The organism is Amycolatopsis stemonae, assembly GCF_054781455.1.
In genome coordinates this window covers 566277-622293 of record NZ_BAAGUJ010000003.1, presented here as the reverse complement: position 1 = coordinate 622293, position 56017 = coordinate 566277, and the positions used below count along the sequence as shown (strand labels likewise).

Sequence of the window (56017 nt, the reverse complement as noted above, 5' to 3'; positions counted from 1 at the left end):
CCACGGCGTCGCACGCCCTCAACCTGAGCTTCTGAAGAACGATCAGTAAACACCGCTAACGAAAATCGGGCACCGGGTATGGAGAACACTCGGAGGTCAGCGACGACCTACTGGGAGGTGTGGTGAGCGAGAGCACGGGCACGCTCCCGGGAACCGCGGCCCTGACCCAGGTCGGCCGGCTCGCGACGCTCTCGTGGGAGGTCCTGCGCGCGATCTTCAAGCGCCCGTTCCAGGCCCGCGAGTGGATCCAGCAGTGCTGGTTCTTCGCGAGCGTCACGATCCTGCCGACCGCGCTGGTGGCCATCCCGTTCGGCGCGGTGATCGCGCTGCAGCTCGGGTCGCTGACCGCGCAGATCGGCGCGCAGTCGTTCACCGGCGCGGCCAGCGCGCTGGCCATCGTGCAGCAGGCCAGCCCGCTGATCACCGCGCTGCTCGTCGCGGGCGCCGGCGGGAGCGCGGTCTGCGCGGACATCGGCGCGCGCAAGATCCGCGAAGAGATCGACGCGATGCAGGTGCTGGGCGTCAACCCGATCCAGCGCCTGATCGTGCCGCGCGTGCTCGCCGCGATGGTCGTTTCGGTGCTGCTGAACGGCTTGGTGAGCGTCGTCGGCGTGCTCGGCGGCTACTTCTTCAACGTCGTCCTGCAGGGCGGCACGCCCGGCGCGTACCTGGCCAGCTTCAACGCGCTCGCCCAGGTGCCGGACCTGTGGATCAGCGAGATCAAGGCGCTGCTGTACGGCTTCGTGGCCGGGGTCGTCGCGGCGTTCCGCGGGCTGAACCCGGCGGGCGGGCCGAAGGGCGTCGGCGACGCCGTCAACCAGGCCGTCGTGATCACGTTCCTGCTGCTGTTCCTCATCAACGTCGTGCTCACCGCCATCTACCTGCGGATCGTCCCGCCGAAGGCCATGTGATGACGGCGGAACCGCTCGACGCCACCGACCGGACGCTCGAGTACATCGCCCGTCCCGGTCAGAGCCTGGAAGGCCTCGGCAAGCAGCTCGCGTTCGCCACCAAGGCCCTGGCGTGGTCGCCGCGCACGATCCGCCGCTACGGCCGGGAAACGCTGCGCCTGCTGACCGAGGTCTGCTTCGGCACCGGCGGGCTCGCCGTCATCGGCGGGACGCTCGGCGTGATGATCGGGATGACCCTGTTCACAGGTCTCATCGTCGGCCTCCAGGGCTATTCCGCGCTCAACCAGCTCGGCACGGCCGCGCTCACCGGGTTCATCTCCGCCTACTTCAACACCCGCGAGGTCGCGCCGCTCTCGGCCGGGCTCGCCCTGAGCGCGACGGTCGGCTGCGGCTTCACCGCGCAGCTCGGCGCGATGCGGATCTCCGAGGAGATCGACGCGCTCGAAGTCATGGGCGTGCCGAGCATGCCGTACCTGGTCACCACGCGCGTGCTCGCCGGCGTCGCCGCGGTGATCCCGCTGTACGCGGTCGGCCTGCTCTCGAGCTACCTCGCGTCACGGCAGATCACCATCTGGCTCTACGGCCAGTCCGCGGGCACCTACGACCACTACTTCACGCTGTTCCTGCCACCCGGGGACGTCCTCTGGTCGTTCGGGAAGGTGATCGTGTTCAGCGTGCTCGTGATCCTTTCCCACTGCTACTACGGCTTCAACGCCAGCGGCGGCCCGGCCGGGGTCGGCGTCGCGGTGGGCCGCGCGGTGCGGACGTCGATCGTGCTGATCTCGGTACTGGACTTCTTCCTGTCCCTGGCGATCTGGGGCGCCAACACGACGGTGAGGATCTCCGGATGAGGCGCGAGCTGTGGCAGCGGCTCCGGTACCAGGTGCTGGGGCTGGCGTTCCTGCTCGTCGCCGCGTTGTTCATCGCGTTCACGCTCGCCGTCTACGACAAGGCGTTCACGCCGGTGACGCTCGTGAAGCTGGAGACCGACCGCGTCGGCAGCCAGCTGCGCACCGGCGGCGACGTCAAGGTCCGCGGCGTGCTCGTCGGCGAGGTCCGCTCGGTGACGGCGAAGGGCGACCACGCCGAGCTCGAGCTGGCCCTGCAGCCGGACAAGACGAAGGTCATCCCCAGGAACGTCGCCGCGCGGCTGCTGCCGAAGACCCTCTTCGGCGAGCGGTACGTCGCCCTGCAGCTCCCCGAGACCGCGCAGGGCCCGATCAAGGCGGGCGACGTCATCCCGCAGGACCGCAGCAGCGCGGCGATCGAGCTGCAGAAGGTCCTCGACGACGTGATGCCGCTGCTGCAGGCCGTCCAGCCGGAGAAGCTGTCGAGCACGCTCACCGCCGTGTCGACCGCGCTCGAGGGCCGCGGCAAGCAGCTCGGCCAGACGCTCGTCCAGCTGTCGGACTACCTGGGCAAGCTCAACCCGTCGCTGCCGGACGTCAAGGCCGACATCACCGGGCTCGCGAACGTCGCGGACACCTACGACAAGGCCGCGCCCGACGTGCTGCAGGCGCTGTCGGACCTGACGACGACGAGCCGGACGATCGTCGACCAGCGCGCCCAGCTGAGCGACCTCTACGCCACCGTCACCGCGGCTTCGGTGGACCTCACGAGCTTCCTCCAGGTCAACAAGGACAACCTGATCCGGCTCACCACGGCGGTGCAGCCGACGCTGGACGTCCTCGCCAAGTACGCGCCCGAGTACCCGTGCCTGCTCGAGCAGCTCGCCGGCGAGGTCGGGCCGGCCGAGCTGGCGTTCGGCAAGGGCACCGCGCACCCCGAGGTCAGCCGGGTCACCATCGAGTTCGCCGCCAGCCGCGGCAAGTACCTGCCCGGCGTCGACGAGCCGAAGTACGACGACAAGCGCGGCCCGCGCTGCTACCCGCAGGTCCCGAAGCCGGGCGTCTGGCCGCAGTACCCGCCCGACGGCGCGATCAAGGACGGCTCGACCAAGCCCGCGCCGCCGAAGAACCCGCCCGAGAAGCTGCCCGCCGGTGGTGGCGCCGTCGGCGGGTCGCCCGGCTCGATCGTCGGCTCGGCCTACGAAACCGACCTGATCGGCCTGCTCGCGTCGCCCGCGCTCGGGACGTCGCCGGGGGACGTGCCCGGCTGGGCGGGGCTGCTCGTGGGGCCGCTCTACCGCGGGGCGGAGGTGGAGCTCAAGTGAGGAGCTTCCTCCCGTCGCTGATCAAGCTGGGCGTCTTCGCCGTCGTCACGGTGCTGCTGACCGGCGTCCTCGCGGCCACCATCGCCAACACCAACTTCGGCGTGACGTCGGGGTACCTGGCGAAGTTCACCGACGCGTCCGGGCTCAAGGAAGGCGACGACGTCCGCATCGCCGGGGTCAAGGTCGGCCAGGTCGACTCCATCGGCGTCGTCGAAGGCGAGCAGAACTTCGCCGAGGTGCGGTTCGACGTCGAGCACACCTACCGGCTGCCGGAGACGGTCACCGCGACGATCAAGTACCGCAACCTCGTCGGCCAGCGCTACCTCGCGCTCGGCACCGACGTCCCGGGCGAGAAGACGCTGGCCGACGGCGGCACGATCCCGCCCGAGCGCACCAAACCCGCGTTGAACCTCACCGTGCTGTTCAACGGGTTCAAGCCGCTGTTCAAGGCGCTGAGCCCCAAGGACGTCAACCAGCTTTCGGCCGAGATCATCAGCGTCTTCCAGGGCGAGGGCGGCACGATCACCAGCCTGCTGCAGCACACGGCGTCGCTCACGACGGCGATCGCGAGCAAGGACCAGGTGATCGGGCAGGTCATCGCGAACCTCAACACGGTGCTGGGCACGGTGAACCAGCACGGGCCGCAGCTCGGCGACCTCATCGAGCAGACGCAGAAGCTCGTCAGCGGCCTGGCCGAACAGCGCAAGCCGATCGGCGACGCGGTCAGCGCGCTCGGCGACCTCGCCGTGTCGACGACGGGCCTGCTCGCCGACGCGCGCCCGGCGCTCAAGGACGACGTCGCGCAGCTCGGCGTGCTCTCGCAGAACCTCGGCGATTCCGGCGTGCTGCTCAACCACCTGCTCGAGGTGCTGCCGGGCAACCTCGAGAAGTTCACGCGGACCCTGAGCTACGGCAGCTGGTTCAACTACTACCTGTGCGGGATCACCGGCACCATCGGCATTTCTTCGCTCGACATCACCCTGCCGATCATCCCGATCCCGGGCACCCAGCGCGCGGAGAGGTGTGGTCCGTGAAGCCGCTGAAGGAACGCAACCAGGCCGCGGTCGGCGCGGTCGCGCTCGTGCTGATCGTGCTCGTCACGGCCACGACGTACTTCTCCGACCAGCTCCCGTTCTTCGGCAACGGCACGACGTATTCGGCGTACTTCGGCGAGTCCGCCGGGCTGGCGCCGGACAACGAGGTCGAGGTCGCCGGCGTGAAGGTCGGCACGGTCTCGTCGGTGAAGCTGCAGGGCAAGCAGGTGCTGGTGCGCTTCCGCGTCAAGGACGTCCGGGTGGGCGACGCGACGACGGCGTCCATCGAGATCAAGACGCTGCTGGGGGAGAAGTACCTCGCGCTCGACCCGAAGGGCGGCGGCGCCCAGGAGCCGGACGCGACGATCCCGCAGGCCCGCACGCGCACGCCGTTCCAGCTGCAGGACGCGTTCGAGCAGCTCTCGACGACGGTCGGCGACATCGACACGAAACAGCTCGCGGACAGCTTCACCGCGTTGTCCGACAGCCTCAAGGACAGCCCGCAGTACCTGAAGGACACGCTGACCGGGCTGTCCTCGCTGGCCAAGACGGTCTCCTCCCGCGACAACGACCTGCACACCCTGCTGGCGAACACGAGCCAGGTGTCGAAGACGCTGTCGGACCGCAACACCCAGCTGCAGCGCGTGATCAGCGACGGCAACCTGCTGCTGGGCGAGCTGCAGAACCGCAAGAAGGCGATCAACGCGCTGCTCACCGGCACCCAGCAGCTCTCGCAGCAGCTCACCGGGCTCGTCCAGGACAACCGTGCGCAGCTGAAGCCGACGCTGGACAAGCTGAGCAAGGTGACCGACATCCTGCAGCGCAACCAGGGCAACCTCGACAAGAGCCTGCAGCTGATGGCGCCGTTCGCCCGCGTCGGCGCGAACGCCACCGGCAACGGCCGCTGGTTCGAGGGCTACCTGTGCGGGCTGCTGCCGCCGACGATCACCGCGGGCGGGCTCTCGATCAACCCCGAGGGCTGCACGCCGCCGATCGCGGCGCCGAACCAGGGGGTGGGCGGCCGATGACCATCCGGACCTACCGCGGCCGCAGCCTCGTGACGTGGCTGGCGTTCGCGTGTGTGCTCGCGCTCGTCGTCACCGCCGGGTTGTGGCTGGTGTTCCGGGAATCCACCGGCACCAAGCTGTCGGCCTACTTCGGCAAGACCGTCGGGCTCTACGCGGGCTCGTCGGTGCGGGTGCTCGGCGTGGCGGTCGGGCAGGTCACCGACGTCACGCCGCAGGGCGACGCCGTGCGCGTGGACATGCGCGTCGACGACGTGCCGCTGCCCGCGAACGTCGGCGCGGTCGTCGTCGCGCCCAGCCTGGTCAGCGATCGGTACGTCCAGCTGACCCCGGCCTACGACAGCGGCCCGACGCTGGCGACGGGCACGGTCCTGCCGCGCGACCGCACGGCGACGCCGGTGGAACTGGACGACCTGTACTCGAGCCTGGACAAGCTCTCCACGGCACTGGGCCCGAACGGCGCCAACAAGGACGGCGCGTTGTCGAGCGTCCTGGACACCGCCGCGAACACGTTGAAGGGCAACGGTTCTTCGCTCAATTCGACGGTCGGGCAGCTCGCCGGCCTGGCCAAGACGCTGGACGGCTCGAAGGACGACCTGTTCTCGACCGTGCAGAACCTCAACTCCTTCACCGGTGCGCTGGCGCAGAGCGACCAGCAGCTCAACGAGTTCTACGGCCGTGTCGCCGACGTCAGCCAGTTCCTCGCCGCGGACTCGTCCGACGTCGGCGCGGCCCTGCAGTCCCTCGGCGGGGCGCTCGGGGACGTCCAGCAGTTCGTCAACGACAACAAGGGCGCCCTGGAGTCCAATGTGGACAAACTGGCGTCGCTGTCGAAGGTGCTCGTCGACCAGCGCGCGTCGCTGGCCGAGGTGCTCGACATCGCGCCGACCGGCGCCACCAACTTCATCAACTCCTACGACGCCGCGTCCGGCACCATCGCCGTCCGCGACAACCTCAACGAGCTCACCAACCCGCCGATCCTGACGGTGTGCCGGCTGATCAGCGCGGGCACGCCCAAGCAGGTCCCGGACACGCTGGGGAACATCTGCAAGCAGCTCGCGCCGGTCCTCGACGGAGCGCTGAAGCTGCCGACGATCCCGCAGGTGCTCAACTCGCTGCAGAACGGGACGCTCCCGCCGTTGCCGCTCCCGCTCGTCGACGTGATGGAGCAGCTTTCGGGGGGTGCGAAGTGAAGCGGCTCGCAGGAGTGCTCGCCGGGGTGCTCGTGCTGGCGGCCTGCAGCGACGGCGGGTTCAACGGCCTGTACGGCACGCCGCTGCCTGGCGGCGCCGACGTCGGCGACCACCCGTACCACGTCACCGCGCTGTTCACCGACGTCCTCGACCTGGTTCCGCAGTCCAGCGTCAAGGTCAACGACGTCGCGGTCGGGCGCGTCGACAAGATCACCCTGACGCCGGACACGCGGTCCGCGCTCGTGGCGATGACCGTCAACAGCGACATCGCGCTGCCCGCCAACGCCCGCGCCGAGCTGAAGCAGTCCTCGCTGCTGGGCGAGAAGTTCGTCGAACTGAGCGTGCCGACGGCCGAGCCGGCCACCGGTCACCTGGGTGACGGCGCGCAGATCCCGCTCGGGCGCACCAACCGCAACCCCGAGGTCGAGGAGGTGCTCGGCGCGCTTTCCCTGCTGCTCAACGGCGGCGGCGTCGAGCAGATCCAGAAGATCAGCCACGAACTCAACGACGCGCTGTCCGGCAACGAGCCGGAGATCCGGGCGCTGCTGTCCCGGGTGGACGAGCTCGCGACCCAGCTCGACGGGCACCGGACCGAGATCCTCCGCGCGATCGACGGGCTCGGGAAGCTGTCGAAGACGTTGACGGGCCAGACGCAGAACCTGACCAACGCGCTCGACAACCTCGCGCCGGGCCTGAAGATCGTCACCGACCAGCGTGACCAGCTCGTCGGCATGCTCAACGCGCTCAACTCGCTTTCCGGGGTCGCGGTGGACACCGTGACGAAGAGCCGCGACCAGCTCGTCGCGAACCTCAAGGCCCTGCAGCCGACGCTGACCAAGCTCGGCGAGGCCGGTGCCAACCTGCCGAACGCGCTGCAGATCCTGCTGACCTACCCGTTCCCGGACTACGCGGGCAACGTGATCAAGGGCGACTACGCGAACGTCGAAGCGAACGTGAACCTCGACCTGGACACGCTGATCCAGAACTTCACGAACTCGTCGCAGCCGCCGTTCGCGCTGCCCGACTCGATCGGCGGGCAGCCGTCCGCGGCCAGGCCGCCGCTGCCGCTGCCGGACCTCGGGTCGCCCGGGCAGACCGGTGGCACCGGGCTGCTGGGCGGTCTCCTCGGCCTGGCCGGGGGTGGCAAGTGACCACGCGCAAGATCCGCGTCCAGCTGTTCGCGTTCGTCGTGATCGCGGTCGTCTCGGTCGTCTACGCCGGCGGCCACTACGCCGGGCTGGACCGGCTCTTCGGCAACCGCGGCTACGTCGTCACCGCGCAGCTGACCGACTCCGGCGGGATCTTCGTCAACTCCGAAGTCGCCTACCGCGGCGTCACGGTCGGCCGGGTGACCGGGATGACGCTGACCGAGCACGGCGTCGACCTCGCGCTCGACATCGACGCGGGCGCCCCGGACATCCCGGCGGACGCGCACGCCCAGGTGGCGAACCGGTCGGCGGTGGGGGAGCAGTTCGTCGACCTGCTCCCGCAGCACGAGGGCGGTCCGTTCTTGACGGACGGCTCGGTGATCACCCGCGACAAGACGTCGCTGCCGCCGTCGCCGGACACGGTGCTCAGCCACCTCGACGACCTCGTCGCGAGCGTCCACCCGGATTCGCTGCGGACGGTCGTCGACGAGACGTACAACGCGTTCGCCGGGGCGGGCCCGGAACTGCAGCAGCTGCTCGACAGCACGGGATCCCTGACGGCGACGGCCGCGCAGTACGTGCCGCAGACGCAGGGCCTGCTGAGCAACTCCCGCGTCGTGCTGGACACGCAGGAGCGGCAGGCGGCGAACATCACCGACTTCGCGTCCGGGCTGAAGAAGATCGCGGGGCAGCTGAAGGCGTCCGACCCCGACCTGCGGCGCGTGATCGCGGAGGCACCGCGGCTGAGCCGGCAGATCAGCGACGTCCTCGCGGCTTCGGGCACGGACCTGGGCGTGCTGTTCGCCAATCTGCTGACCACCGCGCAGATCACGACGTCCCGCAAGGACTCGATCGAGGAACTGCTGGTGGCGTACCCGATCATCTCGGCGTTCTCGCCGTCGACGTCCCCGGACGGCACGGGCCACCTCGGCGTCGTGTTCAACTTCTTCGACCCGGCTTCGTGCACGAAGGGCTACGAAGGGACGAAGCAGCGTCCGGCGAACGACGAGTCCGAAGCACCGGTGAACATGAACGCGTACTGCGCCGAGCCGCCGGGCAGCCCGACCGGGGTGCGCGGGGCGCAGAACGCGCCGTACGGGGGCAAGCCGCCGGCGATTCCGGCCGCGCCTTCGCAGACCGCGTCTTCCACGCCTGCGCAGGCGCAGTTGCCGGGGATGCTGAGCCTGCTGACCGGGCCGTCGGCGGGCGGGCTGGGCAAGCTGCTGGGCGCGCCGTGAAACTCCTGGTCGTGGGGGCGGTGCTCGCGGTGCTGGCCGCCTTGGGCACGGGCTTTTCGTGGTGGCGGGCGGCTTCGGACGACTCGGCGGCGCGCGGCCGGGACCGGGACGCGGTCCTGGCGGCGGCGGGCCCCGAGCTGGTCACGCTGAACACGATCGACTACCGCTCGGCGGCCGCCGACGTGGACCGCTGGATCGCGGCGACGACGGGCCAGTACGGCAAGGACCTCGCCGGCGATCGTCAGCTGCAGATCGACCGGGCGTCCTCGTCCAAGACGGTGTCGTCGGCCACGCTGGTCCAGGCGGCGGTGACGGAGGTTTCCGACGGCAACGCGCGTCTGCTGGCGGTGCTGGACGTCCGCGTCTCGACGGGCGGCGGCGCGGCGGCCCCGCGCCTGAACCGGTTGACGGTGGACGCCACCCGGTCGCCGTCGGGCTGGAAGATCTCGGGCGTCCAGGCGGCGGGCTCATGAGGCGCGTCCTGCTGGCGATCGTGGTGCTCGCCGTGGGCTGCTCGGTGTGGTTCGGCATCGAGGCGGCTTCGCTGTCCCCCGGTGAGAACGCGGCTTTGGTCGATTCGGCCGGGACTTCCGCGGTGGCGTCCGAGGTGAGTGATGCGGTGAAGTCGGTGTTTTCCTACGACTACGCGAACTTGGCGCGCACCGAGCGCGCGGCTTCGGAGCTCTTGGTCGGTGACGCGGTGCGCCAGTACCGCGACCAGTTCGCTTCGGCCCGGACTCGGGCCACTGCGGAGAAACTGGTCCGCACCACCACGGTCCGGGCGGTCGGGGTGCAGTCGTTGCGAGGGGACGACGCTTCGCTGCTGCTGTTCCTCGACCAGCAAACGGTGGCCCAGGGCGGCGGAGCACCGTCGTCGTCGGTGGCCCAGCTGGCGGTGACGGCCAAGCGAGTGGACGGCCACTGGAAACTCGCGACGCTCACGGCTCTCTAGCCGTCCCAGACGGTTGCGCCCTGCTTCAGCACCTCGACCCCCGCCGGTGACGTCGACGGCCACATCTCCACGACGTACCGGTAGTGCTCCCCGAACTCGTGGTCGTTCCAGTCCACCGACGGCGGTCCCGCCGGCACGTACGAAACCCGGGCCCGGTACAACCCCGGCAGCACCGAGAAGAATTTTTCCTGCGAAGGGTAGTCGGCAGGCCCGGAAATCACGAGTTTCCCGCTCGGCACGGGAAGATCCGCTTCCACCACGTGCTCGGCGGCAGGTGCCAGCACCGGTGGCCCGGGCAGCAACTCCACCGAAGACTCCACCAGGTCCGAGCGTGCCGTCGCGATGGCGATGCCGCCCGGCTCTGCCCCGATCCGGTGAAGTTCGACCGCCGATGCGGTCCAGCCGCTGCCGTCCAGGCGGGAACCCGAGTCGCGCACCGAGAACTGGCGCTGGTCGGCGTGGACTACGAGGTGCACACGAACCACCCTAGCCAGGACCCGCCCCGAAATGGTATCGACGCCGGGTTTAGCGTTGACGCCATGACCACTGCTTCCGTCGACGTCGACACTGCCCGCCGAGACTACGCGGCCCTGGTCGACCGAGGCCTCTCCCTCGACATCACCCGCGGCAAGCCTTCCCCGAAGCAGCTCGACCTGGCCAACGGCCTGCTCGACCTCCCGGGCGACGGCACCTTCAAGGCCGAGGACGGCACCGACGTGCGCAACTACGGCGGCCTCAAGGGCCTGCCCGAGCTGCGCCGCATCTTCGCCGGCGCGCTGCAGGTCCCGGCCGGGCAGCTGCTCGCCGCCGGCAACTCCAGCCTGGAGCTGATGCACGACGCCGTCGTCCAGGCGCTGCTCAGCCCGCTGCCCGGCGCCGAGCGCCGCTGGGCCGACGAGCCGGTCGTGAAGTTCCTCGCGCCCGTGCCGGGCTACGACCGGCACTTCGCGCTCACCGAGCGCTTCGGCATCGAGCTCGTCCCGGTCGCGATGACCGCCGAGGGCCCGGACATGGACGCCGTCGAGACGCTCGTCGCCGAGGACCCGGCCGTCAAGGGCATCTGGTGCGTGCCGAAGTACAGCAACCCCACCGGCGTCACGTTCAGTGACGACGTCGTGCGACGGCTCGCGACCATGACCACCGCGGCGCCCGACTTCCGGATCTTCTGGGACAACGCCTACGCCGTGCACCACCTGACCGACGACGAGCCGGCCCTGGCCGACGTCCTCGCGCTGGCCACCGAGGCCGGCAACGCCGACCGCGTGTTCGTCTTCGGCTCGACCTCGAAGATCACCTACGCCGGCGCCGGCGTGGGCTTCTTCGGCGCCTCCGAGGCCAACCTCGACTGGTGGGTCGCAAAGATCGGCAAGCGGACCATCGGCCCGGACAAGGTCAACCAGCTGCGCCACGCCCTCTTCCTCAAGGACGAGGACGGCGTCCGCGCCCACATGCGCAAGCACGCCGAGATCATCGGCCCGAAGTTCGCGGCCGTCGACCGCATCCTCACCGAGGAGCTGTCCGACCTGGCGTCCTGGACCAAGCCGACCGGCGGGTACTTCGTGTCGCTGACCGTGCCCGAGGGCACCGCGAAGGAGGTCGTGCGGCTGGCGAAGGAGGCCGGTGTCGCGCTGACCCCCGCCGGGGCGACGCACCCGCACGGGAACGACCCGGCCGACGCCGTCATCCGGATCGCGCCGACGTTCCCGGAGCTCGCCGACGTCGAAGAGGCGGTGCGCGCGCTCGCCGTGTGCGTCCGGCTCGCCGCCGCCGAGCGCGCCTGACCTGCGGAGACGGAATCGGGAAGAACTTTTTCCCGATTTGACCGAGCCGGGGGCCGTCCAGGTACGTATCACCGGTGGGTGAGGTGGACGAACTCGTCACGAGAGGACGTCCCCCGGTGTTCGGAAAACGCTACACACAGCAGCTCATCGAGCGCAGCGCGGAGAACGCGACCGACCGCCGCCGCTTCCTCAAGGCTGCGGGAGCGGCGGGGCTCGGGGTCGCGGGCGCCGGCGCGCTCGGTGGCGCGCTGTCGCTGGGTCTCGGCTCGGCCGGTGCCACGCAGCAGTACCCGCAGCAGAAGGCCGCGGACGCCGCCGCCAGCGACGCCGCGGTGCTGAACTTCGCGCTCAACCTCGAGTACCTCGAGGCGAACCTGTACTCGTTCGCCGTCTACGGCTACGGGCTCAACGAGAAGTACGTCAACGGCATCGGCAACCTCGGCAAGGTCTCCGGCGGCCACGCCGTGAAGTTCAAGAGCGAGCAAGTCAAGCAGATCGCCCAGGAGATCGCCGGCGACGAGGTCGCGCACGTGACCTTCCTGCGCAAGGCGCTCGACAAAGCGGCCGTCGCACAGCCCGAGATCGACTTCCAGAACAGCTTCACCGCCGCCATGCAGGCCGCGGGGCTGATCAAGCAGGGCCAGACGTTCGACCCGTTCGCGAGCGAGAACAACTTCCTGCTCGCCGCGTTCCTGTTCGAGGACGTCGGCGTGTCCGCCTACAAGGGCGCGGCGCCGCTGGTGAACAACAAGACGTTCCTCGACGCGGCCGCGGGCATCCTCGCGGTCGAGGCCTACCACGCGGGCATCGTGCGCGCGCAGCTGTTCGAACGCGGCCTGGGCGACGTCACGAACAAGATCTCCGACGCCCGCGACAGCCTCGACGGCAAGGCGGACGACGACGAAGGCGTGCTCAAGGACGGCAAGGCGAACCTCGTCCCCGCGGACGCCAACGGCGTCGCGTTCGGGCGTTCGGCCGAGCGCGTGCTCAACATCGCCTACCTCAACCCGGACAAGGTGAACTCGGGCGGCTTCTTCCCGCGCGGCCTCAACGGCGACATCGCCGCCAGTGGCGCCAAGGAGAAGTGAGCGCCGCGTGCCGCCGTCGCGGTAGGGTCGCCAGCGGCGGCACGCGGAGTTCACAGGGGGGCGCGGAGTGCGGGTACTGGTCGCGGGTGGCGGGATTTCCGGCACGGTCACGGCGATGGCGCTGAAGCTGGCGGGGCACGACCCGGTGGTCTTCGAGGCCTATCCGGCGGGCGGGGACGACATCGGCGCGTTCCTCACGATCATGCACAACGGCATGGACGCCCTGCGCGCGATCGGCGCCGACCGGCCGGTGATCGACGCGTCCTTCGCCGCGTACGGGGTCGAGCTCGTCACCCCGGCCGGGGAAACCGTGGGCCGCCGGGAGTTCGACACCGAAGGCCTCGACGGGCCGCGCACGCTCACCCGCGCGACGCTCTACCGCGTCCTGCAGGACGAAGCCGCGCGCCGCGGTGTCCCGCTCGAACGCGGCAAACGGCTGGTGGGCGCGAAGCCCGGCCCGGACGGGATCACGGCAGAATTCGCCGACGGCAGCACCGAAACCGGTGCCGTCCTGGTCGGGGCCGACGGCTTGCGCTCGGTCGTCCGGCGGCTGATCGACCCGGCGGCGGACGACCCGCGCTACACCGGGTTGACCGTCGTCTACGGCTACACGCGCGCGTCCGGTCTGCCGGAAGCGCCCGGGATCTACCGGATGGTCCGCGGCAGCAAGGCGGCGTTCGGCTTCACGACCGACCCGGACGGCGCCACGTTCTGGTTCGCCCGCATCCCGGACGCCGAGCGGCCGCGCGAGGAGATCGCCGCGGTCACCCCGGCCGGCTGGCGCGAGTTCGCGCACGCCGCGTTCGCCGACGACGAAGCGTTGCCCTGCAAGGACATCGTCGCGGCGACGGGCGACGAGGTGTTCGGCGGCCACTCCTACGACGTCCCCGAGACGCGCGTCTGGTCGACCCCCGAGATGGTCCTGGCCGGCGACGCCGCCCACGCCGCGTCCCCGGCCGCGGGCCAGGGCGCGTCGATGGCCTTGGAAGACAGCGTGATCCTCGCGCAGTGCCTGCGCGACCGGCCGGACCCGGCGTCGGCTTTCGCGGCGTACGAAGGACTTCGGCGCGAGCGCGTGGAGAAACTGGTGAAGGCGAGCGCGGGCGGCGACGTCGGCGAAGAGCGCGGCTGGCTGTACTCGCACCACATCGACTGGGACGCGAAGATCCGGTGAGCCTCGGCCCGCTGCCCCAGCGCATCACCGTCGACGCGGACCAGGTCCGGAGCCTTGTCGCCGAGCAGTTCCCGCGGTGGGCGGATCTCCCGGTGCGCCCGGTGGCGCGCGGGGGCTGGGACAACCACACCTTCCACCTCGGCGACGAGATGTCGGTGCGCTTGCCGAGCGCGGCCGAGTACGCGCTGGCGGTCGAGAAGGAACAACGCTGGCTTCCGGTGCTCGCGCCCCGGCTGCCGTTGCCCGTGCCCGTCCCGCTGGCGGAAGGCAAGCCGGGCGCGGACTACCCCTTCGCCTGGTCCGTCTACCCGTGGCTCGCGGGCGAGCCCGCGAACGCGGACCGCATCGCCGACCCCGTCCGGTTCGCGCTCGACCTGGCCGGGTTCTTGACGGCTCTGCAGTCGATCGACACCGCCGACGGTCCCCGGCCCGGGAAGCACAGCTGGTTCCGGGGCGGCGACCTGCGCACCTACGACGAACAAACCCGGCGCGCCCTCGAGGGTGACGAGCGGGCGCGCGAGATCTGGGAAACCGCGCTCGACGCTCGCTGGGACGGCGTCGAGCGCTGGTTCCACGGCGACGTCGCGGAGGGAAACCTCTTGCTGGACAAGGGAAAGCTGGCCGCGGTCATCGACTTCGGGACGTGCGGCGTCGGCGACCCGGCCTGCGACGTGGCGATCGTGTGGACGCTGCTGACCGCCGGCGGCCGTCGCGCGTTCCGCGAACGGCTGGCCGTCGACGACGCGACCTGGGCGCGTGGCCGCGGCTGGGCCCTCTGGAAGGCGCTGATCACCCGCGCCCGCGGCGGCCCCGAAGCCGCCCGGGCCCGCCGGACGCTCGCCGGGATCCACGAGGAGTACGCGGCCTAGCGGGTCTGCCGGGAGCCGCACGATTCGCGGATCACCAGGCGCGTCGGCAGCCGCACCGGTTCCGGGGGTGCCGCGTTCTCGATCATCGCCAGCAGCGCGCCCGCCGCGGCCGTGCCGAAACCCGGCTTGTCCTGGGCGACCGTCGTGAGCGCGGGGTCCACCAGGGACGCGACCTCGATGTCGTCGAACCCGATCACGGCCAGGTCGTCCGGCACCCGCAACCCGGCCGCGCGGGCCGCCAGCAGGGCGCCGACGGCCATCTCGTCGCTGGCCGCGAACACCGCCGTCGGCGGGTCCTTGCGGGCCAGCAGCCGCCGCATCCCGACGAACCCGCTCTCCCGGTAGAAGTCCCCGGTGACGACGAAGTCGTCGCGCGCCGGCAGGCCGGCTTCGGCCAGTCCGCGCAGGTAGCCGTCGGTGCGGGCGGCGGCGGGCGCGTTGCCGCGGGGGCCGGTGATCGTCGCGATCCGCCGGTGCCCGAGCGCGGCCAGGTGCCGGACCGCGTCCGCCGCGCCGCCGGCGTTGTCCGACGTCACGTAGGTCGCGCGCGGCCCGGACAGCGCCACGTCCAGCGCGACGCACGGCAGCCCGGACTGGGCGAACGTGGTGAACGCGTCGGCGTCCGTGCCGCTGTCGATCAGCACGAGCCCGGCCAGGTGGTGGCGCCGGGTCATGCTCACGTACGCGATCGGGTCGGCCAGTGACACACCCGGGTTGCGGTCGTGGGTGTCGTCGCTCGTGGCGAGCAGCAGCAGGTGGTAGCCGTGCGAGCTGAGCGCGGATTTGAGGCCCAGCAACAGGTCCTGCAGGAACGGGTGCCGCCAGCCGGGCCGCCGGTGGTCGGTGTCCCAGACCAGCCCGACCATCGCCGAGCGCTGCCGTGACAGCGCCCGCGCCGACTCGTTCGGCGAGAAGTCGAGCTCCCGGGCGACGCGCTCGACGCGTTCGCGGGTCGTCGCGCTGACCGTGGCCGGGCGGTTGAACACCCGCGACACGGTCGCGACCGAGACCCCGCAGAGCTGCGCGACTTCGCGGGCGGTGACCATGGCGACCTCCAGATGGTGCACTGAAACCGGTTACATCTGTAGCACATGATCTCTGACTGCGTAAATGCCGACGTGCGTTATGAGTTCGTAACTTGACGAACCACGGCTGGGAGCGCTCTCATAGGTCCCGCGTTTTCCGTCCGGCCCGTAGAACAACGGAGATCTCATGCGCCCGAAAACGACAAGCCGCCTCGTCCTGGCGGCCGTCTGCGCCGCCGTCACCGTCCTGAGCGCCTGCGGCAGCAGCGACGCCGGTGGTGGCGGGAAGGTCAAGCTCAGCCTCGGCCTGTTCGGCAACTTCGGCTACACCGACCTGATCAAGGAGTACCAGGCCGCCCACCCCGGCATCGAGATCACCGAGCGGACCGCGTCCTACTCCGACCACCACAAGAACCTCGCCGCGCACCTGGCGACCGGCGGCGGCGCCGCGGACATCGAAGCCATCGACACCGGGTACGTCGCCCAGTTCAAGGCGAACCCGGACAAGTTCGTCGACCTCACCACGGTCGGCGGCGACAAGCTCAAGGACCGCTGGCTGGGCTGGAAGTGGTCGGCGTCGCTGGCCAAGGGCGGGCAGCAGATCGGCTACGGCACCGACGTCGGCGGCCTGGCCATCTGCTACCGCCGCGACCTGTTCCAGCAGGCCGGGCTGCCCGCCGACCGCGACGCCGTGTCCGCGCTCTGGCCCACCTGGCAGGCCTTCTTCGACGCCGGCAAGCGCTTCCAGGCCAAGGCGCCGAACGGCGTCAAGTTCATGGACGGCGGCCCGACCGTGCTCAACGCGATCTTCGGCCAGGCGCCCGTCGGGTACTACGACCAGAGCGACCAACTGGTCGTCGACCGCAACCCGGCGCTGCGCACGGGCTGGGACCAGGTCGTCGACGCCGTCAAGGCGAACCTGAGCGCCGGCCTGCTCTACAGCACGCCGACCTGGAACACCGGCTTCACCCAGAGCCAGTTCGCCACCGTCACCTGCCCGGCCTGGATGATGACCAAGATCAAGGACCAGGCGCCGGACACCGCCGGCAAGTGGGACGTGGCGACCGTGCCCGGCGGGGGCGGCAACTGGGGCGGCTCGTACCTGACCGTGCCGAAGCAGGGCAAGCACACCAAGGAAGCCGCCGACCTCGCCGCTTGGCTGACCGCGCCCGAGCAGCAGGCGAAGGTGTTCACCAGCCAGGGCCTGCTCCCGTCGACGCCGTCGCTGTACGACGACCCGAAGATCACCGGCTACACCAACCCGTTCTTCAACAACGCGCCGGTCGGCAAGCTCTTCACCGACGCCGCGAAGAAGCTGAACCCGCAGTACCAGGGCCCGAAGGCGGGCGACGTCCAGACGGAGTTCGGCAACGCGATGCAGCGCGTCGAGCAGGGCAAGCAGGACGGCGCGGCGGCGTGGCAGCAGCTCGTCGGTGACGTCGCGAAGCTGAAGTGATGGCACTCACCTGGGCCGACCGGCGGCACAAGTGGGACGTCAAGCTGTCGCCGTTCGGCTTCGTCAGCCCGTACTTCCTCGTCTTCGGCGTCTTCGGGTTGTTCCCGTTGCTGTACACGGCGTTCGTGTCGCTGCAGAAGCGGAACCTGCTCGACGCCGAGGGCGCGACGTTCATCGGGTTCGGCAACTACGAGCAGCTGCTCTTCCACGACCCGTACTTCTGGAACGCGATGGGGAACACGGTCAGCCTGTGGCTGCTGACCACGATCCCGCAGATCCTGTTCGCGCTCGGCGTCGCGCACCTGCTCAACCGGCGCCTGCGCGGCCGGACGCTGTTCCGGATGGGCATGATCCTGCCGAACATCACCTCGGTGGCGGCGGTGACGATCATCTTCGCGCAGCTGTTCGGCCGGGACTTCGGCCTGGTCAACTGGGTGCTGAGCTGGTTCGGCGCCGGGCACGTCGACTGGCAGGCGGGCACGGCCAGCTCGCACACGGCCATCGCGGCGATGGTCGTGTGGCGCTGGACCGGCTACCACGCGCTGATCTTCCTGGCGTCGATGCAGGCGATCCCGTCGAGCATGTACGAAGCCGCGACGCTCGACGGCGCCCGCGGGTGGCAGCAGTTCTGGCGGATCACCGTGCCGCTGCTGCGGCCGCAGATCATCTTCTCGACGGTGATCGCGACGACCGGGAACATGCGGCTGCTCGCCGAGCCGCTGCTGTTCAACCCCGGCACGGCGGCCGCGACCGGCGGTTCGGACCGGCAGTTCCAGACCGCCGCGCTCTACCTCTACGAGCAGGGCTTCACCAAGTACGACTTCGGCTACAGCTCGGCGATCGCGCTGATCCTGGCCGTCGCGACGATGCTCGTCGCGGGCCTGTCGTACCTGGTCACCCGGCGCATCCAAACGGACTGAGGAGCGACATGACCACCGTGCTGACCCCGGCGCCCGCCGCGGCACCGAGCCCGCCCGGCCGGGCGCGGCGGCTGGTCCGGCGGGCCACGAGCCCGTGGACCTACGCCGCGCTGATCGCGATCCTGGCCGGCTCGGCGTTCCCGGTGTACTGGTCGTTCGTCGTCTCCTCGCAGACGACGGAGGCGGTCGGCAGCGTGCCGCCGGTGCTCGTGCCCGGCGGGCACCTGTTCGAGAACATCGCCCGCGTCTTCGACGAGACGGACTTCGCGCTGGCGCTGGGGAACTCGCTGATCGTCGCGGGCACGATCACCGTGTCCGTGGTGCTGTTCTCGACGCTCGCCGGTTTCGCCTTCGCCAAGCTGCGCTTCCACGGACGGACCGTGCTGCTGCTCATCGTGGTCGCCACCCAGGCGATCCCGACCGAGCTGGGCGTGGTCCCGCTGTACATGATGATGGCCGACTTCGGCTGGGCCGGGCAGCTGCAGGCGGTCATCGTGCCCGGCCTGGTCACCGCGTTCGGCGTGTTCTTCATGCGCCAGTACTTCGAACGCGCGCTGCCGCTGGAACTGCTCGAAGCCGGGCGGATGGACGGCTGCGGCTCGCTGCGGCTGTTCTGGCACGTCGCGCTGCCGGCGGCCCGCCCGGCCGCGGCCGTGCTCGGGCTGTTCACGTTCATGCAGGCGTGGAACGACTTCTTCTGGCCGCTGGTGGTGCTGGTGCCGGAGAACCCGACCGTCCAAACGGCACTGTCCACCCTGGCCAGTGGCTACACCACCGACTACACGCTCGTGCTCACCGCCGCGACCATCGGCACCGTCCCCGTCCTGCTCGTGTTCCTGCTGTTCGGCCGCCAGATCGTCGGCGGCATCATGCAGGGCGCCCTCAAGGGCTGACCCCCCGGAGCTCACCGTGACTTCCAGTCTTCCGCCCGGCTTCCGCTGGGGCGTCGCCACCTCGGCGTTCCAGATCGAGGGCGCCACCACCGCGGACGGCCGCGGACCGTCCATCTGGGACACCTTCGCCGCGGTGCCGGGCGCGGTCGCCGGCGGCGACACCGGCGAACCGGCGGCCGACCACTACCACCGCTGGCGCGACGACCTCGCCCTGCTCGGCGACCTGGGCGTCGACTCCTACCGGTTCTCGGTGTCCTGGCCGCGGGTCCAGCCGGACGGGCGCCGCTTCGAGCGGCGCGGCCTCGGCTTCTACCGGCGGCTGGCGGAAGCGTTGCGGGAGCTGGGGATCGAGCCGTTCCTGACGCTCTACCACTGGGACCTGCCGCAGGCGCTGGAGGACGAAGGGGGCTGGCGGTCCCGGGACACGGCGCACCGGTTCGCCGAGTACGCGTCGCTGGTGCACGAGGAGCTGGGCGACGTCGTCGACCACTGGACGACGCTGAACGAGCCGTACCCGTGCGCGGTCGCGGGGTACGGCGAAGGCCGGCACGCACCGGGCGCACGCGAAGGGCACGGCGCTTTGGCGGCCGCGCACCACCTGCTGCTCGGCCACGGCCTGGCCGTCGAGGCGATGCGGGGGCAGGCGACCCCGCAGCACCAGTTCGGGATCGTGCTCAACCAGTCGCCCGCGGTCCCGGTGACGGAGTCGGCGGCCGACGCCGCGGCGGCCGCGCGGCAGGACACACTGCTCCGGCGCCAGTTCACCGACCCCCTGTTCGGCGGCCGGTACGCGCCGGGACTGGCGGTGATGTTCGACGGCGTCTCGGACTTCTCGTTCCGCCTCGACGGCGACCTCGAGACGATCGGCGTGCCGCTGGACTACCTGGGCGTCAACTACTACTACCGCCTGCACGTCGCGGACGCCCCGCACCGCGAGCCGGACCCGGCCCTGCGCACGATCGCCGACATCGGGGTGGACACGACGCGCCTGCCGGACGTCCCGCGCACGGGAATGGGCTGGCCGGTGGAGCCGGAGGGCCTGACGGAAGCGTTGGTGGGCCTGCACAACCGCTATCCCGGGTTGCCGCCGATGTACGTGACGGAGAACGGCTGCGTGTACGCGGATCGAAGCGACTTCGCCGACTACGAGCGCATCACGTTCCTGAACGAGCACATCGAAGCGGCCCGCACCGCCGCAGCGGCGGGCGTCGACCTGCGGGGGTACTTCTGCTGGTCGTTGCTGGACAACTTCGAGTGGGCCCACGGCTACAAGCACCGGTTCGGCCTGGTGCACGTCGACTACGCGACGCAGGCCCGCACACCCAGGGCGAGCTACCGCTGGTACCGCGACTACATCGCGGCCCAGCGGTGACCGCTCAGATGTTCTCCAGGTGGGACGCCCCCGGTTTACCATCATCCGATGCTTATGCGATCGTGGTCGAAATCGAGTGAGCGTCGAGAGTTCAGCCGGTGGACCCGTCGAAATTTCATCATCGGGAGCATGCGTCGAAAGATTTTTCTCGATCATCTGGGGGACGACGCCGGTCGTAGGGTCCTTGACAGGGTGCGGCCCTTCGAAGTTCGCTTGGCTGTGACGAGCGTTGTCAGTGCCATATTCACTTATTGGTTGATCGCGGTAGGGGTGTTCGCGCCCTACGAACAGTTCCGCTGGGATGTGATCGTCGCACTTTATTTGATTCTTGTGGGCGTCCCCCTGGTGGTGGGAGCCTGGCTGTTCAGGACGTTCATCGTGCGGAACCCGCTCGATCTCTTGACCTTTGATTTGGCGGGTGTCCTCGTCGAACTGGCGCGCCTGCAGTGGCTCTGTCGTGCGGAGGTGACAACATCTCGCCAGGCGCGCCTCTACTACCGTCGCCTCGAGAAAACGAGGAGGCGGCTGGAGCGTTGCATCGGCCCCTACGGGGCAGCGTTCAGCCGACTTCGTGGCTTGGCCGTTGAGGACACGGAGTCCTCCGCCTGGTTCTTCAGCCGATGGATATCGTGGGTGATCCAAGACTGCCTCGACGCTTACCGACTGTCCGAAGCGAGCAAAGTCGCTGCCGCTCTCCTTGCACACGTGACGAGCAGGCGTCCGTATCTCCCGCCTCCTTTGGCCGAACCGCCCCGGGATGCTGTTCTCGCCGAAATACCCAAGTGGCAATCAGCGTCGAGAGTCGTCCGCGCAGTGGCGAGCCCGCCGGGGCTCGGCTTGATCGCGTTGCTGGCGGCGGCGCTGACCGCTACTTCAAAACTGATCTAGCACGAGGGGGCCCGAAAACCGAAAGGGGCGCGTGTCCGGATCTGTAGTCCGTGCACGCGCCCCTCACGGCTGACCGCTTACTTCTTGTAGAGGCTCTCGATGTCGTTGGCGTAGTTCTTCGTGACCACGTTACGCTTGAGCTTCAGGCTCGGCGTGATCTCGCCGCCGGCTTCGGTGAAGTCGTTCGCCAGCACCGTGAACTTCTTGATCGCCTCCGCCTTGGACACCGACTTGTTGGCCTCGTCCACCGCTGCCTGGATCTCGGCCAGCAGGTCGGCGTCCGTGGCCAGGTCCGCCACCGATGCCGTGGCGGGCTTGTTGTGCTGGGACTTCCAGGACGGGAAGTACTCCTCGTCCACCGTCACCAGGGCCGCGATGAACGGGCGCTGGTCGCCGACCACCATGGCCTGGCTGACCAGCGGGGCCGCCTTGATCGTGTCCTCGAGGCCGGACGGGGCGACGTTCTTGCCACCCGCCGTCACGATGATCTCCTTCTTGCGGCCGGTGATCTTCAAGAACCCGTCGGAGTCCAGCTCGCCCAGGTCGCCGGTGTGGAACCAGCCGTCGGTCAACGCCTCGGAAGTCGCCTGCGGGTTGTTGTAGTACGCCCGGAACACGACGTCGCCCTTGAGCAGCACTTCGCCGTCGTCGGCGATGCGGACCGACGTGCCGTTGACCGGCTTGCCGACCGTGCCGACGCGGAACGCCGTCTGGGTGTTGACGTTCGCCGCCGCGGACGTCTCGGTGAGGCCGTAGCCCTCGAACACCGGGACGCCGATGCCGCGGAAGAAGTGCGCCAGCCGCGCACCCAGCGGCGCGCCGCCCGACACCGCCGCGACGCACCGGCCGCCGAGGGCCGCGCGCAGCTTGCCGTAGACCAGCTTGTCGAACACCAGGTGCTTGAGCTTCAACGCGACCCCGGCGCCGCCGTTGTCCTGGGCCTGGCTGTATTCGACCGCGACCGCCTCGGCGGCGTCGAAGATCTTGCCCTTGCCGTCGCCGTGGGCCTTCTGCTTCGCCGAGTTGTAGACCTTCTCGAACACGCGCGGCACCGCGACGACGAACGTCGGGCGGAACGTGCCCAGGTCGGCGACCAGGTTCTTGACGTCCGGGGTGTGCCCGAGCGTGACGCGCGCGGTCAGCGCCGTGACGGCGATCGCGCGGGCCAGCACGTGCGCCAGCGGCAGGAAGCACAGCAGCGAGTTGCCCTGCTCCATCAGCTGCGGGAACGCCTCGATGTCGGCGCGGATCTCGGCCAGCAGGTTGCGGTGGGTCAGCTCGACGCCCTTGGGGCGGCCGGTCGTGCCCGAGGTGTAGACGATGGTGGCCAGCTCGTCCGCCGTGACTTCGCGACGGCGCTCGTGCAGCTCGTCGTCGGACAGCGAGGCGCCCAGCGCGGCCAGCTCTTCCACGGCGGGGGAGTCGCCCTCGATCTGCCACGTGTGGTCCAGCTCGGTGAGCCGGTCCCGGATCTCGTCGACGGCTCCGGCGTGGGCGTTCGTCTCGACGAACACGCCCTTCGCGGCCGAGTCGGAGAGGATCCAGTACACCTGTTCGGGCGAGGAGGTGTCGTAGATCGGCACCGTCACCGCACCCGCGGCCCAGATCGCGAAGTCGATCAGGGTCCACTCGTAGCGGGTCTTCGACATGATCGCGACGCGGTCGCCGCGGCCGATCCCCGCCTGGGCCATGCCCTTGGCCACCGCGAGCACCTGGCCGGCGAACTCCTTGGCGGTGACGTCCAGCCAGCTGCCCTCGACCTGGCGGCGGAAGCTCACCACGTCGGAGAACCGCTCGGCGTTCGCCCAGACGACATCGGACATGTTCTCGTCGTCGGCCACCGGCTTGCCGGCGGGAGCGCTGTATTCGCGCACGTGGACCTCCGTGTTCAACGCGTGCGGTGGGCGACACCGCTGTTACCCGCCAGTCAACTTAGCGTGGTGAGCACCTTAAGACCATGCTGATCGCCGCCGCACGGCGAGGGCGTGACATTCTTCGCACGTGAACGCACCGCCCGCCATCGACGTCGTCGACGAGACGTTCCTCGCGGTCCCGCCGTCCACCGTGGCCGCCGTCTTCGCCGACCCCCGCTCGTGGACCCGCTACTGGCCCGACCTGGTGCTGGAGGTCTACACCGACCGGGGCGACAAGGGCCTGCGCTGGACCGTGCGCGGCGCGCTCGTCGGTACGATGGAGATCTGGCTCGAGCCGGTGCTCGACGGCACCCTGCTGCACTACTTCCTGCGGGCGACGCCCGCCGACGCGGCCGGGACGCCCCGCGTGCTGGCGCCGCGCGACCTGCGCCGGGAGTTCGACCGGCGGGCCCGCGCGGCGAAGGGGATCGCACTCGGGCTCAAGGAGATCCTGGAGGACGGGCGCGAGCCCGGCGTTCCTCCGCGAACCGACAGCTAGGGGGCCAGGGGTGCGGGTACACGTCGTCTCGGACGTGCACGGCAACGTCGACGGGTTGAAGCGGGCGGGCGACGGGGCGGACGCGCTGGTCGTGCTGGGCGACCTGATCGACTTCGTCGACTACCACGACCACGAGAAGGGCATCATGGGCGCCCTGTTCGGCGCGGAGAAGGTGGCGGGGTTCGCCCGCCTGCGCCGGGAGGGCACCCGTGACGAAACCGTTGCCTACTCGCGGGAGCTCTGGGCGAGCCTCGACGACCCGGCCGGCGCCGTCGACGAGGCCATCCGCACCCAGTACGCGGCGTTGTTCGCAGCGATGACCGCGCCCACCTACGCCACGCCCGGCAACGTCGACACCCCCGCCCTGTGGCCCGAGTTCGCCGGCGAGGGCATCCGCGTGCTGGACGGCGAGGTCGCCGAGATCGGCGGCCTCCGGTTCGGCTTCGTCGGCGGCGCGCTGCTGCCCGACGGCGTCGTCCCGCGGCCCCGCAAGGGTGCCGCCTGGCGGCCCTACCTGCGGGTTCGCGAGGACTACGACGCGAGCGTGGCCGCGCTCACCGAGGTCGACGTGCTCTGCACGCACGGCCCGCCCGCGCTGCCGGAGCTGACCTACGACGTCGTCGCCCGCCGCAGCGAGATCGGTTCGACGGCCCTGCTGGAGCTGATCCACGCGCAGCGGCCGCGCTGGTCGGTGTTCGGGCACGTGCACCAGCCGCTGGCGCCCCGAGCCCGGGTCGGGCTGACCGAGTGCCGTAACGTGGGTCACTTCAAGGAGACCGGGCAGCCCTACGTGCTGCGCTGGTGACCAACCGCGGCGGCTACGCTTCGACCCATGGCCGAGCAGTCCACACAGTCCATCGAGGTCGACGCCGAGCCCAGCCGGGTGATGGCCGTGATCGCCGACTTCCCCGCGTACCCGGAATGGGCCAAGGCCGTCCGGGAGACCGAAGTCCTGGACACCGACTCGGGCGGGCGTGCCAAGCAGGTCAAGCTCACCCTCGACGCGGGCCCGATCAAGGACGTCTACACCCTCGAGTACGACTGGGACGGCGACGGTCTCGGCGTCAGCTGGCACCTGGTCAAGGGCCAGATGCAGAAGGCCCAGAACGGCCGGTACGCGCTCGAGGACCTCGGCGGCCGCACGCGCGTGACGTACACGCTGTCGGTCGAGCTCGCGCTGCCGATGATCGGCCTGCTGCGCCGCAAGGCCGAGAAGATGGTCATGGACACCGCGCTGAAGGAGCTCAAGAAGCGGGCCGAGGGGTAGCCGCGTGCGGATCCTGCTGTTCACCGGCAAGGGGGGTGTCGGGAAGACGACGCTGGCCGCGGCCACCGGCGCCGCACTGGCCGCCCGCGGCAGGAAGACGCTCGTCGTGTCCACCGACCCGGCGCACTCGCTGGCCGACGCCTTCGGCCACACCCTGGGCGCCGAACCGTCCGAAGTGGACGCTCTGCTCTCCGCCGTGCAGCTCGATTCCCGCACCCTGGTCGACACGACCTGGCACCGGCTGCGCGCCGAGCTGCAGACGGTGCTGGCCGGCGCGGGGCTCGACACCCTGGACGCCGAAGAGCTGACGGTCCTCCCGGGTGTCGACGAGCTGCTGGCCCTCACCGAGGTCCGCCGGCTGGCCGAAGACGGGCCGTGGGACACCATCGTCGTCGACTGCGGCCCGACCGCAGAGACGCTGCGGCTGCTTTCGCTCCCCGAAGCCTTCTCCGGCTACCTGAACCGCGTGTTCGGCCGGCGCGTCACGGAATCCGTCCGGCGCCTCGGCACCCACCTCGACGGCCTGCGCGCGCTGCTCACCGAGCCGTCGGTGACCACGGTCCGGCTGGTCCTGACCCCCGAGCGGGTCGTCGTCGCCGAAGCGCGGCGCACGCTCAGCTCGCTGGCCCTGCGCGGCATCGCCGTCGACGGCCTGATCGCCAACCGGCTGATGCCCGCGCCCGGGTTCTGGCGCGGCGGCGCCGCGTCGTGGCTGCGCACCCGCCGGACGCAGCAGGACGCCGTGCTGGGCGAGCTCGCGAAAGCCGGGTTCACCGCGGTGTCGCGCGTCGAGCACCGGGCCGTCGAACCGGTCGGCCTGCCCGCCCTGCTGGAGATCGCCGCCGAACTGTACGGCGCCGGCGACCCGCTCGAAGGGGACGGGACGCCGGTCACTCCGTTGCTGCGCGTGCGGCGGGGCCCGGACGGGTACACGTTGCGCATCGCGATCCCGCTCGGGCGGGACGCCGAGGTCGACCTCGCCCGCGTCGACGACGACCTGGCGATCACCGTGGACGGCTTCCGCAGGCTCATCGCCCTGCCGGAGTCGCTGCGGCCGTGCCGGATCACCGGTGCGGAATCCGATGCCGACGGCCTGGTCGTGAGCCTGGCCGGGAACCGGGGACGCGGGTGAGCGAAGAGGAGCCCACGGACGGGCCGCGGCTGGCGGAGGAGATCCGCCTGCTCGCCGAGATGGTCGTGGAGAAGGCGGCGCCGTGGCTGCAGGACGTCGTCGCCGCCGGGCACGGCACCCCTGAGGAGGGGAACGCCGGTGCTTCGGCGTGCGGCTGGTGCCCGCTGTGTGCGATCGTCGCCGTTGTGCGAGGTGAGCGCCCCGAACTGGTGGCCAGGGTGGCCGAACAGCTCGCGCAGCTGGTCGCCCTGCTGCGCGCCGTGCTGGCCGACCGCTGGGAGCCGGACGAGGGCGTGCACATGCCCGGGTTCCGGCCCGCGCCGCGGCCGCCGGCGGACGCTTCGGCGGCATCGCCGCGGGTGCAGCACATCGCCGTCCGCAGGCGCGACGAGTGGGAGAACCGATAGTGCGGACGATCGGGGTGGACGTCGGCGGGACGAGCGTCCGGGCCGGCGTGGTGGACGAGCGCGGCTCCCTGCTCGACACGGCTCGCGTCGCGACGCCGAGCGAGGAAGGCGCCCTCGAGGACGCCATCGCCGGAGTGGTCGAGGACCTGCGGAACCGGCACGAAGTCGCGGGCGTCGGCCTGGCCGTCGCCGGGTTCGTGGCGCGCGACCGCCGGTCGGTGATGTTCGCGCCGCACCTGGCCTGGCGCGGCGCGCCGGTCGCGGACCGGATCGAGAAGCGCGTCGGCCTGCCGGTGCTGCTGGAGCACGACGTCAACGCGGCGATGGTCGGCGAGCACCGCTTCGGCGCGGCCCGCGGTGCCCACGTGGCGGCGCTGGTGGCGCTGGGCACGGGCATCGGCGCGGGCCTGCTCCTGGAGGGCAAGCTGTTCCGCGGCGCGTACGGCGTCGCGCCCGAGCTGGGCCACCTGACGGTGGTCCGCGGCGGCCGGCCGTGTCCATGTGGCAAGTACGGCTGCTGGGAGCGCTACTGCAGCGGGACGGCCTTGGCCGCGACGGCGGTGGAGCTGCTCGCGCGGCACCCGGGCCGGTCGACGGTGCTGGCCCCGCAGGTCGCGGGCGACCCGGGCTCGGTGACGGGCCGCCGGGTGGCCGGCGCGGCCCGCGACGGCGACCCGATCGCCCAGCTGGCGATGGCCGAGCTGGCCAAGTGGCTCGGCGAGGGCCTGGCGCTGGTGGCGGACGTGTTCGACCCGGAGATCATCGTGATCGGCGGGGGCGTGTCGGAGTCGGCGCCGTTGTTCCTCGACGAAGCCCGCGAGCACTACGCGGGCGCGATCACCGGGGCCCGCCACCGCCCGCTGGCCCGGATCCGCACGGCCCACCTCGGCGACGACACGGCGATCGTCGGCGCGGCGGCGCTGGCCCTGGAAGCGGCGGCCAAGACCCCGGTCTGACTCCTCCTCCGGGAAGCCCGCCGACGACAGCAGGTCTTCGGCGGACGCCCAGCTCACGACCGGTCAGGCCGCACGGTCCCGGCCCGGCTCGAGCTGGTCGAACCGGGTCGTGCCCGCGAGTGTGACAGGCTGGGCCGGTGAGTCCCGCCTCCGCCAGCGTCTTCGTCCGGTGTTCCCGCGGGCACGTGCACTGGGGCCGCTACGGCGCGGCGGGCCTGTTGCTCGTCGACCCCGCACGGGGCGTCCTGCTGCAGCGCCGCGCCTGGTGGGTGCACCACGGCCGCACCTGGGCGCTGCCCGGCGGCGCCATCGAGGCGGGGGAGACCGCCGTGACCGCGGCCGCGCGCGAAGCACTCGAAGAGGCGTCCGTCCCCGCCGAGGCGTTCCGGGCGGTCTCCGCGTCCGTGGTGGACCATGGGGAGTGGAGCTACACGACCGTCCTCGCCCTGGCCGACGGGGCCGAGGCGCGGGTCGCCAACACCGAAAGTGCGGAGGTGCGCTGGGTGGACCCCGACGACGTGCCCGGGTACCGGCTGCACCGCGACTTCGCCGCCGCCTGGCCGGACCTGCGCGACCGCGTCGGGCAGGAGCTGGTCCTGGTGGTGGACGCGGCCAACGTCGTCGGCTCGCGGCCGGACGGCTGGTGGCGCGACCGGCACGGCGCCGCGGAGCGCCTGCGCGACCAACTCGCGAAGCTCGCGGAAGCGGGCGTGCCGGACCCGGACGACCCGGCGATCACGTGGTGGCCGCGGATCGTCCTGGTCGTCGAGGGCCAGGCCAAGCACGTCACCGGCGTGCCGGGCGTCGAGGTCGTCGCGGCCGACACCGACGGCGACTCGAAGATCGTCGAAGTCGTGGCGCAGGAGAAGGCCCGCGTCCTCGTGGCGACGGCCGACCGCGAACTGCGCGGCCGTGTCCAGGCCCTCGGCGCGTCGATCCTCGGCCCGGGCACGCTCCGCAGCCGGCTTGACGAGCTCTAATCCTTCGGGATGCCGTCGCGCATCTCGGCGACCAGCGACGCCATCACGGCCTTCAGGCTGCCCTTGTGCTGTTCGGCGACCGCGCGCTGCCGCCGGTAGCTCGGCCCGTACCGCAGGATCGTCTCGACGTCGCGCAGCTCGCTCACGCAGTCCAGCCGCCGCGCCACCGGCTCCAGGCGGTCCAGCAGGTCGGCGACGTCGTCGGTGACCAGCCGCTCGCGCCCGGCCGCGTCCAGGATGATGATCGCGTCGGTGCCGTAGCGGGCCGCGCGCCACTTGTTCTCCTGGACGTGCCACGGCGGCAGCGTCGGCAGGATCTCGCCGTCGTCGAGACGCTCGCTGAAGTCGTCGACCAGGCACTGCGTCAGCGCCGAGATCGCGCCGACCTCCTCCAGCGTCGGCAGGCCGTCGCAGACGCGCATCTCGATCGTGCCCAGGTGCGGCGCCGGCCGGATGTCCCAGCGGATCTCCGAGAAGTGGTCGATCACGCCGGTGGTGAACATGTCCTCGACGTAGCTCTCCAGCTCGGCCCACTTCCGGAACTGGAACGGCAGCCCGGCCGTCGGCAGCTGCTGGAACATCAGCGCCCGGTTCGACGCGTACCCGGTGTCCTCGGCGCCCCAGTACGGCGAAGACGCCGAAAGTGCCTGCAGGTGCGGCGCGTAGTTGAGCAGCGCGTCGAGGATCGGCAGCACCTTGTCGCGGTGGTCGACGCCGACGTGGACGTGCACGCCGTAGATCAGCATCTGCCGGCCCCACCACTGCGTCCGGTCGATCAGCTTGGCGTAGCGCTCCTTGTCGGTGACCTTCTGCTGGTACCAGTTGGAAAACGGGTGCGTCCCGGCGGAGAACATCTCGACGCCGAGCGGGTCGGCGACGCCGTGCAGCACGTCGAGCGACCCGGCCAGGTCGGCCTTCACCTCGGCGATGGTGTCGCAGACGCCGGTGATCACCTCGACGGTGTTGAGCAGCAGCTCCTGCTTGATCTTCGGGTGCTCGGCCGCGCCGTCCGGGCGCACGGCTTCGAGGATCTGCCCGGCCGCGGACGACAGCTCGCCGCTGCGCCGGTCGACCAGCCCGAGCTCCCATTCCGCGCCGACGGTGGAGCGCCGCGAAGGGCTGAACTCGATGTGCATCGGCGCCGGCGTCAGACCTGGGCGCCGTTGCTGGGATCGGCGCCGGGCGGCGGCCCCTGGCGCACGCGGAGCAGCAGCAGCGCGATCGACGTCGCGAGCGCGAGGATGCCCAGCGGCGTCGCCACCGTCGGGCCGACGCCGATGGCGTTCGGCAGGATCAGCAGGAACAGCCCGGCCAGGAACAGCAACAGGATGAGGAACGCGCCCATCTTCGGCCGCGGCAGCGGCGGCGGCTCCGGCGGGACGTAGTGCTCGTCGTCGCCCGCCGGGTCGTCGGAGAACATCGTGGTGTCCCACGTCGTGCCCCCGGAGCGCCAGCCGGTGTCCGGCGGCGAGTCCACGGCGGGTGGCTCGGCGGGCCGTTCCGGTGCCTTGCGCGAGTCTCCTTCCGCGCTCAGCGCGGTCCCGGCGGTGTCCGCGGTGTCCTCTTCGGGCAGCCCGAACCCCCCGGCCCGCAGGTCGGCGACGATCTCGGCGAACGTCGCGTCGACGTCCTCCGGCCCGTCCTTCCCCCGGCTCATGCGGTCTCCTCCGGCTGGGCGGCGTGCGCCTTCGCGAACTCGACGCTGCGGGTGAAGATCACTTCGGCGTCATTGTCCTGCGTCGCCACGTGGTAGCTGTTCTCCAGCACCACTTCGGTGACGTCGGTGCTGGCCACCCCCTGCAGCACCAGCTGCGAGTTCACCGGCTCGACGACGTGGTCGACCGACGAGTGCAGCAGCAGCACCGGCTGCGTCACCTTCGCCAGGTCCGCGCGCACGACCGCCCACAGCTTCGCCAGGCTCGCCGCGGCCCGCACCGGCGTCCGCGGGTAGGCCAGCTCCGTCTCGCCCGGCTTCTTGATGTCGTTCGCGATCGCCGGCACCGACGGCACGATCCGGCCCAGCACCGGCAGCAGCTTCGTGTCCCACTTCAGCCGCGTCACCGACGGGTTGACCAGGACGATCCCGGCGATCCGGTCGCCGAACTCCTCGGCGAGGCGCAGCGTGAGGGTGCCGCCCATCGACAGGCCGCCGACGAACACGGTCTTGCACGTCGAGAGCAGCTCGAGGAGCGCTTCGCGGACCGTGCCGTACCAGTCTTCCCACGTCGTGCGGTTGAGGTCCGGCCAGCGGGTCCCGTGGCCCGGCAGCAGCGGGCAGCGCACCGTGAACCCGGCTCCGGCCAGGTGGTCACCCCAGGCCCGCATGCTCGCCGGGGTACCGGTGAACCCGTGGCAGAGCAGGAACCCGGTCTCGGCCGAACCGGTGTGGCCGAACGGTTCCGCGCCGGCGAGCACGCCCATGCGATCGCCTTCCGTGTGAGCGGTGGATTCGTCCATGCTCTCACGGCTCGCGGGCGTTGTGGGGCTCCGGCCGGGCCCGGAATTCCCTGTGAGATCGATCGCTGCCGTCGGGTAACCGGGTGGTCTCCGTTGTGCGGCGGCCGCCGGGGTTCGTAGGCTGTCCCGCGCGGGTGACAGGGGCTGAGCTGCGATGGAGGACTGAGGCACCGGTGCTGTACTGGCTCATGAAGTGGGTATTCATCGGACCGCTGCTCAAGACGCTGTGGCCGACCAAGGTCGTCGGCGCGGAGAACATCCCCGAGAGCGGCGGCGCGATCCTGGCGGGCAACCACCTGGCGGTCGCGGACTCCTTCTTCATGCCGCTGCGGGTCAAGCGCAAGGTGACCTTCCCGGCCAAGTCCGAGTACTTCACCGAGCCGGGCTTCAAGGGCCTGCTCAAGAAGTGGTTCTTCACCGGCGTCGGCCAGTTCCCGATCGACCGCTCCGGCGGCAACGCCGCCCAGGCCGCGCTCGACACGGCGACCCGCCTGGTCAAGGCCGGTCACCTGCTCGGCATCTACCCCGAGGGCACCCGCTCGCCGGACGGCCGGCTGTACAAGGGCAAGACCGGCGTCGCCCGGATCGCCCTGGAGTCCGGCGGCGTCGTCGTCCCGGTGGCGATGATCGGCACCGACAAGGTCAACCCGATCGGCTCCAAGATGTGGTGGCCGCGCCGCCTCGAGGTCCGCTTCGGCAAGCCGCTGGACTTCTCGCGCTACGAGGGCCTGGCCGGCGACCGGTTCATCGAGCGGTCGATCACCGACGAGATCATGTACGCGCTGATGGAGCTTTCGGGCCAGGAGTACGTCGACATCTACGCGGCGAAGGCCAAGGAACTGCTGGCCGCGGAGGCCGCCGGGGTCAAGCCGAAGGTGCCGGCCCAGCCGTCTGCCTCCGACGCGGCCCGGGTGCCTGAGTCCAAGGTCGGCTGACCGACTACGGTTCACCGGTGCGTTTTTTCTACGACACCGAATTCATCGAAGACGGCGTGACCATCGATCTGGTGTCCATCGGTGTCGTTGACGAGCGGGGCCGCGAGTTCTACGCGGTCTCGACGGAGTTCGACCCGGCGCGCGCGGGCGCGTGGGTGCGCGACAACGTCCTGGACAAGCTGCCGTCCCCGGCGGACCCGGCGTGGCGCAGCCGCGAAAAGATCCGCGCCGACCTGCTGGAGTTCTTCGGCAAGCCCCCGGGCGGCATCGAGCTGTGGGCCTGGTTCGCGGCGTACGACCACGTCGCGCTGGCCCAGCTGTGGGGCCCGATGCCGGCCCTGCCGCGCCAGCTGCCGCGCTTCACGCGCGACCTGCGCCAGCGGTGGGAGGACGCCGGGAAGCCGAAGCTCCCGGCCGCCCCCACCGACCAGCACGACGCCCTGGCGGACGCGAAGCACAACCTGGCCCGCTGGGAAGTCATCGAGGAGCACTTCCACGGGCGCTGACGCCGCGGCGCACGGCGTCAGCGGCGCGCCCGCACCGCCGCGGCCAGCTCGTCCAGCAGCGGCGCCGTGTCGTCCCAAGCCAGGCACGCGTCGGTGATCGACTGCCCGTACGTCAGCTTCTCCGGGTGGCCCAGCGACAGGTCCTGCCGCCCGCCGGCCAGGAAGCTCTCCATCATGAGGCCCGAAATCCCGCGCTCACCGGCCGCGATCCGCGCCGCCAGCTCGCGCACCACGGAAGCCTGCCGGACGTGGTCCTTGCCGCTGTTGCCGTGCGAGGCGTCGATGATCACGCGTTCCGGCAGGCCCGACTTCGCCAGCCGCGCGAGGGTGTCCGCCACCGTGGCCGCGTCGTAGTTCGGGCCGCCGTTGTGGCCGCGCAGGATAACGTGGCAGTCCGGGTTGCCCGCCGTCGTCAGCAGGGCCGCCAGGCCGTCGGTGCTGATGCCCGGGAACACGTGGCTCGCCGCGGCCGCGCGGGTCGCGTCGACCGCCACCTGGACGTCGCCCTCGGTCGAGTTCTTGATGCCCACCGGCATCGACAGCGCGCTGCACATCTGGCGGTGCACCTGGCTGGCGGCGGTCCGGGCGCCGATCGAGCCCCACGTGACGATGTCCGAGATGAACTGCGGCGTGATCGGGTCGAGGAACTCGCAGCCGACCGGCAGGCCCAGCGCGGAGACGTCGAGCAGCAGCTTGCGCGCCATCCGCAGGCCCTTGTTGACGGCGAAGGTGCCGTCGAGGTCCGGGTCGTTGATCAGGCCCTTCCAGCCCAGCGTGGTGCGCGGCTTTTCGAAGTACACGCGCATCACGACGTGCAGTTCGCTGTGCAGTTCCTCGGCCTTCGCGGCCAGCCGGCGGGCGTAGTCGAGGCCGGCTTCCGGGTCGTGCACCGAGCACGGGCCGACCACGACGAGCAGCCGGTCGTCGCGGCCCTCGAGGATGTCGATCGTGTCGGCGCGGCCCTGGTGCACGACCTTGGCGACCGCGGCGTCGACCGGATGGTCTTCGCGCAGCAGCGCGGGCGAAATGAGCGGGCTGATCGACGTGGTGCGCGCGGCGTCGAGGTCGCCCATGACGGCGGGGCCTGCTGAGGGGGTCATCGCGGGAGTGGTCCTTCCTGGTGGACACCGACCCGCGGAAAGTTCGCCGAGCCGGTTTCGAAATCCGGCTCGGGGGTGGATGTCAGCGCAGGTTCACGCCGCCGAGCCCACCCGGGGCCGGCTTCGTAAACCAGAAATAGCGCCGCACGCAGTCAACGTAGCACACAGCGGAGCCGGACCGATTCGGCAGGTGGTACGGGCTGCACCGATCCAGACGATTGCCGCTACGCTGGCGCTTGACGAAATGTGACTGTCATCTCCAGAGAACAGACGGAGGCTTCTCATGCGTGTCGGTGTGCTGACCGGCGGCGGCGACTGCCCGGGGCTCAACGCGGTGATCCGCGCGGTGGTGCGTAAGGGCATCGAGGTGCACGGCTGGGACTTCGTGGGCTTCCGCAACGGCTGGAACGGCCCGCTGACCGGCGACAGCCGCCCGCTCGGCCTCAACGACGTCGAGGACATCCTGACCCGCGGCGGCACGATCCTGCGGTCCTCGCGCACCAACCCGTACAAGGTCGACGGCGGCGTCGAGAAGATCAAGCAGGTGCTCGCCGACCAGGGCGTCGACGCGCTGATCGCGATCGGCGGCGAGGACACCCTCGGCGTCGCGAAGCGGCTGACCGACGACGGCGTCGGCGTCGTGGGCGTGCCCAAGACGATCGACAACGACCTGGGCGCCACCGACTACACCTTCGGCTTCGACACCGCGGTCTCCATCGCGACCGAGGCGATCGACCGGCTGCACACCACGGCCGAGTCGCACCACCGCGCGCTGGTCGTCGAGGTCATGGGCCGCCACGCCGGCTGGATCGCGCTGCACTCCGGCCTGGCCGGCGGCGCGAGCGTGATCCTGGTGCCGGAGCGGCACTTCAACGTCGACCAGGTCGTCTCCTGGGTCGAGCGCCGCTTCGAGAAGGAGTTCGCGCCGATCATCGTCGTCGCCGAGGGCGCGCTGCCCGAGGGCGGCGAGGAGAAGCTGCTCACCGGCGAGAAGGACGCCTTCGGGCACGTCCGCCTCGGCGGCATCGGCACCTGGCTGGCCGACGAGATCGCCCACCGCACCGGCAAGGAGTCCCGCGCGGTCGTGCTGGGCCACGTCCAGCGCGGCGGCACCCCGACGGCGTACGACCGCGTGCTGGCGACGCGCTTCGGCCTCAACGCGGTCGACGCGGTGGCCGACGGCGACTTCGGCGTGATGGTCGCCCTCAAGGGCACGGACATCGTCCGCGTGAAGCTGTCCGAGGCGACGGCCGAGCTGAAGACGGTCCCGGCCGAGCGCTACCAGGAAGCCGAAGTCTTCTTCGGCTGAGTCCTCGCCCGCCGCGGTCGGCGTCAGATCCGGGCCAGTGAGTCCAGGACGCCGACCGCGGCGGCGATGTCGTCGGTGAGGGGCCGGTCGTCGACGCTCTCGTCGAGCACCGCGGCCGCCGCGTCGTAGGCGTCCCGCACCGGCAGGTCGACCAGGTCGGCGTCGCGCATCCGCAGCGCGCGGACCGCCGCGACCAGCTCGCACGCCAGCACCTGCTGGTAAGCCGCGCAGGCGGCCGTCGCGGCGCGGGCGGCCTGCGTCGAGAAGCTCGCGTGGTCCTCGATCCCGCGTGAGACGACGGCCGTGCCGAGCGTCGCCGGCAGCGCCGCCTGCCGCAGTTCCGTGAGCGCGTCGTGCGCCACGTACTCCAGGATCATCACGCCGGAGCTGCCCGCCGGGCCCGCCGCGAGGAACGGCCGCAGCCCGGTGAACTCCGGCTCCACCAGGTCGCCCAGCCGCGCCACCGACAGCTCCGCCACCTGGTGGACGGTCGCCCGCGCCTGGTCCAGCGCCGTCGAGACGTACGCCGTGTGGAAGTGCGCGTGGTGGTAGGCGTCGCCGTGCACCGTCGAGATCATCGGGTTCTCGGTGCTCGCGTTGATCTCGACGGCCAGGACGTCCCGCAGGTAGTGGATGGCGTCCAGCGCCGGGCCCTGGACCTGCGGGAACGCCCGCAGGCCGAACGGGTCCTGGATCCGCCGTCCCGGCTTCGGCGTCTGGTGCATGCCCAGCAGCCGCCGCATCTCCGCGGCGCAGGCGACCTGCCCCGCGTGCGGACGAGCTTCGTGCACCGGCGTCGCGTACGCCTCGGGGTTGCCGTCGAGCGCGACGTAGGTCAGCGCGGCGACGGCGTGGCTGGCGCGCGTGAGCGTGTCGAGCCGCATCGCGGCGAGGGTCGCCTCGGCGAGGGTGGCGGCGTTGCTGCTCATGAACGCCAGCGCGTCACCCGCGAGCACCGGCACCGGCGGCACGGTCCCGGTGACCCACGGCCGTTCGCCGGTGAGGGCCAGCGCGGTCTCCGCGAGCGGCGCGAGGTCGCCGGTGCCGATCGCGCCGAGCCGGTGGACCAGCGGCAGCGCGCCGGAGCGGACGGCCTCGGCCAGCGCGCCGATCAGCTCGGGACTGATCCCCGACCGCCCGGCCAGCAGCTGGTTCAGGCGGATCAGCATCATCGCGCGCACCTGCGCGGCGGGCATCTCGTCGCCGCTGCCGCCCGCGTGGCTGCGCAGCAGCCGCAGCCCGTGTTCCTGTGAGCTCTCGACGGTGTCGTCCTTGTTGGCGCCGACGCCGGTGGTGCGGCCGTAGACCAGCCGCCGCGTGCTCAGCTCGTCGGCGAGCTTCCAGGCGTGCTCGGCCGCGCGCAGGGCGGCGATCGAGACGTCGATGCCCAGCGGACCCCCGGTGCGCGCCGCGGTCACCACGTCCGCGCAGCGCAGGGTCCGGCCGTCGACCCGGATCACGGGCGGCCTCCTTTCCGGCTGCCCTTCACTATGCGGCTAGGACGCCGGTGGCTGCCAGGGCGGCATCGGCCAGTCCCAGTGCGGCACCGGTTCGTGCGGGTCCGGCTCGGCGCCGGGCGCGGAGAAGAGCACGGCCAGGCGGCTGCCCCACTCGAGGTAGCCGGCGAACGCGGCCCGGAACTCGGGGTCGCCGGGCAAGCCGGCTTCGTCGGCGGCGTCGAGCAGCAGCGACACCCAGCGGCGGCGCTGCTGCTCGGTGATCCCGCGGCCGAGGTGCCTGCCGACCATGTGCGCGTGGCCGCCGTGGCTCGCGGAGTAGCCGGCCGGCCCGCCGAAGACCTCGCCGAGCCACACCGCGACGTGCTTCGGGTGGTCCGGGTCCATGCCGCGGAAGACGGGTTCGAGCAGCGGGTCCTCGAGGACGTGGCCGTAGAAGATCGTCAGCAGCTTGACGAGGGCCTCGTGGCCGCCGGCCCAGTCATAGAGGCTCGGGGTTTCTGGCACGATCACGGGACCAGGCAACCAGTGGTGCCCCGGCCGGGCAACCACGTACTTTCCGGTGCGTAGGGAGGGCGGGATGAAGCGCTACCACTGCGCGGTGGAGCTGGCGGTCGACCTGATCGGCGGCAAGTGGAAGCCGGTGATCCTGGCGCACCTCAAGGAAGGCGCGCACCGCTACGGCGAACTCCGGCGGCGGATGCCGGGGGTGAGCGAGAAGATGCTGACCCAGCAGCTGCGCGAGCTGGCGGCGGACGGGATAGTCCGCCGCGTCGAGCTCGACGGCCGGGTCCCGCGCGTCGAGTACCACCTGACGGAGGTGGGGCAGGAGCTCCGCCCGGCGTTGACGGCGCTGTACGAGTGGGGCGAGCGCCGCGCGGCCGAGGCGGGCATCGCCTTCGAGCCGGCCGAGCGCGGATGACTGTTCGCCCGATTGCGCGGTCCAGTCGTGAATTCCGGTTACCGGTCCGTCCATCCGGTGAACGCCGCTTCCTGCCGTAACGGAGACGATCCGGCTCGCGAGTCTGTGAGGTAATCGAGCAGGCAGGGTGAAGTCAAGTGGGCAGCGAACACCGAAATCCGCGTTTTCCTCGTCGACCGCACGCCATCTTGCTGGTTGGTTGGCTGATCGTCGCGCTGGCGATCGGCCTCCTGCCGCTCGCGCTCCATTCGGCCGGTTCCGGGCCGGCTGTCAGTGGAGCACCGCAGGTCGGAGCGCCGGCAACCGAGTCGCCGACAGGGGAAACGCCGCCGCCCGCGACCGTGTACGCCCCTCAACCGACCGCACCCGGTTCGAGCCCGCCCGCTGATCCACAGCCGCTGCAAGAGTTCGTCGAAGAATGCCGCCTCAGCGCCGAGCATTGGCGGATCGCGCAGATCGACTATCCGCAGAAGCTCGACCTGGAGAAAAGTGTTCCCGGGGTTTACCTCGCCGCCGTCGACGTCAGGGATCATCCGTTGCCGCCGGAGCAGGTGATTCCCGGTTTCGATCTCATGGGGTCGTCCCTGGATGTCAAATGCGTGCTCAGCGCGCGGCTGGTCGGGGACGATTCGATGTCGGTCGATCCCCCGGCTTGGACTTCACGCTCCTTCAACCCGGCCGGCCTGCTGAACTGGAGCTGGTCCGTCACCGGAAACACGGCCGGCTCGCGCCGGCTGCGCCTGGAGCTCCAACCGGCTGTCGTCGGTGCCGAGAGTGCCTCGGGTGCCACCGCTGGAGACGGTGCCGCGCAAACTTTGACCTACTTGTCGGTCGTCGACGTCAGCGAGCCGAGCCTGTCCGCCACGGCGGCTGAACCCGCCTCGCCGGGGCAGGCCTCGCGGCCGGCCGCGTCGGCAGGTTCCGGTGCGGCCGCTTCCGGGTGGGACGTGGGGGAAACCGGGAAGAAGATCATCTGGCTCGCCGGTGGTCTGGGTGTCGTGGTGCTCGCGGTCCTGGGCTGGCTGGCCAAGGTCGGGCGTGGTGTGCGCGGTGTCCGGAAAGCGTGGCGGAAGCCTGCACGAAAAACGGGCGGGAAAGCGGAAACCGGGCGCAAGGGGGCCACGGGCAAGAGCGCGAAGCGATAGCGGACCGGCGCCGTCAGCGGGGGTCGGTTTCGTCCAGGCGGCGCTCCAAGGCGTCCAGGCGGTCCGACCAGAACTGCCGGTAGGGCGCCAGCCAGGCGTCGACCTCCGCCAGGGGGGCGGGGCGCAGTGCGTAGCACCGCCGCTGGGCCGCCACCCGGACCGTCACGAGCCCGGCCTCCCGCAGCACCCGCAGGTGCTTGGACACCGCGGGCTGGCTGAGCGACAGCTCGTCGACCAGCTCGCCCACCGAGCGCTCGCCGTCGCGCAGCAGGTCCAGGATCGTGCGGCGGCGCGGCTCGGCCAGCACCTCGAACGTCTGCATCACCCCTGAAATGTGCTCCGCGCGGCATATTCCTGTCAAGGCATGCGCACCGGCGCTTGGTCTGAACCATTGACCTAATGGTCTAGTCCACTTACGGTGGTGTGGTCCCCACCACTCCGGCACCGTGGCCGTGAGTAATTCTCCGGAGGGAGAAGGCATGTCCCGTTTTCGCAGGAAGAGCTTCTCGGCGCTGCTCACCGCGGCGGTCGCCGCCGGGCTCGTGGCGGGCGGGTTCACCGCCGTCGCCGCGACCGGTGCTCCCGCGAGAACCGAAGCCTCCGTCGGCAAGGTCGTCGGCTACTTCACCGAATGGGGGGTCTACGACCGGAACTACCACGTCAAGAACATCGAGACGTCGGGTTCCGCGGACAAGCTGACGCACATCAACTACGCCTTCGGCAACGTGACGAACGGCGGCTGCGCGATCGGCGACGCCTACGCCGACTACCAGAAGACCTACGACGCCGCCGGCAGCGTCGACGGCGTCGCCGACACCTGGGACCAGCCGCTCGCCGGCAGCTTCAACCAGCTCAAGAAGCTCAAGGCCAAGCACCCCGGCCTGAAGGTCCTCTGGTCCTTCGGCGGCTGGACCTGGTCGGGCGGTTTCGGGCAGGCCGCGCAGAACCCCGCCGCCTTCGCCGACTCCTGCTACAACCTCGTCAACGACCCGCGCTGGGCCGGCGTCTTCGACGGCATCGACATCGACTGGGAGTACCCCAACGCGTGCGGGCTCTCCTGTGACACCAGCGGCGCCGCGGCCTACAAGAACGTGCTGTCCGCGCTGCGCGCCAAGTTCGGCTCCCAGCTGGTCACCGCGGCGATCACCGCCGACGGCACCGACGGCGGCAAGATCGACGCGGCCGACTACGGCGGCGCCGCGCAGGACGTCGACTGGTACAACGTGATGACCTACGACTACTTCGGCGCCTGGGCCGCGCAGGGCCCGACCGCCCCGCACTCGCCGCTGAGCAGCTACGACGGCATCCCGACCGCGGGCTTCTACTCCGACGCCGCGATCCAGAAGCTCAAGAGCAAGGGCGTCCCGGCGAGCAAGCTGCTGCTGGGCATCGGCTTCTACGGCCGCGGCTGGACCGGCGTCACGCAGGACGCCCCGGGCGGCACCGCGACCGGCCCGGCGCCCGGTAAGTACGAGCAGGGCATCGAGGACTACAAGGTGCTCAAGAGCTCGTGCCCGTCGACCGGCACGGTCGCCGGGACCGCCTACGCCAAGTGCGGTGGCAACTGGTGGAGCTACGACACCCCGTCGACCATCGCCGGCAAGCTCGGCTACGCCAGGCAGCAGGGCCTCGGCGGCGCGATGTTCTGGGAGCTTTCGGGCGACACCACGGACGGCGAGCTGATCACGGCCGTCGCGAAGTGACGCCCTCGGGGGCGCCGGCGAAACTTGTCGGTGCCCCCGATTATCGTTCTGCACCGTGACGTTCAGCGGATTCGGCGAGTACGCCGTCGACTTCTACGACGGCCTCGTGCAGGACAACTCGAAGCCCTACTGGGACGACCACGTCGAGACGTACAAGTCCGACGTCCGCGCCCCGATGGAGGCGCTGCTCGCCGAGCTCGCGCCCGAGTTCTCCGACGGCTTCGGCGAACCCAAGGTGTTCCGCCCCTACCGCGACGTCCGGTTCGCGAAGGACAAGACGCCGTACAAGACCCACTGCGGCGCGGTGATCGAGCAGGGCCGCGGCGGCGGCGCGTACTACGTCGAGGTGGGCCCGGAAGGCCTGCGCGTCGGCGGCGGCTGCTTCCACCTGCAGTCCGACCAGATCGCCCGGTTCCGCACGGCCGTCGACACCGAGTTGCACGGCCAAGCGCTGGAGAAGATCCTCGCCAAGCTCCGGAAGGCCGGCTGGGAGGTCCGCGGCGACCGGCTGAAGTCCAAGCCCCGCGGCTTCGACGCCGACCACCCCCGCCTCGACCTGCTGCGGTACCGCTCGGTGTACGCGGTCCGCGTCTGGGAACCGGACGACGTCCTGCACGAACGGGGTGCCCTCGATCGGGTGAAGAAGGCGTGGCGGCAGGTGCGCGAGTTCAACGAGTGGGCCCGCGACCGCGTCGGGCCCAGTGAACTGCCCCGGCGCTGACCAGCTGGACAGGACGGGTTTCTGAACAGTTTTTCTGAACTTTTCGGGATCGGTACAGACGAACGCGCGGCGAGGGACTACGCTGTGCGAACGTGAGCCGACGAGCGAAGATCGTTTGTACCCTGGGCCCCGCGACGGCGACGCCGGAGAAGATGCGGGCCCTCGTCGACGCGGGCATGGACGTGGCCAGGATGAACTTCAGCCACGGCAGCCACAGCGACCACAAGGAGGTCTACGACCTCATCCGGGCCGCGGCCGCCGAGAGCGGCCGGGCGGTCGGCATCCTCGCCGACCTCCAGGGCCCGAAGATCCGCCTCGGCACCTTCGCCGGCGGACCGGTCGAGTGGCACAACGGCGACATCGTCCGGATCACGGTCGAAGACGTCGCCGGCACCCACGACCGCGTCTCCACCACCTACAAGGGCCTGGCGAAGGACGCCAAGCCCGGTGACCGCCTGCTGGTCGACGACGGCAAGGTCGGCCTGGTGGTCAAGGGCGTCGAAGGTCCGGACGTGGTCTGCGAGGTGACCGAAGGCGGCCCCGTCAGCAACAACAAGGGCGTCTCGCTGCCCGGCATGGACGTCTCGGTGCCCGCGCTGTCCGAGAAGGACATCGAGGACCTCGAGTTCGCGCTCGAGCTGGGCGTCGACTTCATCGCCCTGTCCTTCGTGCGCTCGCCCGCCGACATCGACCTGGTCCACCAGGTGATGGACCGGGTCGGCAAGGGCCGGCTGCCGGTCGTGGCCAAGATCGAGAAGCCCGAGGCCGTCTACAACCTCGAGGCCATCGTGCTGGCCTTCGACGCGGTGATGGTCGCCCGCGGCGACCTGGGCGTCGAGCTGCCGCTGGAGCAGGTCCCGCTGGTGCAGAAGCGCGCCATCCAGATCTGCCGCGAGAACGCGAAGCCGGTCATCGTCGCGACGCAGATGCTCGAGTCGATGATCAACAACTCCCGGCCGACCCGCGCCGAGGCCTCCGACGTCGCGAACGCGGTGCTCGACGGCACCGACGCGGTGATGCTGTCCGGCGAGACCAGCGTCGGGCGCTACCCGATCGAGACCGTGCAGACCATGGGCCGGATCGTCGAGGCGGTCGAGACCGACTCGCCGGTCGTGCCGCCGCTGACGCACGTCCCGCGCACCAAGCGCGGCGTGATCTCCTACGCCGCCCGCGACATCGGCGAGCGGCTGAACGCCAAGGCCCTGGTCGCCTTCACGCAGTCCGGCGACACCGTGCGCCGCCTGGCCCGGCTGCACACGCGGCTGCCGCTGCTGGCGTTCACGCCGGAGGACTGCGTGCGCAGCCAGCTGTCGATGACCTGGGGCACCAACACCCACATCGTGCCGCGGGTGGACTCGACCGACCAGATGATCCAGCAGGTCGACCACGCGATGCTCGAAATGGGCAAGTACCAGAAGGGCGACCTGGTCGTCATCGTCGCCGGTTCCCCGCCGGGCACCGTCGGCTCGACCAACCTGATCCACGTGCACCGCCTCGGTGAAGACGACCACGCATAAGGGACGTCCCACCCCCGCAGCACATAGGCTCCACCTTCCTCCCCACCGCCGCCCTCAAAGGAGGCGCTTCGCGCCGCTGTTAGGTTTCCTGCATGACTGAAATGGCCAGGACGGCCGCCACCGAACTGGAGATCCCGGGTGGCGGCCAGCCGGTGCTGGACCGCCTGATCGCGCTGCTGGACCTGGAGAAGATCGAAGAGAACATCTTCCGCGGCGTCTCGCCCGCCCACTCGCCGGTGCGGGTGTTCGGCGGGCAGGTCGCCGGCCAGGCCCTGGTCGCGGCCGGGCGCACGGTCCCCGACGAACGCCGGGTCCACTCGCTGCACGCGTACTTCATCCGCGGCGGCGACCCGAGCGTGCCGATCATCTACGAGGTCGACCGGATCCGCGACGGCCGCTCGTTCACCACCCGCCGGGTCATCGCGATCCAGCACGGCAAGGCGATCTTCTCGCTGTCGGCGTCGTTCCAGAAGGACGAGCCGGGCATCGAGCACGCCGAAGAGATGCCCGAGGGCGTCCCGGCGCCCGAAACGCTGCCGACGCTGATGGAACGCGCCGAGGGCTACGCGATCGGCGCGCACAGCCGGCCCCGCCCGATCGACGTGCGCTACGTCAACGAGCCGCCGTGGATCACCCGCGAGACGGGGGAGCGCCCCGCGCGCAACCAGGTCTGGATGCGCGCCGACGGCAAGCTGCCCGACCAGCAGCTGCTGCACGTCTGCGTGCTGACCTACGCCTCGGACATGACGCTGCTGGACTCGGTGCTCGCGCGCCACGGCGTCTACTGGGACACCGACAAGGTGCTCGGCGCGAGCCTCGACCACGCGCTCTGGTTCCACCGGCCCTTCCGCGCCGACGAGTGGTTCCTCTACGACAGCGCCTCGCCGACCGCGTCCGGCGCCCGCGGCCTCGCCACGGGCCGGTTCTTCGCCCAGGACGGCACGCTCATCGCGACGGTCGTCCAAGAAGGACTCCTGCGCGTCCTCTGAAGGCTGCCGGGAAATCACCCTTACGGGCGACTAATAGCCAGGATATTCACCGCCGGAATGGGGCACCAAGGCCGGGGAAGGGGGCCGGGACCGATCGGGGGACGGCCCCGGACCCCTTCGTCAAATGACCGTGCGGCACGCCGTACGATCATCGTCTACCCTGCTCAGAGGCCGGTCGTGGCCACGGCGGGTGGACCACCCGGCGTGTTGCCCCCTCCGGTCGCAGCGCAGGGTGCGAGGATACAAGAGCATTCTGCAAATTGCAGTTCCGGCACCGGGAATCGACCCGGTGTTAATGCTCCACCAGGTCCGCGCACGGCTGGTTAGATACAGGAAGCAAGCGAACGGCGAAGACGCCGTCGACACCCGGAGGTGCCGCGATGGCAAGGGGACAGAGCCCCACGGTTCGCCGCCGGAGGCTCGCGGGCGAGCTGCGCCGACTGCGCGAAGCCGCGGACCTCACGATCGACGAGGTGGGCGAGAAGCTCGAGTGCTCCGCCTCCAAGGTCAGCCGCATCGAAACCGGCCACGTCGGGGTCACCCCGCGCGACGCCCGGGACATGCTCGCCCTCTACGGCATCACCGGTGACGAGCAGGAAGCCCTGGTCCAGCTGGCCAGAGAAGCCCGCAAGCGCGGCTGGTGGCACGCCTACAACGAGGTCTTCACCGGCACGTTCGTCGGGCTCGAGGCCGACGCCAGCTCGCTGCGCGCGTTCCAGGCCCTGCTCGTGCCGGGCCTGCTGCAGACCGAGCGGTACGCCCGCGCCGTGATCCGGGCGCTGCGGCCGGACGCCGAAGACGCCGAGATCCGCCGCCGCGTCGCCGCCCGGATGGCGCGCCAGGAGCTCCTGTCCGACACCCCGCCGCCGGAGTACTGGGCCGTGATGGACGAGGCCGTGCTGCGCCGGGTGGTCGACGGTCCCGAAGTGATGGCCGAGCAGCTCTACCGCATGCTCGCGGTCGCCGAGAAGCCGAACGTGACCATCCAGGTCGTCCCGTTCGGGGCCGGTGCGCACCCGGGCATGGAAGGTCCCTTCCTGATCATGGGCTTCCCCGAGCAGGCCGACCCGGACGTCGTCTACGTCGACGACAGCACGTCCAGCGGCCTGTACCTGGAGGAACCCACAGACGTGCGGCGCTACGGGCTGATGTTCGACCATCTGCGCGCGGCCGCACTGAAACCGGACGACTCGGTGGAGCTGATCGCCGAGGCGGCCGGACGGTTCGCCGAACAGGCCGCCGTTCCGGCTCCGGTGCACCATCTGGAACCGAGGACACAGTAAGGAGTGGGGACCATGGAAGATCTGTCCGGGGCGCGGTGGCGCAAGAGCAGCCACAGCGGCGGCGGCAACGACTGCGTCGAGGTCGCGTTCGTCGACGGCGGTGCCGCGGTGCGCGACTCGAAAGACCCCGAAGGTGGTGCGTTCCGCCTGCCCGCGTCGGGCTGGCGGGGGCTGCTGGCCGCGGTGCGGCCCGGCGGCCCGGCACACGACTGAGGCACCCTGGAGAAGACCCCTTACCCCCGTCGAGCTGGGCTCGGCCGGGAGTAAGGGGTCTTTTCACGGCCAGGCCTGCGTGATCACCCGATGCCTGAGGAACCCCCTCAGGACGAACCTGAGTGCTACCAACCGGAGAACTCGGGAACAGGGGAACACGATGCACAGCGATCTGATGCTCGACGCGGTCCGCGCCGAAGCGGCGTACCGGGCCGAGGAACTGCGGAAGGCCGGGCGCAGCGCCTGGGCCGGCCGCGCCCGCCGCGCGATCCGCCACCTGCGGGCCGCGCGCGCCGACGTCGAGGTCCCGGCGCAGGAGCGCCGCGAGACCGCGCGGGAGACCGCGGGCGCCGGCAAGACCGCCCGGTGAGGGCCGGCTAATGGTGTCGATGGCGATAAGCGGTCGGAAACTGTCGGTGGGGTAGGCAACAATGCACCTTGTGCCCCGACTCGGCTCCGGAATCCCGCTCGTCGCCCGTACCCACGAGATGCGGCGGCTCCGCGCCGCCTTCGCCCGGGCAGAACGGGGCGAGGCCGGCGCGGTGCTGCTCTCGGGGGACGCCGGGGTCGGCAAGACCCGGCTGCTGACCGCGCTGGGCGAGCACGTCGGCGCGTGTGGTGGGCTGGTGCTCACCGGCCGCTGCATCGACGTCCGCGAAGGCGGTCTTCCTTATCTTCCGTTCGCCGAAGCGCTCGCCCCGCTGGGCAGCTCGGCGGACCCGGCGGTGGCCGCCGCGGTGCGGCTCCGGCCCGCGCTCGGGCGGCTGCTGCCGCAGGGCCAGGGGCTCGAGGAGCCCCGCCCGGCCGAACACCCGCCGATGACCTCGAACGATCGGGAGACGATGGTCCGTCCCCGGCCCGAGCAGGATCTCGGTCAGCTGCAGCTGTTCGACGCGGTACTGGGGGTGCTGACCGAGGTCGCGGAGTCGCGCCCGGTGGTGATCCTGCTCGAGGATCTCCACTGGGCCGACGCGTCGACCCGCAACCTGCTGTCCTTCCTGCTCAGCCGGCTGCGGGCGCAGCGGCTGCTCGTCGTGGGCAGCTACCGCGAGGAGGACGTGCACCGGCGCCACCCGCTGCGCGGGCTCCTGTCCGAGCTGGTCCGGCTGGCCACCGTCGAGCGCGTCGACCTGCACCCCTTCGGAGCCGCCGACGCCCGCAAGTTCGTCGAAGCCCTGGCCGACGAGCCGCTGCCGGCCGACGTCGTGTCCGACATCGTCAGCCGCTCCGAGGGCAACCCGTTCTTCGCCGAGGAACTGCTCGCCACCAAGACCGAGTGCAACGACCTGCCCGCCGGCCTGGCCGAAGTGCTGCTGTCCCGGCTCGAGCGGCTGTCCCCGGACACCCGGCGGGTCGCGCGCGCCATCTCGGTGGCCAACGAGCCGGTGATGCACGCCGCGCTCGCCGAGGTCTCCGGGCTGGGGGAACTGGAGCTCGACGAGGCACTGCGCGAAGCCGTCCAGCACCACGTGCTCGTCGTGCTTTCGGACGGCTCGTACACGTTCCGGCACGCGTTGCTGCAGGAAGCGGTGTACGGCGACCTGCTGCCGGGCGAGCGGTCGCGCACGCACGCGGCGTACGCCGCCCGCATCCAGGCGCGGCCGCAGGGCCGTGGCCACGACGCGAAGCTGGCCTACCACTCGATGCAGAGCAGCGACCTCGTCACGGCGCTGCCGGCGTTGCTGCGCGCGATGGACGAGGCCGAGAAGCTCGGCGCGCCCGGGTCGGCGCTGCGGCACGTCGAGCAGGCACTGTCCATCTGGGACGCCGTCCCGCCGGCCGAGCGCCCGGACGGCTTCGACGAGCTGCGCCTGCTGCACGAGGCGTCGTACTTCGCGGGCACGTCCGGCGAGCCCGAGCGCGCCGCCGCGTTCGCCCGGTCGGCCACGCAGTCGCTGACACCGGAGGTGCCGAGCGACCGCGCGGCGAAGACGTGGCGCCGGCTGGCGGAAGCGTTGCTGGCCCTGGAAGGCACCCTCGACGAGGCGACCGCGGCCATCGACCGCGCCTGGGACCTGGTGAAGGACACCGAGCCGAGCAACACGCGCGCGTGGGTGCTGGCCAGCCGGGCCGGGTTCCTGCGGCTGCTCGACCTGCCGGAGGCGGCGCTGGAGAGCGCCCGCTCGGCGGTCGCCGACGCGCAGGTCGTCGGCGCGGCGAACGCGGAGGCGTCGGCGCTGGTCACCCTGGGCACGCTGGCCGACTCGGCGGGCAACGCCGAGGAGGCGCGGGAATGGCTGCGCAAGGCCAAGCGGAAAGCGCGGGAGGCCGGGGGACCGAACACCGAGATCCGCGCGACCTACTTCCTGGCGCTGAGCTACGACGACCAGGCCGAGTTCGCCGAGGCGCTGGAGCACGTCGCGAGCGGCGTCGCCCGGGCCGAGGAAGCCGGGCTGAGCTGGAGCTCGTTCGGGATCGAGCTGCGCGCGCGGCAGCTGATGCTGCGCTACCTGATGGGCGACTGGCCGGACGAGAGCGCCGGGCGTGCCGGGCGCGGGGTGTCCAGCGCGGTCGCCGCGCGGATCCAGGCGATCTGGTCGCTGTTCGTCGTCGCGCGCGGCCGGTTCGACGAGGCCGCGAAGCTGATCGCCGGGCTGCGGCAGCACTGGACGGCGGACATGCAGATCCCGCTGTCGGCCGGGCACGCGGGGATCGAGCTGGCCCACTGGCGCGGCGAGCACGCCGAGGCCGTGCGGCGCGCCGAAGACCTCATCGGCTGGCTGGAGCGGATCGAACCCGGCCTGCTGGCGGGCATCCGGGTGGCCGCGCTCGGCGTGTCGGCCGCGGCCGCGCTGGCCGCCGACGCCCGGGTCCGCGGTGACCAGGCCGCCGTCGACGCGGCCGTGGCGGCCGGCGAGCGGATGCTGTCGCACGGCCGGATGTGCTCGGTCGTCGGGCAGCCGCGCTCGGGCGAGCTGGGGCCCGAGGGCCGGGCCTGGCTGGCCCGGCTGGAGGCCGCGGCGTCCTGCCTGTCCGGCCGGGGCGACGCGGCGAAGTGGGCGGCCGCGGCCGAGGCGTTCGGCTACGGCGCCGTGTACGAGCAGGCGATCTGCCGCTGGCACGAGGCCGAAGCCCTGCTGGGTGCGGACGCCGACGCCGGCGCCGCCCTGGAGGCGGCGCACGCGGTGGCGGTCCGGCTCGGCGCGGTCCCCCTGCGCGACGCCGTCCGGGACCTGGCGCACCGCGCCCGGATCGAGCTGGCCGGCGCCGAGCCACTGGCTCCGGTCCGCGCGGTCGCCGACCCGCTGACCGACCGCGAGCGCGACGTCCTCGAGCGCGTGGCCCTGGGCCGCACGAACCGCCAGGTCGGCGAAGAGCTGTACATCAGCGAAAAAACGGTGAGCGTCCACCTGTCCCGCGTGATGGCGAAACTCGGCGCGAGCCGCCGCGCGGAAGCAGTGGCCATCGCCTACGACCGCGGCCTGCTGACCACCCCGACCGCCGAACACGCGTAATCAGAAGGTCGACACGCGTGTCGACCTCTCAATCACGCGTGCCGACCCTTCAGTCACGTCAGCGAGGGAGGCGACGGAGGGCCTTGAGGCCCAGCGTCATGCCTCGGGACCACAACGAGCCCGGGACGCGGCGAGGCGGACGCAAAGCCAGCCCGCGCTGCAAAGCGATGGACTGGGACTCCGTGTACTTCAGCAGGCCTTCGGCGCCGTTGCGGCGGCCGACGCCGGAGTCCTTCATGCCGCCCATCGGGACGCCGACGCTGCCGAACGTCGCCGCGTAGCCCTCGTTTACGTTGACCGTCCCGGCCTTCAGCCGCGCCGCGACCTCCCAGCCCGCGCGGCCGTTGCGCGACCAGACGCTGGCGTTGAGCCCGAACGGCGTGTCGTTGGCGCGGTCGATCGCCTCGGTGACGTCGGTGTAGCCGTAGATCGAGACGACCGGCCCGAACGTCTCCTCCGCGAACGGCGCCATGTCCGGGGTGACGTCCGAAAGCACCGTCGGCTCGTAGAACAGCGGGCCGAGGTCGGGCCGGGCCCGGCCGCCGGTGAGCACCGACGCGCCCTTCGCCCGCGCGTCCTCGACGTGCGCGGACACCGCGGCGAGCTGCTCTTCGGACGTCAGCGACCCCATCTGCGCGTCATAGTCCAGCGCGCCGCCGAGCTTCAATGCGGCAGTGCGGGCGACGAACGCGCGGGTGAACTCCTCGCGGATGTCCTCGTGGACGTAGATCCGCTCGACCGACACGCACAGCTGGCCCGCCGAGGAGAAGCACGCGGTCACCGCGCCCGTCGCGGCCTTCGCGACGTCGGCGTCGGGCAGCACGATCATCGGGTTCTTGCCGCCGAGCTCCAGCGAGTACGACGTCAGCCGCTTCGCCACCTGCCCGGCCAGCTCCTTGCCGGTCGGTGTCGAACCCGTGAAGCACAGGTAGTCCGACTCCTCGACCAGCGCGGTGCCGATCTTCGAGCCGCGGCCGAGCACGATCTGCCAGGTCCCGGCGGGCAGCCCGGCCTCCTCGGCGAGCTCGTGCAGCCACAGCGCCGAAAGCGCGGTCTGGTTGTCCGGCTTCTGCACCACGGCGTTCCCGGCCGCCAGCGCGGGCAGGACGTCCATCGCGGTCAGGGCCAGCGGGTAGTTCCACGGCGAGATGACCCCGACGACGCCCTTGGGGTGCCGGACCTCGCCGGCGCGGGTCAGGCCCGGGATGACGCCCGCGGTGCGGCGCGGGGCGAGGAGCTTCGCGGCGTGCTTGCCGTAGTAGGCCGCGACCAGCGCGGTCGCGCTGACCTCGTCGAACGCGTCGAGCCGCGCCTTGCCGGCCTCGACCTGGACCAGGTCGAGCACCTCGTCCTGCCGGGCGAGCACGAGGTCGTGCAGGCGGGTGAGGACGCGGGCGCGCTCGGCGGGGGAGTGGTCGGCCCAGGCGCGCTGGGCGGTGCGGGCGTCGGCGAAGACCGCGCGGACGTCGGCGTCGGTGGCCTGGGGCAGGGTCGCGATCGGCTGTCCGGTGAAGGGCGCGTGCATGCGGATCGGCGCCGAGTCGGCGCCGCCGGCCACGCGGGCGACGAGCTGGGCCGCCCGCGCCGAGCCCGGGGCTCCGGCGACGCCTCCGACGGTCGCCGGCAGGGGCGTGGCTTCGACCGCGTTCGCGGGGGTCGTGCTGGTCATGACGTCTCCGTTCCGCGGAGTCCGCGCGACGGCGCGCAGAGGTTACCGACGAGTACACCATACCGTCGGTACGTCAGATGTCCAGCCGGATGTGAATCAGTTTCACGTATTGGGTGGGTTCAACGGCGGGAGCTGGTAGTTCGGCTCCGTCGGCGACGGCGGATCCTGCCGGCTGGGCGGCGGATGGGCCTGGGTCGCGCCGCCGTACGGGTCATCGAGCCGCGAGGACAGCCCACCGGGCTGCGACGGCTCGGGCACCTCACCGGACTGCGCCGGGAAGGGCTGCGACGACGGCCCGCCCGACTGCGCCGGGAACGGCTGTGACGGCGGCCCCGCCGGATACGGCTGCGCGGGGAACGGTTGGGACGTCGGGTAAGCCGGTGCGCCCGGCCGGGGCGGTCCGCCCGGATGGGGCTGCTGCGGCCCCGCGAACTGCGGCGGCGGCACCGGGTAGGGCCGCGACTGCTGCTGGTAGGGCCCCGGCGGTGGTCCGGCCGGTGCCGCCGCGGGCGCCCGCCGTCCGGCCAGCGCCGCGAAGACCAGCGTCAGCACCGCGAGCACGCCGCCGCCGAGCAGCACCCAGAAGCCCGTGCCGGTCGCGTAGACCGACTTGATCGACCCTTCGTCGGACTGGTAGCTCAAGGTCGCCGAGACGTCCATGCCGAGCATCCACACCGCCGCGGCCGCACCGGCGCCGCCGGCCACCAGGGCCGTCCGGGCGACCGAGCGCACGCCGGGGCCCGCCGAACGCCGCGCGCCCGCGAACGCCAGCCCGGATCCGGCGAGCAGCACGGCCGCGGCGGCCGACAGCGGGATCCCGTAGCGCGCGACGTGCGTGCTCTCGTAGAACTGCTTCGCCTCGGCGCTGGGTTCGACGTCGAACGAGCGCGTCCAGGCGCTGATCGTCTGCTTGCTTTCGGTCTTGCCGCTCACGACCTGCTCGAACGACGTCTCCGGCAGGAACGATCCGGTGACCACCAGCGCCGCCGCGACGAGGCCGAGGATGCCGGCCAGCAACCGGAAGAGCGCGCCGGGATCGGCGGTGGGCGGGCGCGGCTGCGCCGGGGGAGGACCGTACGGGTACTGGTACGGGCTGGCGGTCATCGAGACTCCCCTCTTCCGGGGGGATTGGACCACGAAACCGCCTGGGGGATAAGGGGCAGCGCGGCTCTGGTGCGCGGGACGCGCGCTGTGCTACTCAGGACGGCCCAGCGGTGGCGTCCTGATAGAGCAGGACGGCGATTCGCTTCCACTCCTCGAGAAGCTGCCGCCGCCGGTTCGGGTCGCCGCCGAGCTCGGCGTCCAGCGCGAGCCCGCGGGTCAGGTTCACGGTGAGCCAGAACAGCATTTCCGCGCGTTCGGGCGGCAGGTCGCCGGCGACCTGGGTGACGTGCTCGAGCGTGGCGCGGCCCAGCGCGCGGTCGACGGGGCGGATGGCCGCGCGCAGTTCGGGGTCGGTGCGGGCGGCGACCCACAGTTCGGTGACGGCGGTGGAAAGCGTGCCGGAGTAGCCGGTCCACAGCAGGTCGATGGCGGCGGCAACGCCCGAGCCGCCGCCGGGCAGCTCGTCGAGCGACTTCGCGAGCTCGCGGCGCAGCTTCGTCGTCAGGTGCTCGACGGCGGCCGCCATCAGCTCGGCCTTCGTGGTGAAGTGGTGCTGCACCGCGCCCTTCGACACGCCCGCCCGCGCGCAGATCTCCTGCACCGACGTGCGCGCGTAGCCGACGTCCACCAGGCAGTCGATGGTGGCGTCGAGCAGCGCGGTGCGGGTTTGTTCGCGCCGCTGCGCCTGGGTCCGGTGCGCCGTCTCGGTCACCACGGCCTCCCTGCTTTACCTACAGGCCGGTACGGATGTACATTCCGGAGAGAACTTACATGCTGATCGTCATGTTTTCCAGCAGGAGGGTTGTCCCGTGCCGCTGCAACTGCCGAAGAGCTCGTGGAGCACGACCGAGCTCGAAGACCTTCGCGAGCTGTCGCGGTCCTTCATGCAGAAGGAGCTCGTGCCGCACCAGGAGCGCTGGGCGGCCGAGAAGAAGGTCGACCGCGAGCTGTGGAACAAGGCCGGCGAGGTCGGGCTGCTCTGCCTGTCCATCCCGGAGGAGTACGGCGGGGGCGGCGGCACCTTCGCGCACGAGGCCGTCCTCTACGAGGAGCAGGCCCGCTCCGGCGACAGCGCGTGGGGCGTGACCGTCCACAACGGAATCGTCGCGCACTACCTCAATGCGTACGCCTCCGAAGAGAAGAAGCGCGAGTGGCTGCCCAAGATGGCCTCCGGCGAAATGGTCGGCGCGATCGCGATGACCGAGCCGGGCACCGGTTCGGACCTGCAGGGCATCAAGACGCGGGCGGTCCGCGACGGCGACCACTACGTCATCAACGGCGCGAAGACGTTCATCACCAACGGTTTCCACGCCGACCTCGTCGTCGTCGCGGTGAAGACCGACCCGGACGCGGGCGCCCAGGGCGTCTCGCTGGTCGTGGTCGAGACGGACACACCGGGCTTCCGCCGCGGCCGCGTGCTCGACAAGGTCGGCCTCAAGGGCCAGGACACCGCCGAGCTGTTCTTCGACGACGTCCGCGTGCCCGCCGCCAACCTGCTCGGCGACGCCGAAGGCCAGGGCTTCTTCCAGTTGATGCTGCAGCTGCCCCAGGAACGGCTGATCATCGCCGTCACCGCGGTGGCCGGGCTCGAGGCGGCCGTCGACCTCACGCTCGAGTACACGAAGGAGCGCACGGCGTTCGGGCGGCCGCTCTTCGGCTTCCAGAACACCAAGTTCACCCTCGCCGAGGCCGCCACCGAAGCCGCGGTGTCGCGCGCGTTCCTCGACCAGTGCATCGAACGCCACCTCAAGGGCGAGCTCGACGTCCAGGGCGCGGCCATGGCGAAACTGTGGACCACCGAGCGCGTCAACAAGGTCATCGACGACTGCGTGCAGCTCTTCGGCGGCTACGGCTACATGACCGAGTACCCGATCGCGCGCGCCTGGGCCGACGTCCGGATCTCCCGGATCTTCGGCGGCACCAGCGAGATCATGAAGGAAATCATCTCCCGCTCGCTCTGAAGGGACCGAACATGAAGGCAGGTCCGCTCAGCGGCCTGAAGGTGGTGGAGCTCGCCGGTCTCGCGCCGGGGCCGTTCGCCACGATGATCCTCGGGGACCTCGGCGCCGACGTCGTCCGCGTCGACCGTGCGACGCCGGGGGAGGACGTGCTCGGCATCCCGACCGACCCGCTCGCCCGCGGCCGCCGGTCGGTCGGCATCAACACCAAGACGCCCGAAGGCGTCGAGCTGGTGTTGAAGCTGTGCGACACCGCCGACGTCCTCATCGAGCCGTTCCGCCCGGGCGTCGCCGAGCGGATCGGGCTCGGCCCCGACGTCGTGCACGCCCGCAACCCGCGGCTGGTCTACGGCCGGATGACCGGCTGGGGCCAGGACGGCCCGCTCGCGACGGCGGCCGGGCACGACATCAACTACATCGGCATCGCCGGCGCGCTCGAGCCGATCGGGCGCGCGGGCGAGCGGCCGGTGCCGCCGCTCAACCTCGTCGGTGACTTCGGCGGCGGCGGGCTGCTGCTCGCGATGGGCATCCTGGCCGCGCTGTACGAACGGAACGCGTCGGGACGCGGCCAGGTCGTCGACGCGTCGATGGTCGACGGCGCGGCGCTGCTCACCACGAGCCTGCACGGCATGGCCGCCGCCGGGCTCTGGGGCGGGGAGCGCGGCGACAACATGCTCGACGGCGGCGCGCCCTTCTACGACACCTACGAAACCGCGGACGGCAAGTACGTCGCCGTCGGCGCGATCGAGATGCGGTTCTGGGGCGACCTGGTCAAGGTCCTGGAGCTGGACCCGGAGTCGCTGCCGCTGCACGTGGACAAGACGCAGTGGCCCCGCCTTCGCGAAATCCTCGCGGCGGCGATCGGCAAACACACGCGGGACGACCTCGTCGCGCGCGCGTCGGGGACGGACGCGTGCCTGACGCCCGTGCTGGCGCCGGGCGAAGCCGCGTCACACCCGCACAACGCGGCGCGCGGGACGTTCGTCGAGATCGGCGGCATGGTCCAGCCGGCCCCGGCGCCGCGGTTCGACCGCACCTCGCCGGAGACGCCGGAAGCCCCGCGCGTCAAGGGATCCGACACCGAAGCCGTGCTCGCCGAACTGGGCGTCACGGACCTGGGAGCCCTGCGTGCGGCGGGGGCGATCGCCTAGTTCTCCGCCAGGTCGGAGCGCACGACCGAGTAGAGGACGTGGTCGCGCCACTCGCCGTCTCGGAAGTCGAAGCCGCGAAGGACGCCTTCGCGGGTGAAGCCGGCTTTCTCGAGCGAGCGCTGTTCGGCGCGGTTGCCGACTTCGGTCGTCGCTTCGACCCGGTTGAGCTGGGTGTGGGCGAAGAGGTACTCGACGAGCAGGCGCTGGGCCTCGGTGCCGTGGCCGTGACCGCGTGCCTCGGGGGCCAGCACGAGGCCCATGTTCCAGCAGAAGGACGCCGGCCCGGTACGGCTGCGGTGCCACGACACGAGACCGAGGACGCGGCCGTCGAGGGTCGGCACGAGCATGCCGGTCTCGGTGGTGAGCATGCCGGTTTCGTGCCACCGGCGGCGCAGGTAGCCGGGATCGTGCCAGCCGAACCACTGGTGCTCCCCGGCGGCGACGGGATCGTTGGTCAGCTGTTCCAGGAGGTCGAGATCGGTCTCGGCCACGGGCCGGAGCACGACTCTGGGAACATCGTCGTCCATCCGCCGACCTTATCGGCCGCTTGCCCGAAACCCGTCCGCCGCCACCCGATCCACTCACTAGAGGCATCACCGGTGACTGAGCGGGCATGACGCGTGATTGGACAGGCATCAAGCGTGATTGAGCGGGCATCAGCGCGATGCCTCTCCCATCACGAGTGATGCCCCGCTGATCACGAGTGATGCCTTCTTGATCACGCGCGATGCCTCTTTGATCACGTGAAGGTGCCGTGGCGGCCTTCGCCGCCCGCGAAGCGGGCCGCGCCGTCGGCCGCTTCGGCCGCCAGGACTCCGGCGTCCATCGCCGCGGCGAACTCCGCCGTCAGCGCGTCCGGTTCGGAGCGGCCCCACTGGCCGAGCGCCGAGAGCCGGTCGCCGCGCATGCAGACCTGCGGGAACGCCGCGATCTGCCGCGCCAGCTCCTGCGCCGCCGAGACGGCTTCGCCGGCCGGGACGAGCCGGTTCGCCAAGCCGATGTCGAAGGCTTCCGCGGCTTCGACCGGCCGTCCGGTCAGGATCAGGTCCATCGCCCGCGACTGGCCGATCAGCCGCGGCAGCCGCACCGTTCCGCCGTCGATCAGCGGCACGCCCCAGCGGCGGCAGAACACGCCGAACACCGCCGTGGCGTCCGCGACGCGCAGGTCGCACCACAGCGCCAGCTCCAGCCCGCCCGCGACGGCGTGCCCGTGGACCGCCGCGATCACCGGCTTGCCGAGCCGCATCCGGGTCGGGCCCATCGGGCCGTCCCCGTCCGGGTGAGTCCGGTTCATCCGGTCGGTGCCGATGGCCTTGAGGTCGGCGCCCGCGCAGAAGGCGCCACCCGATCCGGTGAGCACCGCGACCGCGGTTTCGGGGTCCGCGTCGAACGCGCGGAACGCGTCAGCCAGCTCGGCCGCGGTCGGCCCGTCGACGGCGTTGCGGGCATCCGGCCGGTCGATGGTGACCGTCGTCACGACGCCGTCCCGCTCGACCAGCACGTTCCGGTTCATGGTGCTCCTCGGGGGTTGGTCGGGGTGTCTTCCGGGCACTGGTTCCCTAGAGTATTGGCGTGGCCACTCCCAGGACGGGACGGCGGACCGGGGAGGAAGCGCATGTCGAGCGGGATGAAGAAAGTGCTCATCGTGGGCGTGGTCGCGCTCGTGCTGTTCTTCCTGATCACCCAGCCCCACCAGTCCGCCGACTTCGTGCACCGCGTCCTGGGCTGGCTCAAGGACGGCGCCGAAGCGATCGTCACGTTCTTCCGGTCGCTCTTCTCCTGACCCGAAAGCCCCGCTCACCGGCACCGTATCGGGTGGTGCCGGTGGTAACCCTGCGTGTTAGCGGACGGTAAATCACCGAGCGTCACGAATCTCGGAATTCGGACCGAACACTCGACCATCCGGGTGGATTGCCGCCGAAAACGCGCAGGTCGGCGAATTCGTGGCAGCCGGGGTCTGGCGAAGGGGACCACCCCGGCCCTACGGTGCTCACATTGCGTGATCGGGTGGTTCGCCATCCCCCTCGGAGAGCCCCGGTACGCAGGCAGTTTCCACTCAGCAAGGTGCAGGTGGGTGCGTGCGGCACCACCGCGTGGGACAGGCGTCAGGGCCTGTCCGTCGGGGACCT

Annotated in this window: 58 protein-coding genes (1 of these 58 running past the window's edge); 43 read left to right on the top strand and 15 right to left on the bottom strand. The window is 71.1% G+C overall.

Going from position 1 to position 56017, the window contains the following annotated elements; translation table 11 throughout:
* The 11 genes from ACYVLJ_RS14730 to ACYVLJ_RS14680 form a co-directional block, all read left to right on the top strand.
* A protein-coding gene (locus ACYVLJ_RS14730) for a glucose 1-dehydrogenase (RefSeq protein ID WP_451973789.1) crosses the window boundary here: on the top strand, positions 1-35 show its 3' portion. It extends 730 nt beyond the left edge of the window; 35 of the gene's 765 nt are visible here — the last part of the coding sequence; its start codon lies off the left edge, out of view; its stop codon occupies positions 33-35.
* A gap of 87 nt (positions 36-122) precedes the next feature.
* Positions 123-911 (top strand): MlaE family ABC transporter permease, encoded by a 789-nt coding sequence (locus ACYVLJ_RS14725; protein ID WP_451973787.1) that lies wholly within the window; start codon positions 123-125, stop codon positions 909-911.
* Positions 911-1762 carry an MlaE family ABC transporter permease gene (locus tag ACYVLJ_RS14720; RefSeq protein WP_460438998.1) on the top strand — a complete coding sequence of 284 codons (852 nt, stop codon included), beginning with the start codon at positions 911-913 and terminating at the stop codon, positions 1760-1762. Before ACYVLJ_RS14725 ends, ACYVLJ_RS14720 begins: the two co-directional genes overlap by 1 nt.
* Entirely contained in the window at positions 1759-3084 is a 1326-nt protein-coding gene (locus ACYVLJ_RS14715; protein ID WP_460438997.1) for an MCE family protein, read from the top strand. Before ACYVLJ_RS14720 ends, ACYVLJ_RS14715 begins: the two co-directional genes overlap by 4 nt.
* On the top strand, positions 3081-4118 hold the full coding sequence (locus tag ACYVLJ_RS14710; RefSeq protein WP_451973781.1) for an MCE family protein: 1038 nt from the start codon (positions 3081-3083) through the stop codon (positions 4116-4118). Before ACYVLJ_RS14715 ends, ACYVLJ_RS14710 begins: the two co-directional genes overlap by 4 nt.
* Entirely contained in the window at positions 4115-5146 is a 1032-nt protein-coding gene (locus ACYVLJ_RS14705; RefSeq protein WP_460438996.1) for an MlaD family protein, read from the top strand. The genes ACYVLJ_RS14710 and ACYVLJ_RS14705 overlap by 4 nt, the downstream gene beginning before the upstream one ends.
* A complete protein-coding gene (locus tag ACYVLJ_RS14700; RefSeq protein WP_451973777.1) occupies positions 5143-6336 on the top strand; it encodes an MCE family protein in 1194 nt (397 codons plus the stop codon). Before ACYVLJ_RS14705 ends, ACYVLJ_RS14700 begins: the two co-directional genes overlap by 4 nt.
* On the top strand, positions 6333-7487 hold the full coding sequence (locus tag ACYVLJ_RS14695) for an Mce/MlaD family protein (RefSeq protein WP_460438995.1): 1155 nt from the start codon (positions 6333-6335) through the stop codon (positions 7485-7487). The genes ACYVLJ_RS14700 and ACYVLJ_RS14695 overlap by 4 nt, the downstream gene beginning before the upstream one ends.
* Complete coding sequence (locus ACYVLJ_RS14690) at positions 7484-8722, top strand: Mce/MlaD family protein (RefSeq protein WP_460438994.1); 1239 nt, start codon at positions 7484-7486, stop codon at positions 8720-8722. Before ACYVLJ_RS14695 ends, ACYVLJ_RS14690 begins: the two co-directional genes overlap by 4 nt.
* The gene (locus ACYVLJ_RS14685; RefSeq protein ID WP_460438993.1) at positions 8719-9195 is read left to right on the top strand and encodes a hypothetical protein; all 477 of its coding nucleotides are present in this window, start codon (positions 8719-8721) and stop codon (positions 9193-9195) included. Before ACYVLJ_RS14690 ends, ACYVLJ_RS14685 begins: the two co-directional genes overlap by 4 nt.
* Entirely contained in the window at positions 9192-9674 is a 483-nt protein-coding gene (locus tag ACYVLJ_RS14680) for a hypothetical protein (protein WP_460438992.1), read from the top strand. The genes ACYVLJ_RS14685 and ACYVLJ_RS14680 overlap by 4 nt, the downstream gene beginning before the upstream one ends.
* Here ACYVLJ_RS14680 and ACYVLJ_RS14675 read toward each other — a convergent pair.
* Entirely contained in the window at positions 9671-10150 is a 480-nt protein-coding gene (locus ACYVLJ_RS14675) for a hypothetical protein (protein ID WP_451973765.1), read from the bottom strand. The two genes, ACYVLJ_RS14680 and ACYVLJ_RS14675, sit on opposite strands and share 4 nt — an antisense overlap.
* Before the next feature lie 63 nt (positions 10151-10213).
* On the opposite strand from ACYVLJ_RS14675, the gene ACYVLJ_RS14670 reads away from it, so the two are divergent.
* The 4 genes from ACYVLJ_RS14670 to ACYVLJ_RS14655 all read left to right on the top strand — a co-directional run bounded on the left by ACYVLJ_RS14670 (position 10214) and on the right by ACYVLJ_RS14655 (position 14586).
* On the top strand, positions 10214-11455 hold the full coding sequence (locus ACYVLJ_RS14670) for an aminotransferase class I/II-fold pyridoxal phosphate-dependent enzyme (RefSeq protein ID WP_460438991.1): 1242 nt from the start codon (positions 10214-10216) through the stop codon (positions 11453-11455).
* A gap of 116 nt (positions 11456-11571) precedes the next feature.
* Positions 11572-12543: a ferritin-like domain-containing protein gene (locus ACYVLJ_RS14665; RefSeq protein ID WP_451973761.1), complete on the top strand. Its 972-nt coding sequence runs from the start codon at positions 11572-11574 to the stop codon at positions 12541-12543.
* A gap of 67 nt (positions 12544-12610) precedes the next feature.
* Positions 12611-13717 (top strand): FAD-dependent oxidoreductase, encoded by a 1107-nt coding sequence (locus ACYVLJ_RS14660; protein WP_460438990.1) that lies wholly within the window; start codon positions 12611-12613, stop codon positions 13715-13717.
* A complete protein-coding gene (locus ACYVLJ_RS14655; protein WP_460438989.1) occupies positions 13714-14586 on the top strand; it encodes an aminoglycoside phosphotransferase family protein in 873 nt (290 codons plus the stop codon). The genes ACYVLJ_RS14660 and ACYVLJ_RS14655 overlap by 4 nt, the downstream gene beginning before the upstream one ends.
* Here the strand turns inward: ACYVLJ_RS14655 and ACYVLJ_RS14650 are convergent.
* A complete protein-coding gene (locus ACYVLJ_RS14650) occupies positions 14583-15653 on the bottom strand; it encodes a LacI family DNA-binding transcriptional regulator (RefSeq protein WP_460438988.1) in 1071 nt (356 codons plus the stop codon). The genes ACYVLJ_RS14655 and ACYVLJ_RS14650 overlap by 4 nt on opposite strands.
* 145 nt (positions 15654-15798) lie before the next feature.
* On the opposite strand from ACYVLJ_RS14650, the gene ACYVLJ_RS14645 reads away from it, so the two are divergent.
* The 5 genes from ACYVLJ_RS14645 to ACYVLJ_RS14625 all read left to right on the top strand — a co-directional run bounded on the left by ACYVLJ_RS14645 (position 15799) and on the right by ACYVLJ_RS14625 (position 21140).
* A complete protein-coding gene (locus tag ACYVLJ_RS14645; protein WP_460438987.1) occupies positions 15799-17067 on the top strand; it encodes an ABC transporter substrate-binding protein in 1269 nt (422 codons plus the stop codon).
* Positions 17067-17987 carry a carbohydrate ABC transporter permease gene (locus ACYVLJ_RS14640; RefSeq protein WP_460438986.1) on the top strand — a complete coding sequence of 307 codons (921 nt, stop codon included), beginning with the start codon at positions 17067-17069 and terminating at the stop codon, positions 17985-17987. Before ACYVLJ_RS14645 ends, ACYVLJ_RS14640 begins: the two co-directional genes overlap by 1 nt.
* Before the next feature lie 8 nt (positions 17988-17995).
* A complete protein-coding gene (locus ACYVLJ_RS14635) occupies positions 17996-18880 on the top strand; it encodes a carbohydrate ABC transporter permease (protein WP_460438985.1) in 885 nt (294 codons plus the stop codon).
* 16 nt (positions 18881-18896) lie between these two features.
* Positions 18897-20252, top strand: a complete 1356-nt coding sequence (locus ACYVLJ_RS14630) for a glycoside hydrolase family protein (protein WP_460438984.1) — start codon at positions 18897-18899, stop codon at positions 20250-20252.
* A gap of 129 nt (positions 20253-20381) precedes the next feature.
* Positions 20382-21140 (top strand): hypothetical protein, encoded by a 759-nt coding sequence (locus ACYVLJ_RS14625; RefSeq protein ID WP_460438983.1) that lies wholly within the window; start codon positions 20382-20384, stop codon positions 21138-21140.
* 77 nt (positions 21141-21217) lie between these two features.
* Here the strand turns inward: ACYVLJ_RS14625 and ACYVLJ_RS14620 are convergent, their stop codons facing one another.
* On the bottom strand, positions 21218-23014 hold the full coding sequence (locus ACYVLJ_RS14620; RefSeq protein ID WP_460438982.1) for an AMP-dependent synthetase/ligase: 1797 nt from the start codon (positions 23012-23014) through the stop codon (positions 21218-21220).
* A 127-nt stretch (positions 23015-23141) separates the two neighbouring features.
* Between ACYVLJ_RS14620 and ACYVLJ_RS14615 the strand changes: the two genes are divergently transcribed.
* The 7 genes from ACYVLJ_RS14615 to ACYVLJ_RS14585 all read left to right on the top strand — a co-directional run bounded on the left by ACYVLJ_RS14615 (position 23142) and on the right by ACYVLJ_RS14585 (position 28294).
* The gene (locus ACYVLJ_RS14615) at positions 23142-23552 is read left to right on the top strand and encodes a polyketide cyclase / dehydrase and lipid transport (protein ID WP_451973744.1); all 411 of its coding nucleotides are present in this window, start codon (positions 23142-23144) and stop codon (positions 23550-23552) included.
* Between the two features lie 10 nt (positions 23553-23562).
* Positions 23563-24357 (top strand): metallophosphoesterase family protein, encoded by a 795-nt coding sequence (locus tag ACYVLJ_RS14610; RefSeq protein WP_451973742.1) that lies wholly within the window; start codon positions 23563-23565, stop codon positions 24355-24357.
* A gap of 27 nt (positions 24358-24384) precedes the next feature.
* Positions 24385-24819, top strand: coding sequence for an SRPBCC family protein (locus ACYVLJ_RS14605; RefSeq protein WP_451973740.1), 435 nt, complete (start codon positions 24385-24387; stop codon positions 24817-24819).
* 4 nt (positions 24820-24823) lie between these two features.
* Positions 24824-25951, top strand: coding sequence for an ArsA family ATPase (locus tag ACYVLJ_RS14600; RefSeq protein WP_460438981.1), 1128 nt, complete (start codon positions 24824-24826; stop codon positions 25949-25951).
* Positions 25948-26358: a hypothetical protein gene (locus tag ACYVLJ_RS14595; RefSeq protein WP_451973736.1), complete on the top strand. Its 411-nt coding sequence runs from the start codon at positions 25948-25950 to the stop codon at positions 26356-26358. The genes ACYVLJ_RS14600 and ACYVLJ_RS14595 overlap by 4 nt, the downstream gene beginning before the upstream one ends.
* Before the next feature lie 14 nt (positions 26359-26372).
* Positions 26373-27314 (top strand): ROK family protein, encoded by a 942-nt coding sequence (locus ACYVLJ_RS14590; RefSeq protein ID WP_451974297.1) that lies wholly within the window; start codon positions 26373-26375, stop codon positions 27312-27314.
* A gap of 137 nt (positions 27315-27451) precedes the next feature.
* Complete coding sequence (locus tag ACYVLJ_RS14585; protein ID WP_460438980.1) at positions 27452-28294, top strand: NUDIX domain-containing protein; 843 nt, start codon at positions 27452-27454, stop codon at positions 28292-28294.
* On the opposite strand, the gene ACYVLJ_RS14580 is transcribed toward ACYVLJ_RS14585, so the two are convergent.
* Genes ACYVLJ_RS14580 through ACYVLJ_RS14570 form a run of 3 tightly spaced genes read right to left on the bottom strand, consistent with a single transcriptional unit; the run spans position 28291 to position 30715 of the window.
* Positions 28291-29430 carry a glutamate--cysteine ligase gene (locus tag ACYVLJ_RS14580; RefSeq protein ID WP_451973732.1) on the bottom strand — a complete coding sequence of 380 codons (1140 nt, stop codon included), beginning with the start codon at positions 29428-29430 and terminating at the stop codon, positions 28291-28293. The genes ACYVLJ_RS14585 and ACYVLJ_RS14580 overlap by 4 nt on opposite strands.
* Positions 29431-29441: 11 nt before the next feature.
* Positions 29442-29951, bottom strand: a complete 510-nt coding sequence (locus tag ACYVLJ_RS14575) for a hypothetical protein (protein ID WP_451973730.1) — start codon at positions 29949-29951, stop codon at positions 29442-29444.
* Positions 29948-30715, bottom strand: a complete 768-nt coding sequence (locus tag ACYVLJ_RS14570; RefSeq protein ID WP_451973728.1) for an alpha/beta hydrolase — start codon at positions 30713-30715, stop codon at positions 29948-29950. The genes ACYVLJ_RS14575 and ACYVLJ_RS14570 overlap by 4 nt, the downstream gene beginning before the upstream one ends.
* Positions 30716-30924: 209 nt before the next feature.
* Here ACYVLJ_RS14570 and ACYVLJ_RS14565 point away from each other — a divergent pair, with 209 nt between their 5' ends.
* The gene (locus ACYVLJ_RS14565) at positions 30925-31686 is read left to right on the top strand and encodes a lysophospholipid acyltransferase family protein (protein ID WP_451973726.1); all 762 of its coding nucleotides are present in this window, start codon (positions 30925-30927) and stop codon (positions 31684-31686) included.
* Between the two features lie 17 nt (positions 31687-31703).
* Positions 31704-32192: a polyadenylate-specific 3'-exoribonuclease AS gene (locus ACYVLJ_RS14560; RefSeq protein ID WP_451973724.1), complete on the top strand. Its 489-nt coding sequence runs from the start codon at positions 31704-31706 to the stop codon at positions 32190-32192.
* A 17-nt stretch (positions 32193-32209) separates the two neighbouring features.
* Here the strand turns inward: ACYVLJ_RS14560 and ACYVLJ_RS14555 are convergent, their stop codons facing one another.
* Positions 32210-33292 carry a 3-deoxy-7-phosphoheptulonate synthase gene (locus ACYVLJ_RS14555; protein WP_451973722.1) on the bottom strand — a complete coding sequence of 361 codons (1083 nt, stop codon included), beginning with the start codon at positions 33290-33292 and terminating at the stop codon, positions 32210-32212.
* A 283-nt stretch (positions 33293-33575) separates the two neighbouring features.
* Here ACYVLJ_RS14555 and ACYVLJ_RS14550 point away from each other — a divergent pair, with 283 nt between their 5' ends.
* Complete coding sequence (locus tag ACYVLJ_RS14550; protein WP_451973720.1) at positions 33576-34601, top strand: 6-phosphofructokinase; 1026 nt, start codon at positions 33576-33578, stop codon at positions 34599-34601.
* A gap of 23 nt (positions 34602-34624) precedes the next feature.
* Here ACYVLJ_RS14550 and ACYVLJ_RS14545 read toward each other — a convergent pair whose 3' ends face one another.
* Together ACYVLJ_RS14545 and ACYVLJ_RS14540 are read right to left on the bottom strand one after the other, a co-directional pair.
* Entirely contained in the window at positions 34625-36061 is a 1437-nt protein-coding gene (locus tag ACYVLJ_RS14545; protein ID WP_451973718.1) for an aromatic amino acid ammonia-lyase, read from the bottom strand.
* 36 nt (positions 36062-36097) lie between these two features.
* Entirely contained in the window at positions 36098-36571 is a 474-nt protein-coding gene (locus ACYVLJ_RS14540; RefSeq protein ID WP_460438979.1) for a group II truncated hemoglobin, read from the bottom strand.
* A 67-nt stretch (positions 36572-36638) separates the two neighbouring features.
* Here ACYVLJ_RS14540 and ACYVLJ_RS14535 point away from each other — a divergent pair, with 67 nt between their 5' ends.
* Both ACYVLJ_RS14535 and ACYVLJ_RS14530 read left to right on the top strand, forming a co-directional pair.
* The gene (locus tag ACYVLJ_RS14535) at positions 36639-36980 is read left to right on the top strand and encodes a winged helix-turn-helix transcriptional regulator (RefSeq protein ID WP_460438978.1); all 342 of its coding nucleotides are present in this window, start codon (positions 36639-36641) and stop codon (positions 36978-36980) included.
* A gap of 137 nt (positions 36981-37117) precedes the next feature.
* A complete protein-coding gene (locus ACYVLJ_RS14530; protein WP_460438977.1) occupies positions 37118-38125 on the top strand; it encodes a hypothetical protein in 1008 nt (335 codons plus the stop codon).
* A 13-nt stretch (positions 38126-38138) separates the two neighbouring features.
* Here ACYVLJ_RS14530 and ACYVLJ_RS14525 read toward each other — a convergent pair whose 3' ends face one another.
* Positions 38139-38447, bottom strand: a complete 309-nt coding sequence (locus ACYVLJ_RS14525) for an ArsR/SmtB family transcription factor (protein ID WP_451974295.1) — start codon at positions 38445-38447, stop codon at positions 38139-38141.
* Positions 38448-38604: 157 nt separating this feature from the next.
* On the opposite strand from ACYVLJ_RS14525, the gene ACYVLJ_RS14520 reads away from it, so the two are divergent.
* The 8 genes from ACYVLJ_RS14520 to ACYVLJ_RS14485 all read left to right on the top strand — a co-directional run bounded on the left by ACYVLJ_RS14520 (position 38605) and on the right by ACYVLJ_RS14485 (position 48006).
* The gene (locus ACYVLJ_RS14520; RefSeq protein ID WP_460438976.1) at positions 38605-39828 is read left to right on the top strand and encodes a glycoside hydrolase family 18 protein; all 1224 of its coding nucleotides are present in this window, start codon (positions 38605-38607) and stop codon (positions 39826-39828) included.
* A gap of 55 nt (positions 39829-39883) precedes the next feature.
* Positions 39884-40549 (top strand): DUF2461 domain-containing protein, encoded by a 666-nt coding sequence (locus tag ACYVLJ_RS14515; RefSeq protein WP_460438975.1) that lies wholly within the window; start codon positions 39884-39886, stop codon positions 40547-40549.
* A gap of 92 nt (positions 40550-40641) precedes the next feature.
* Positions 40642-42066 carry a pyruvate kinase gene (gene pyk / locus ACYVLJ_RS14510; protein ID WP_451973706.1) on the top strand — a complete coding sequence of 475 codons (1425 nt, stop codon included), beginning with the start codon at positions 40642-40644 and terminating at the stop codon, positions 42064-42066.
* Between the two features lie 92 nt (positions 42067-42158).
* Positions 42159-43055 (top strand): acyl-CoA thioesterase II, encoded by an 897-nt coding sequence (gene tesB / locus ACYVLJ_RS14505; RefSeq protein WP_451973704.1) that lies wholly within the window; start codon positions 42159-42161, stop codon positions 43053-43055.
* Between the two features lie 380 nt (positions 43056-43435).
* On the top strand, positions 43436-44338 hold the full coding sequence (locus ACYVLJ_RS14500) for a helix-turn-helix domain-containing protein (RefSeq protein WP_460438974.1): 903 nt from the start codon (positions 43436-43438) through the stop codon (positions 44336-44338).
* Positions 44339-44350: 12 nt separating this feature from the next.
* Positions 44351-44551 (top strand): DUF397 domain-containing protein, encoded by a 201-nt coding sequence (locus tag ACYVLJ_RS14495; protein WP_451973700.1) that lies wholly within the window; start codon positions 44351-44353, stop codon positions 44549-44551.
* 160 nt (positions 44552-44711) lie between these two features.
* On the top strand, positions 44712-44921 hold the full coding sequence (locus ACYVLJ_RS14490) for a hypothetical protein (RefSeq protein WP_451973698.1): 210 nt from the start codon (positions 44712-44714) through the stop codon (positions 44919-44921).
* 61 nt (positions 44922-44982) lie between these two features.
* Positions 44983-48006, top strand: coding sequence for a helix-turn-helix transcriptional regulator (locus ACYVLJ_RS14485; RefSeq protein ID WP_460438973.1), 3024 nt, complete (start codon positions 44983-44985; stop codon positions 48004-48006).
* 58 nt (positions 48007-48064) lie between these two features.
* Here the strand turns inward: ACYVLJ_RS14485 and ACYVLJ_RS14480 are convergent, their stop codons facing one another.
* The 3 genes from ACYVLJ_RS14480 to ACYVLJ_RS14470 all read right to left on the bottom strand — a co-directional run bounded on the left by ACYVLJ_RS14480 (position 48065) and on the right by ACYVLJ_RS14470 (position 51491).
* Positions 48065-49675 (bottom strand): succinate-semialdehyde dehydrogenase (NADP(+)), encoded by a 1611-nt coding sequence (locus tag ACYVLJ_RS14480; RefSeq protein ID WP_460438972.1) that lies wholly within the window; start codon positions 49673-49675, stop codon positions 48065-48067.
* Positions 49676-49777: 102 nt separating this feature from the next.
* Entirely contained in the window at positions 49778-50779 is a 1002-nt protein-coding gene (locus tag ACYVLJ_RS14475) for a hypothetical protein (RefSeq protein ID WP_460438971.1), read from the bottom strand.
* Between the two features lie 94 nt (positions 50780-50873).
* On the bottom strand, positions 50874-51491 hold the full coding sequence (locus ACYVLJ_RS14470; protein ID WP_460438970.1) for a TetR/AcrR family transcriptional regulator: 618 nt from the start codon (positions 51489-51491) through the stop codon (positions 50874-50876).
* A 97-nt stretch (positions 51492-51588) separates the two neighbouring features.
* On the opposite strand from ACYVLJ_RS14470, the gene ACYVLJ_RS14465 reads away from it, so the two are divergent.
* Complete coding sequence (locus ACYVLJ_RS14465) at positions 51589-52740, top strand: acyl-CoA dehydrogenase family protein (protein WP_460438969.1); 1152 nt, start codon at positions 51589-51591, stop codon at positions 52738-52740.
* Between the two features lie 11 nt (positions 52741-52751).
* Positions 52752-53888 carry a CaiB/BaiF CoA transferase family protein gene (locus tag ACYVLJ_RS14460; protein ID WP_460438968.1) on the top strand — a complete coding sequence of 379 codons (1137 nt, stop codon included), beginning with the start codon at positions 52752-52754 and terminating at the stop codon, positions 53886-53888.
* Here ACYVLJ_RS14460 and ACYVLJ_RS14455 read toward each other — a convergent pair.
* Together ACYVLJ_RS14455 and ACYVLJ_RS14450 are read right to left on the bottom strand one after the other, a co-directional pair.
* Complete coding sequence (locus ACYVLJ_RS14455; protein WP_451973684.1) at positions 53885-54415, bottom strand: GNAT family N-acetyltransferase; 531 nt, start codon at positions 54413-54415, stop codon at positions 53885-53887. The genes ACYVLJ_RS14460 and ACYVLJ_RS14455 overlap by 4 nt on opposite strands.
* Positions 54416-54627: 212 nt before the next feature.
* Positions 54628-55401 (bottom strand): enoyl-CoA hydratase, encoded by a 774-nt coding sequence (locus tag ACYVLJ_RS14450; RefSeq protein ID WP_460438967.1) that lies wholly within the window; start codon positions 55399-55401, stop codon positions 54628-54630.
* A 102-nt stretch (positions 55402-55503) separates the two neighbouring features.
* On the opposite strand from ACYVLJ_RS14450, the gene ACYVLJ_RS14445 reads away from it, so the two are divergent.
* On the top strand, positions 55504-55671 hold the full coding sequence (locus ACYVLJ_RS14445; protein WP_451973680.1) for a hypothetical protein: 168 nt from the start codon (positions 55504-55506) through the stop codon (positions 55669-55671).
* The last annotated feature ends 346 nt before the right edge of the window (positions 55672-56017 follow it).

Bases quoted from the DNA above. Each gene is read 5' to 3' on its own strand.
- ACYVLJ_RS14720 (WP_460438998.1), top strand. From the start codon at position 911: ATGACGGCGGAACCGCTCGACGCCACCGACCGGACGCTCGAGTACATC.
- ACYVLJ_RS14715 (WP_460438997.1), top strand. From the start codon at position 1,759: ATGAGGCGCGAGCTGTGGCAGCGGCTCCGGTACCAGGTGCTGGGGCTG.
- ACYVLJ_RS14700 (WP_451973777.1), top strand. From the start codon at position 5,143: ATGACCATCCGGACCTACCGCGGCCGCAGCCTCGTGACGTGGCTGGCG.
- ACYVLJ_RS14680 (WP_460438992.1), top strand. From the start codon at position 9,192: ATGAGGCGCGTCCTGCTGGCGATCGTGGTGCTCGCCGTGGGCTGCTCG.
- ACYVLJ_RS14670 (WP_460438991.1), top strand. From the start codon at position 10,214: ATGACCACTGCTTCCGTCGACGTCGACACTGCCCGCCGAGACTACGCG.
- ACYVLJ_RS14645 (WP_460438987.1), top strand. From the start codon at position 15,799: ATGCGCCCGAAAACGACAAGCCGCCTCGTCCTGGCGGCCGTCTGCGCC.
- ACYVLJ_RS14640 (WP_460438986.1), top strand. From the start codon at position 17,067: ATGGCACTCACCTGGGCCGACCGGCGGCACAAGTGGGACGTCAAGCTG.
- ACYVLJ_RS14635 (WP_460438985.1), top strand. From the start codon at position 17,996: ATGACCACCGTGCTGACCCCGGCGCCCGCCGCGGCACCGAGCCCGCCC.
- ACYVLJ_RS14625 (WP_460438983.1), top strand. From the start codon at position 20,382: ATGCGTCGAAAGATTTTTCTCGATCATCTGGGGGACGACGCCGGTCGT.
- ACYVLJ_RS14605 (WP_451973740.1), top strand. From the start codon at position 24,385: ATGGCCGAGCAGTCCACACAGTCCATCGAGGTCGACGCCGAGCCCAGC.
- ACYVLJ_RS14580 (WP_451973732.1), bottom strand. From the start codon at position 29,430: ATGCACATCGAGTTCAGCCCTTCGCGGCGCTCCACCGTCGGCGCGGAA.
- ACYVLJ_RS14575 (WP_451973730.1), bottom strand. From the start codon at position 29,951: ATGAGCCGGGGGAAGGACGGGCCGGAGGACGTCGACGCGACGTTCGCC.
- ACYVLJ_RS14570 (WP_451973728.1), bottom strand. From the start codon at position 30,715: ATGGGCGTGCTCGCCGGCGCGGAACCGTTCGGCCACACCGGTTCGGCC.
- ACYVLJ_RS14555 (WP_451973722.1), bottom strand. From the start codon at position 33,292: ATGACCCCCTCAGCAGGCCCCGCCGTCATGGGCGACCTCGACGCCGCG.
- ACYVLJ_RS14550 (WP_451973720.1), top strand. From the start codon at position 33,576: ATGCGTGTCGGTGTGCTGACCGGCGGCGGCGACTGCCCGGGGCTCAAC.
- ACYVLJ_RS14535 (WP_460438978.1), top strand. From the start codon at position 36,639: ATGAAGCGCTACCACTGCGCGGTGGAGCTGGCGGTCGACCTGATCGGC.
- ACYVLJ_RS14525 (WP_451974295.1), bottom strand. From the start codon at position 38,447: ATGCAGACGTTCGAGGTGCTGGCCGAGCCGCGCCGCCGCACGATCCTG.
- ACYVLJ_RS14520 (WP_460438976.1), top strand. From the start codon at position 38,605: ATGTCCCGTTTTCGCAGGAAGAGCTTCTCGGCGCTGCTCACCGCGGCG.
- tesB (WP_451973704.1), top strand. From the start codon at position 42,159: ATGACTGAAATGGCCAGGACGGCCGCCACCGAACTGGAGATCCCGGGT.
- ACYVLJ_RS14500 (WP_460438974.1), top strand. From the start codon at position 43,436: ATGGCAAGGGGACAGAGCCCCACGGTTCGCCGCCGGAGGCTCGCGGGC.
- ACYVLJ_RS14495 (WP_451973700.1), top strand. From the start codon at position 44,351: ATGGAAGATCTGTCCGGGGCGCGGTGGCGCAAGAGCAGCCACAGCGGC.
- ACYVLJ_RS14490 (WP_451973698.1), top strand. From the start codon at position 44,712: ATGCACAGCGATCTGATGCTCGACGCGGTCCGCGCCGAAGCGGCGTAC.
- ACYVLJ_RS14485 (WP_460438973.1), top strand. From the start codon at position 44,983: ATGCACCTTGTGCCCCGACTCGGCTCCGGAATCCCGCTCGTCGCCCGT.
- ACYVLJ_RS14480 (WP_460438972.1), bottom strand. From the start codon at position 49,675: ATGACCAGCACGACCCCCGCGAACGCGGTCGAAGCCACGCCCCTGCCG.
- ACYVLJ_RS14475 (WP_460438971.1), bottom strand. From the start codon at position 50,779: ATGACCGCCAGCCCGTACCAGTACCCGTACGGTCCTCCCCCGGCGCAG.
- ACYVLJ_RS14460 (WP_460438968.1), top strand. From the start codon at position 52,752: ATGAAGGCAGGTCCGCTCAGCGGCCTGAAGGTGGTGGAGCTCGCCGGT.
- ACYVLJ_RS14455 (WP_451973684.1), bottom strand. From the start codon at position 54,415: ATGGACGACGATGTTCCCAGAGTCGTGCTCCGGCCCGTGGCCGAGACC.
- ACYVLJ_RS14450 (WP_460438967.1), bottom strand. From the start codon at position 55,401: ATGAACCGGAACGTGCTGGTCGAGCGGGACGGCGTCGTGACGACGGTC.
- ACYVLJ_RS14445 (WP_451973680.1), top strand. From the start codon at position 55,504: ATGTCGAGCGGGATGAAGAAAGTGCTCATCGTGGGCGTGGTCGCGCTC.